Source organism: Pseudomonas sp. CFII64 (assembly GCF_000416235.1).
Taxonomy (GTDB): Bacteria; Pseudomonadota; Gammaproteobacteria; order Pseudomonadales; family Pseudomonadaceae; genus Aquipseudomonas.
In genome coordinates this window covers 56,999-113,616 of record NZ_ATLO01000032.1, presented here as the reverse complement: position 1 = coordinate 113,616, position 56,618 = coordinate 56,999, and the positions used below count along the sequence as shown (strand labels likewise).

Annotated in this window: 51 protein-coding genes (2 of these 51 running past the window's edge); 31 read left to right on the top strand and 20 right to left on the bottom strand. The window is 59.8% G+C overall.

All coding sequences use genetic code 11. The features are described 5' to 3' along the window. The 4 genes from hflC to cfaB form a co-directional block, all read left to right on the top strand. Positions 1-1,018, top strand: partial view of a protease modulator HflC gene (gene hflC / locus CFII64_RS15090; RefSeq protein ID WP_020291661.1) — the 3' portion only. The gene continues 8 nt to the left of window position 1, outside the view; the window shows 1,018 of its 1,026 coding nt (coding positions 9-1,026); its start codon lies beyond the left edge, outside the window; the stop codon is at positions 1,016-1,018. A 14-nt stretch (positions 1,019-1,032) separates the two neighbouring features. Continuing rightward, complete coding sequence (hflK, locus tag CFII64_RS15085) at positions 1,033-2,088, top strand: protease modulator HflK (RefSeq protein WP_020291660.1); 1,056 nt, start codon at positions 1,033-1,035, stop codon at positions 2,086-2,088. Further along, a complete protein-coding gene (locus tag CFII64_RS15080; RefSeq protein WP_020291659.1) occupies positions 2,085-4,028 on the top strand; it encodes a heavy metal translocating P-type ATPase in 1,944 nt (647 codons plus the stop codon). Before hflK ends, CFII64_RS15080 begins: the two co-directional genes overlap by 4 nt. A 276-nt stretch (positions 4,029-4,304) precedes the next feature. Further along, positions 4,305-5,489 (top strand): C17 cyclopropane fatty acid synthase CfaB, encoded by a 1,185-nt coding sequence (gene cfaB / locus CFII64_RS15075; RefSeq protein ID WP_020291658.1) that lies wholly within the window; start codon positions 4,305-4,307, stop codon positions 5,487-5,489. Positions 5,490-5,619: 130 nt separating this feature from the next. Here the strand turns inward: cfaB and cls are convergent, their stop codons facing one another. Continuing rightward, a complete protein-coding gene (cls, locus tag CFII64_RS15070; protein ID WP_020291657.1) occupies positions 5,620-7,059 on the bottom strand; it encodes a cardiolipin synthase in 1,440 nt (479 codons plus the stop codon). A gap of 169 nt (positions 7,060-7,228) precedes the next feature. On the opposite strand from cls, the gene CFII64_RS15065 reads away from it, so the two are divergent. Continuing rightward, complete coding sequence (locus tag CFII64_RS15065; RefSeq protein ID WP_020291656.1) at positions 7,229-7,750, top strand: DUF3617 domain-containing protein; 522 nt, start codon at positions 7,229-7,231, stop codon at positions 7,748-7,750. A 3-nt stretch (positions 7,751-7,753) separates the two neighbouring features. On the opposite strand, the gene folE2 is transcribed toward CFII64_RS15065, so the two are convergent. Continuing rightward, a complete protein-coding gene (gene folE2, locus CFII64_RS15060; RefSeq protein ID WP_044901411.1) occupies positions 7,754-8,650 on the bottom strand; it encodes a GTP cyclohydrolase FolE2 in 897 nt (298 codons plus the stop codon). 104 nt (positions 8,651-8,754) lie between these two features. On the opposite strand from folE2, the gene CFII64_RS15055 reads away from it, so the two are divergent. The 3 genes from CFII64_RS15055 (at position 8,755) to CFII64_RS15045 (ending at position 12,074) form a co-directional block, all read left to right on the top strand. Continuing rightward, positions 8,755-9,987 carry an N-acetylmuramoyl-L-alanine amidase gene (locus tag CFII64_RS15055; RefSeq protein ID WP_020291654.1) on the top strand — a complete coding sequence of 411 codons (1,233 nt, stop codon included), beginning with the start codon at positions 8,755-8,757 and terminating at the stop codon, positions 9,985-9,987. A 228-nt stretch (positions 9,988-10,215) separates the two neighbouring features. Beyond that, positions 10,216-11,424, top strand: coding sequence for a zinc metallochaperone GTPase ZigA (zigA, locus tag CFII64_RS15050; RefSeq protein WP_020291653.1), 1,209 nt, complete (start codon positions 10,216-10,218; stop codon positions 11,422-11,424). Next, positions 11,424-12,074 (top strand): DUF1826 domain-containing protein, encoded by a 651-nt coding sequence (locus tag CFII64_RS15045; RefSeq protein ID WP_020291652.1) that lies wholly within the window; start codon positions 11,424-11,426, stop codon positions 12,072-12,074. Before zigA ends, CFII64_RS15045 begins: the two co-directional genes overlap by 1 nt. 125 nt (positions 12,075-12,199) lie before the next feature. Here CFII64_RS15045 and CFII64_RS15040 read toward each other — a convergent pair whose 3' ends face one another. Continuing rightward, entirely contained in the window at positions 12,200-12,571 is a 372-nt protein-coding gene (locus tag CFII64_RS15040) for a hypothetical protein (RefSeq protein ID WP_020291651.1), read from the bottom strand. 47 nt (positions 12,572-12,618) lie between these two features. On the opposite strand from CFII64_RS15040, the gene CFII64_RS15035 reads away from it, so the two are divergent. After that, the gene (locus tag CFII64_RS15035; RefSeq protein ID WP_020291650.1) at positions 12,619-13,584 is read left to right on the top strand and encodes a GTP-binding protein; all 966 of its coding nucleotides are present in this window, start codon (positions 12,619-12,621) and stop codon (positions 13,582-13,584) included. A 28-nt stretch (positions 13,585-13,612) separates the two neighbouring features. On the opposite strand, the gene CFII64_RS15030 is transcribed toward CFII64_RS15035, so the two are convergent. Beyond that, positions 13,613-14,005, bottom strand: coding sequence for a DUF3301 domain-containing protein (locus CFII64_RS15030; protein WP_020291649.1), 393 nt, complete (start codon positions 14,003-14,005; stop codon positions 13,613-13,615). Positions 14,006-14,119: 114 nt separating this feature from the next. On the opposite strand from CFII64_RS15030, the gene pdxY reads away from it, so the two are divergent. Continuing rightward, the gene (gene pdxY, locus CFII64_RS15025) at positions 14,120-14,986 is read left to right on the top strand and encodes a pyridoxal kinase PdxY (RefSeq protein WP_020291648.1); all 867 of its coding nucleotides are present in this window, start codon (positions 14,120-14,122) and stop codon (positions 14,984-14,986) included. A gap of 65 nt (positions 14,987-15,051) precedes the next feature. Here the strand turns inward: pdxY and CFII64_RS15020 are convergent, their stop codons facing one another. After that, positions 15,052-15,537, bottom strand: coding sequence for an acyl-CoA thioesterase (locus CFII64_RS15020; RefSeq protein ID WP_020291647.1), 486 nt, complete (start codon positions 15,535-15,537; stop codon positions 15,052-15,054). A gap of 299 nt (positions 15,538-15,836) precedes the next feature. Between CFII64_RS15020 and CFII64_RS15015 the strand changes: the two genes are divergently transcribed. Next, a complete protein-coding gene (locus tag CFII64_RS15015; protein ID WP_020291646.1) occupies positions 15,837-17,600 on the top strand; it encodes a cation:proton antiporter in 1,764 nt (587 codons plus the stop codon). A gap of 38 nt (positions 17,601-17,638) precedes the next feature. Here the strand turns inward: CFII64_RS15015 and CFII64_RS15010 are convergent, their stop codons facing one another. From CFII64_RS15010 to uvrD, 3 genes are all read right to left on the bottom strand, one after another. Continuing rightward, positions 17,639-18,046, bottom strand: coding sequence for an SMI1/KNR4 family protein (locus CFII64_RS15010; protein WP_020291645.1), 408 nt, complete (start codon positions 18,044-18,046; stop codon positions 17,639-17,641). 134 nt (positions 18,047-18,180) lie between these two features. After that, on the bottom strand, positions 18,181-19,038 hold the full coding sequence (locus tag CFII64_RS15005; RefSeq protein WP_020291644.1) for a Tim44 domain-containing protein: 858 nt from the start codon (positions 19,036-19,038) through the stop codon (positions 18,181-18,183). A 268-nt stretch (positions 19,039-19,306) separates the two neighbouring features. Further along, entirely contained in the window at positions 19,307-21,490 is a 2,184-nt protein-coding gene (uvrD, locus tag CFII64_RS15000; protein WP_020291643.1) for a DNA helicase II, read from the bottom strand. A gap of 242 nt (positions 21,491-21,732) precedes the next feature. Here uvrD and CFII64_RS14995 point away from each other — a divergent pair, with 242 nt between their 5' ends. The 3 genes from CFII64_RS14995 to CFII64_RS30275 all read left to right on the top strand — a co-directional run bounded on the left by CFII64_RS14995 (position 21,733) and on the right by CFII64_RS30275 (position 25,760). Continuing rightward, on the top strand, positions 21,733-24,240 hold the full coding sequence (locus tag CFII64_RS14995; RefSeq protein ID WP_020291642.1) for a bifunctional diguanylate cyclase/phosphodiesterase: 2,508 nt from the start codon (positions 21,733-21,735) through the stop codon (positions 24,238-24,240). A gap of 152 nt (positions 24,241-24,392) precedes the next feature. Continuing rightward, positions 24,393-25,259: a transcriptional regulator HexR gene (gene hexR, locus CFII64_RS14990; RefSeq protein WP_020291641.1), complete on the top strand. Its 867-nt coding sequence runs from the start codon at positions 24,393-24,395 to the stop codon at positions 25,257-25,259. Positions 25,260-25,541: 282 nt separating this feature from the next. Continuing rightward, entirely contained in the window at positions 25,542-25,760 is a 219-nt protein-coding gene (locus tag CFII64_RS30275; protein WP_020291640.1) for a PA3496 family putative envelope integrity protein, read from the top strand. On the opposite strand, the gene CFII64_RS14980 is transcribed toward CFII64_RS30275, so the two are convergent. Further along, a complete protein-coding gene (locus tag CFII64_RS14980) occupies positions 25,720-26,664 on the bottom strand; it encodes a LysR family transcriptional regulator (protein WP_020291639.1) in 945 nt (314 codons plus the stop codon). The genes CFII64_RS30275 and CFII64_RS14980 overlap by 41 nt on opposite strands. 234 nt (positions 26,665-26,898) lie before the next feature. Between CFII64_RS14980 and CFII64_RS14975 the strand changes: the two genes are divergently transcribed. From CFII64_RS14975 to CFII64_RS14960, 4 genes are all read left to right on the top strand, one after another. Continuing rightward, positions 26,899-28,314, top strand: a complete 1,416-nt coding sequence (locus CFII64_RS14975) for an acetyl-CoA carboxylase biotin carboxylase subunit (protein WP_020291638.1) — start codon at positions 26,899-26,901, stop codon at positions 28,312-28,314. Positions 28,315-28,324: 10 nt separating this feature from the next. Then, positions 28,325-30,133, top strand: a complete 1,809-nt coding sequence (gene oadA / locus CFII64_RS14970; protein ID WP_020291637.1) for a sodium-extruding oxaloacetate decarboxylase subunit alpha — start codon at positions 28,325-28,327, stop codon at positions 30,131-30,133. Positions 30,134-30,371: 238 nt separating this feature from the next. Further along, the gene (locus tag CFII64_RS14965; protein WP_156883192.1) at positions 30,372-30,869 is read left to right on the top strand and encodes a hypothetical protein; all 498 of its coding nucleotides are present in this window, start codon (positions 30,372-30,374) and stop codon (positions 30,867-30,869) included. Continuing rightward, positions 30,866-31,141 (top strand): helix-turn-helix domain-containing protein, encoded by a 276-nt coding sequence (locus CFII64_RS14960; protein WP_020291635.1) that lies wholly within the window; start codon positions 30,866-30,868, stop codon positions 31,139-31,141. The genes CFII64_RS14965 and CFII64_RS14960 overlap by 4 nt, the downstream gene beginning before the upstream one ends. A gap of 278 nt (positions 31,142-31,419) precedes the next feature. On the opposite strand, the gene CFII64_RS14955 is transcribed toward CFII64_RS14960, so the two are convergent. Genes CFII64_RS14955 through CFII64_RS14945 form a run of 3 tightly spaced genes read right to left on the bottom strand, consistent with a single transcriptional unit; the run spans position 31,420 to position 33,184 of the window. Beyond that, positions 31,420-32,091: a GNAT family N-acetyltransferase gene (locus CFII64_RS14955; RefSeq protein WP_020291634.1), complete on the bottom strand. Its 672-nt coding sequence runs from the start codon at positions 32,089-32,091 to the stop codon at positions 31,420-31,422. An 11-nt stretch (positions 32,092-32,102) separates the two neighbouring features. Further along, positions 32,103-32,549 carry a GNAT family N-acetyltransferase gene (locus tag CFII64_RS14950; protein ID WP_020291633.1) on the bottom strand — a complete coding sequence of 149 codons (447 nt, stop codon included), beginning with the start codon at positions 32,547-32,549 and terminating at the stop codon, positions 32,103-32,105. A gap of 11 nt (positions 32,550-32,560) precedes the next feature. Beyond that, on the bottom strand, positions 32,561-33,184 hold the full coding sequence (locus CFII64_RS14945; protein WP_020291632.1) for an FMN-binding negative transcriptional regulator: 624 nt from the start codon (positions 33,182-33,184) through the stop codon (positions 32,561-32,563). A gap of 88 nt (positions 33,185-33,272) precedes the next feature. Between CFII64_RS14945 and CFII64_RS14940 the strand changes: the two genes are divergently transcribed. Together CFII64_RS14940 and CFII64_RS14935 are read left to right on the top strand one after the other, a co-directional pair. Then, complete coding sequence (locus CFII64_RS14940; protein WP_020291631.1) at positions 33,273-34,820, top strand: PLP-dependent aminotransferase family protein; 1,548 nt, start codon at positions 33,273-33,275, stop codon at positions 34,818-34,820. Positions 34,821-34,981: 161 nt separating this feature from the next. Further along, positions 34,982-36,193 carry a YeeE/YedE family protein gene (locus CFII64_RS14935; RefSeq protein ID WP_020291630.1) on the top strand — a complete coding sequence of 404 codons (1,212 nt, stop codon included), beginning with the start codon at positions 34,982-34,984 and terminating at the stop codon, positions 36,191-36,193. Between the two features lie 146 nt (positions 36,194-36,339). On the opposite strand, the gene tkt is transcribed toward CFII64_RS14935, so the two are convergent. Continuing rightward, entirely contained in the window at positions 36,340-38,424 is a 2,085-nt protein-coding gene (gene tkt / locus CFII64_RS14930; protein WP_020291629.1) for a transketolase, read from the bottom strand. Positions 38,425-38,663: 239 nt separating this feature from the next. Here tkt and CFII64_RS14925 point away from each other — a divergent pair, with 239 nt between their 5' ends. Continuing rightward, positions 38,664-39,548: a bestrophin family protein gene (locus tag CFII64_RS14925; RefSeq protein WP_020291628.1), complete on the top strand. Its 885-nt coding sequence runs from the start codon at positions 38,664-38,666 to the stop codon at positions 39,546-39,548. A gap of 108 nt (positions 39,549-39,656) precedes the next feature. Here the strand turns inward: CFII64_RS14925 and CFII64_RS14920 are convergent, their stop codons facing one another. Next, positions 39,657-40,529 carry a LysR family transcriptional regulator gene (locus CFII64_RS14920; RefSeq protein ID WP_020291627.1) on the bottom strand — a complete coding sequence of 291 codons (873 nt, stop codon included), beginning with the start codon at positions 40,527-40,529 and terminating at the stop codon, positions 39,657-39,659. Positions 40,530-40,684: 155 nt separating this feature from the next. Here CFII64_RS14920 and CFII64_RS14915 point away from each other — a divergent pair, with 155 nt between their 5' ends. The 5 genes from CFII64_RS14915 to CFII64_RS14895 are packed head-to-tail and all read left to right on the top strand — an operon-like array spanning position 40,685 to position 45,729. Then, a complete protein-coding gene (locus CFII64_RS14915; protein ID WP_044901410.1) occupies positions 40,685-41,722 on the top strand; it encodes an amino acid ABC transporter substrate-binding protein in 1,038 nt (345 codons plus the stop codon). 29 nt (positions 41,723-41,751) lie between these two features. After that, positions 41,752-42,906 (top strand): amino acid ABC transporter permease, encoded by a 1,155-nt coding sequence (locus CFII64_RS14910; protein WP_020291625.1) that lies wholly within the window; start codon positions 41,752-41,754, stop codon positions 42,904-42,906. A 2-nt stretch (positions 42,907-42,908) separates the two neighbouring features. Next, positions 42,909-44,003, top strand: coding sequence for an amino acid ABC transporter permease (locus tag CFII64_RS14905; RefSeq protein ID WP_020291624.1), 1,095 nt, complete (start codon positions 42,909-42,911; stop codon positions 44,001-44,003). Further along, on the top strand, positions 44,000-44,773 hold the full coding sequence (locus CFII64_RS14900) for an amino acid ABC transporter ATP-binding protein (RefSeq protein WP_020291623.1): 774 nt from the start codon (positions 44,000-44,002) through the stop codon (positions 44,771-44,773). The genes CFII64_RS14905 and CFII64_RS14900 overlap by 4 nt, the downstream gene beginning before the upstream one ends. Next, the gene (locus tag CFII64_RS14895) at positions 44,773-45,729 is read left to right on the top strand and encodes an isoaspartyl peptidase/L-asparaginase family protein (protein WP_020291622.1); all 957 of its coding nucleotides are present in this window, start codon (positions 44,773-44,775) and stop codon (positions 45,727-45,729) included. The genes CFII64_RS14900 and CFII64_RS14895 overlap by 1 nt, the downstream gene beginning before the upstream one ends. A gap of 72 nt (positions 45,730-45,801) precedes the next feature. Here CFII64_RS14895 and CFII64_RS14890 read toward each other — a convergent pair whose 3' ends face one another. From CFII64_RS14890 to aspA, 3 genes are all read right to left on the bottom strand, one after another. Continuing rightward, on the bottom strand, positions 45,802-46,806 hold the full coding sequence (locus CFII64_RS14890; RefSeq protein ID WP_020291621.1) for an asparaginase: 1,005 nt from the start codon (positions 46,804-46,806) through the stop codon (positions 45,802-45,804). 28 nt (positions 46,807-46,834) lie between these two features. After that, complete coding sequence (locus CFII64_RS14885; protein ID WP_020291620.1) at positions 46,835-48,286, bottom strand: sodium:alanine symporter family protein; 1,452 nt, start codon at positions 48,284-48,286, stop codon at positions 46,835-46,837. Between the two features lie 229 nt (positions 48,287-48,515). Then, positions 48,516-49,940 carry an aspartate ammonia-lyase gene (aspA, locus tag CFII64_RS14880; protein ID WP_020291619.1) on the bottom strand — a complete coding sequence of 475 codons (1,425 nt, stop codon included), beginning with the start codon at positions 49,938-49,940 and terminating at the stop codon, positions 48,516-48,518. Between the two features lie 322 nt (positions 49,941-50,262). Between aspA and CFII64_RS14875 the strand changes: the two genes are divergently transcribed. After that, positions 50,263-51,174 (top strand): LysR substrate-binding domain-containing protein, encoded by a 912-nt coding sequence (locus tag CFII64_RS14875; RefSeq protein ID WP_020291618.1) that lies wholly within the window; start codon positions 50,263-50,265, stop codon positions 51,172-51,174. 46 nt (positions 51,175-51,220) lie between these two features. Here CFII64_RS14875 and CFII64_RS14870 read toward each other — a convergent pair whose 3' ends face one another. Next, positions 51,221-51,862, bottom strand: a complete 642-nt coding sequence (locus CFII64_RS14870; RefSeq protein ID WP_020291617.1) for a hypothetical protein — start codon at positions 51,860-51,862, stop codon at positions 51,221-51,223. A gap of 387 nt (positions 51,863-52,249) precedes the next feature. Between CFII64_RS14870 and purE the strand changes: the two genes are divergently transcribed. Both purE and CFII64_RS14860 read left to right on the top strand, forming a co-directional pair. Further along, complete coding sequence (purE, locus tag CFII64_RS14865; protein ID WP_020291616.1) at positions 52,250-52,741, top strand: 5-(carboxyamino)imidazole ribonucleotide mutase; 492 nt, start codon at positions 52,250-52,252, stop codon at positions 52,739-52,741. 9 nt (positions 52,742-52,750) lie between these two features. Next, positions 52,751-53,833 carry a 5-(carboxyamino)imidazole ribonucleotide synthase gene (locus CFII64_RS14860; RefSeq protein WP_020291615.1) on the top strand — a complete coding sequence of 361 codons (1,083 nt, stop codon included), beginning with the start codon at positions 52,751-52,753 and terminating at the stop codon, positions 53,831-53,833. Between the two features lie 38 nt (positions 53,834-53,871). Here CFII64_RS14860 and CFII64_RS29040 read toward each other — a convergent pair whose 3' ends face one another. Further along, positions 53,872-54,507, bottom strand: coding sequence for a M12 family metallo-peptidase (locus CFII64_RS29040; protein WP_020291614.1), 636 nt, complete (start codon positions 54,505-54,507; stop codon positions 53,872-53,874). 269 nt (positions 54,508-54,776) lie between these two features. On the opposite strand from CFII64_RS29040, the gene CFII64_RS14850 reads away from it, so the two are divergent. Both CFII64_RS14850 and CFII64_RS14845 read left to right on the top strand, forming a co-directional pair. After that, complete coding sequence (locus tag CFII64_RS14850; RefSeq protein WP_020291613.1) at positions 54,777-55,022, top strand: GlsB/YeaQ/YmgE family stress response membrane protein; 246 nt, start codon at positions 54,777-54,779, stop codon at positions 55,020-55,022. 84 nt (positions 55,023-55,106) lie between these two features. Continuing rightward, positions 55,107-55,640 (top strand): DUF3299 domain-containing protein, encoded by a 534-nt coding sequence (locus CFII64_RS14845; RefSeq protein ID WP_020291612.1) that lies wholly within the window; start codon positions 55,107-55,109, stop codon positions 55,638-55,640. Positions 55,641-55,760: 120 nt separating this feature from the next. Here CFII64_RS14845 and CFII64_RS14840 read toward each other — a convergent pair whose 3' ends face one another. Next, on the bottom strand, positions 55,761-56,618 hold the 3' portion of the coding sequence (locus CFII64_RS14840; protein ID WP_020291611.1) for a D-hexose-6-phosphate mutarotase. 66 nt of this gene lie beyond the right edge of the window; the window shows 858 of its 924 coding nt (coding positions 67-924); its start codon lies beyond the right edge, outside the window; its stop codon occupies positions 55,761-55,763.

Sequence of the window (56,618 nt, the reverse complement as noted above, 5' to 3'; positions counted from 1 at the left end):
GTTTCATAACCACGATCATCACGATCACGCCGGACACGATCACAGCGGCCATCATCACGGCCATCACCATGGCGAAGGCGCTGGCCCTGCGGCGTTCCCCTGGCGGCGCGCGGCATTGGCGGCGGTGTTGATTGCTTTCGCGGTCGCTGCGGCCAGCCTGGTGCAAGTGCGCTCGGGCGAAGCCACGGTCATCACGCGCTTTGGCAATCCGTCCCGCGTGCTGCTGGAGCCGGGCCTGAGCTGGCGCTGGCCGGCGCCGTTCGAGGCGACGATTCCCGTTGACCTGCGCCTGCGCACCACGTCCAGCGGCCTGCAGGACGTCGGTACGCGCGACGGCCTGCGCATTATCGTTCAGGCGTATGTGGCCTGGCAGGTGCAAGGCGATCCGGACAACGTGCAACGCTTCATGCGCGCCGTGCAGAACCAGCCGGACGAAGCCGCCCGGCAGATCCGCACTTTCGTCGGCTCGGCGCTGGAAACCACGGCGAGCAGCTTCGATCTGTCGAGTCTGGTCAATACCGATGCCAGCCAGGTGCGAATAGCCGATTTCGAAAACCAGCTGCGCCAGCAGATCGATCAGCAGTTGCTGACGACTTATGGCGTGCGCGTCCTGCAAGTCGGCGTCGAGCGTCTGACATTGCCTTCGGTCACCCTCAACGCCACGGTTGACCGGATGCGCGCCGAACGCGAAACCATCGCCACTGAACGCACCGCCGTGGGCAAGCGCGAAGCCGCGCAGATTCGCTCGGCCGCCGAACGCGACGCGCGTATTGTCGAGGCGGATGCGACGGTCAAGGCCGCCGATATCGAAGCGCAATCCCGGGTCGAGGCCGCGCAGATCTACGGCCGCGCCTACGCCGGTTCGCCACAGCTCTACAACCTGCTGCGTTCGCTGGACACGCTGGGCACCATCGTCACGCCGGGCACCAAGTTGATTCTGCGCACCGACGCGGCGCCGTTCCGGGTGCTGGTCGACGGCCCGCCGACGCTGGATAACAAGAGCGGATCGCAGCCGTGAGCGAGTCAGGAACCATGAGTGAACAGGTCGAACGGCCGCCAGTGAACAGCCCTTGGCTGCAAGCCAGTCGTCTGGCATTCATTGCCTTGTACGCCGTGACTTTGCTGGCCGCGCTGGGCTGGGCGTTGTCCAACGTGCGGCAGATCGATCCGCAGAATCGCGCGGTGGTGTTGCGGCTCGGCGCCCTGGAGCGCATCCAGAACGCCGGTTTGCTGACTGCGTGGCCGCAGCCTTTTGAGCAAGTGGTGTTACTGCCTTCGGCGGATCGAGTGATTGAACGTCGGGTGGAAACCCTGCTGCGTTCATTCCAGGCGGTGCAAGCTGACCGAGTCGCGAGTTTTGCCGCGCCGATGAGCGATGCGCTGGCCGGTTCCGGTTTTCTGCTGACCGGTGACGCTGGCGTCGTACAGCTGGACGTTACGGTGTACTACAAGGTGACCGACCCTTACGCCTTCGTGCTGCAAGGTGATCACGTGTTGCCGGCGCTGGATCGCCTGGTTAATCGCAGTGCCGTGGCGCTGACTGCGGCGCGGGATCTGGACACGATTCTGGTTGCCCGGCCCGAGCTGGTGACTGCAGACAGCAAGGCCGCCGAGCGCCGGGAGCGGTTGCGCGGCGATCTGGTGCGCGGCATCAATCAGCGTCTGGCTGAACTCAACGCTACAGGTGTGGGCATCGGCATCGAGGTGGCGCGGGTCGATGTGCAATCAAGCCTGCCGACAGCGGCGGTCAATGCCTTCAACGCGGTGCTGACTGCCAGCCAGCTTGCAGATCAAGCCGTCGCCAACGCGCGCAACGATGCGGAAAAGCTCAATCAGTCGGCCAATCAACAAGCTGACCGCACGCTGCAAGTCGCCCATGCGCAGGCCTCGGAACGCCTGGCCAAGGCCCAGACCGACACCGCCACGGTGACCAGCCTCGCGCAGTCAATTCAAAACCAGAGCGACCCCGGTTTGCTGCAACGCATCTATCGCGAACGGGTGCCGAAGATTCTCGGTCAGGCCGGTTCCGTGACCACGGTTGATCCCAAAGACGATTCCCGCCTGATTATTCAGGGAGCAGAAAAATGACTGGCGAAGCCGCTCACGATCACAAGCATGCCGCGCCGCAACCGGCGGGCAGCATGCTCAGCGGCGCGGAGCAACGCAGCGCGGCCCGGCAACTGACGTTGGCGATGCTCGCCTTGGGCTTGCTCGGGCTCGGGTTGGTCTGGCGATTTGTCGCGCCGGAACAAACCGGCGTCAGTCAATTGCTGCTGGGGGCGGCCTCGTTGCTGGTGGCGATTCCGGTGGTCAGCGCCGGATGGCACAGCTTGCGGCATCCGAGCCTGCACGGCATCACCGATCAACTGATCGCGCTGGCGATGTTGGGCGCGTGGGCAACCGGCGATTTGATGACCGCTGCCTTGCTGCCGATCATCATGATCTTCGGCCATGTGCTGGAAGAGCGCAGCGTGATTGGCTCCCAGGAAGCGATTCAGGCCCTGGGGCGTTTGACCCGCAGCCATGCGCGTCTGATCGACGCCGACGGCAGCATTCGCGAGGTGGATAACTCGACGCTGGTGGCGGGGGATCACGTGGAAGTCCGTGCCGGGGATCGTGTGCCCGCCGACGGCCTGGTGATTTCCGGGCAGGCCAGTCTCGACACCGCGCCGATCACCGGTGAGTCGGTGCCGCTGGAGGCGAGGGCGGGTATTGAGGTGTTCGGTGGCGCGATCAATCTCGACGGCTTGCTGCGCATCGAAGTGACGCGCATCGGCAATGAATCGACGCTGGGCAAAGTGATTGCGCTGATGCAAAGCGCCGAGCGTTCCAAGCCGCCGATCACCCGGCTGCTGGAACGCTACGCTGGCAGCTACATGGTTTTGGTGCTGCTGATTGCCGCCGTGACCTGGTTCATCACCAACAATGCCCAGGCCATGTTGGCGGTATTGGTGGCGGCGTGTCCGTGCGCTTTGGTGCTGTCGGCTCCGGCGACAGCCATTGCCGGCATTGCCGTGGCGGCGCGTCACGGGATTCTGATTCGCAGCTCGGCCTTTCTCGAAGAGCTGGCTGATCTGACTTCGCTGGTGGTGGATAAAACCGGCACGCTGACGTTCGGCACGCTGCGCCTGGAGTCCATTCAGGCGGTTGGCCTCGAGCGCTCGGACTTGCTGCCGCTGGCCGCCAGTCTCGGCTCGGCGAGCAGCCATCCGGTCAGCCGCGCGCTGGCCGGTCTGGTGAGCAAGGATCAACTGCTGGCCTTGAGCGATATTCGTGAGCGGCAAGGCTTGGGCGTGATCGCGTTCACCGAGCACGGCGAAGCTGCGCTGGGTCGTCCCGAGCTGTTCGAACAGCTGAACATCGCCACCTCAGCCGTGCCCAATCACGACGGACCTATTGCTGGCCTGGCAATGGACGGCGTGTTCCTCGCCTGGCTATTGCTGGCGGATAGCCTCAAGCCGGAAGCGCGTTTTGCCTTGGCTGAGCTGCGGGAGTTGGGTATGGGCCGGCAACTGCTGCTGACCGGGGATCGTAAAACCGTGGCCGACAGCCTGGCGCTGGAAGTCGGCATTGCTGATGTGGAATCCCAGGCATTGCCGGAAGACAAACTCACCCGCGTACGCGGCGAAATCGCCAGCGGTTTCCGGCCTATGGTGGTGGGCGACGGCATCAATGATTCGCTGGCCCTGAAAGCTGGTGTGGTCGGTGTGGCGATGGGCGCGGGTGGTGCTGATATCGCGCTGGCGTCGGCGGACATCGTGCTGATCGGCAGCGACTTGCGCCGCCTGGGCACTTGCGTGCGCTTGAGCCGCCAGTGTCGGCGAACCCTGCAGGTCAACGTGATCATCGGCTTGGGCTGGACGCTGGCCATCGTGGCCTTCGCAGCCTTTGGTCTGTTGGGCGCGGCCGGGGCGATGGTTGCCGCCATTCTGCACAATCTGAGCACGCTGCTGGTGCTGGGCAACGCGGGCAGATTGTTGCGTTTTCAGGAGCCACTACTAAAGTTGGATACAACGCCACAGGCCTGAAAAACCGTTGTGTTCGCGCAAAGGCTTGAGCTAGAGCAGTGGGCTAAGTATAAAAATTCGCTTGAGCTTTGAAGAACTCTGTTACAAATTAGGGGTCATTCAAGGTAAGGGTGTTCAATACAAGGCTGCAATGTGGGCTCGTATCAGTGGGCACAAGGCCGTTCCCGGAAGTCGATTTTTATAGTTTTGCTATAAAGCCTATAGCCTTTCAGCCCGTTAAGTCGGGCTGGGATTGGACTACCCTTTTCGAGTTTCTGGATCAGGGGGTTAACTCAAATGCTCGCGCAACTTCCACCGGCCTTACAGAATCTTCATTTACCGCTGCGTCTCAAGCTCTGGGACGGCCATGAGCTGGATCTGGGACCCGCGCCCAGCGTGACCATCGTCGTCAAGGATCCCCGGCTGGTTTCCGAATTCACCCATCCAAGCCTCGACCTGCTCGGCAGCGCATTCGTCGAAGGCCGGCTGGAGATGGAAGGCTCGATCAGCGAAGTGGTCAGGGTCTGCGACGAACTCAGCCAAGCGCTGCTTGACGATGAAGACGGCGAATTCCACTCGTCGACTCAACATGACAAAGCCACCGATGCCGCGTCGATCTCCTATCACTACGACCTCTCCAATGATTTTTACCAGCTGTGGCTGGACCAGGAGATGGTCTATTCCTGCGCCTATTTCAAGACCGGCGACGAAACGCTGGAGCAGGCGCAGCAAGACAAGTTTCATCACCTGTGCCGCAAGCTGCGGCTCAAGCCTGGCGAGTACCTGCTGGATGTCGGTTGCGGCTGGGGCGGGCTGGCGCGTTTCGCCGCGCGCGAGTACGGCGTGAAGGTGTTCGGCATCACCTTGAGCCGCGAGCAACTGGCGCTGGGACGCGAGCGCGTCAAAGCCGAAGGCTTGCAGGACAAGGTGGATCTGCAATTGCTCGATTACCGCGACCTGCCCCAGGACGGTCGCTTCGATAAAGTCGTCAGCGTCGGCATGTTCGAGCATGTCGGCCACGCCAACCTTGAGTTGTACACGCAACGGCTGTTTGGTGCAGTGCGCGAAGGCGGGTTGGTGATGAATCACGGGATCACCGCCAAGCATACCGACGGCCGTCCGGTCGGGCGGGGCGCGGGTGAGTTCATCGGCCGCTACGTGTTCCCCAATGGCGAGTTGCCGCATGTGGCGCAAATCAGCGCCCACATCAGCGAGGCGGGCCTGGAAGTGGTGGATGTGGAAAGCCTGCGCCTGCACTATGCCAAGACGCTCGCCCACTGGAGCTCGCGACTGGAGTCCAACCTTGAGCGCGCCGCCGCGCTGGTCCCCGAGCAAACCTTGCGGATCTGGCGGCTGTATCTGGCCGGGTGCTCCTACGCGTTCACCCGCGGCTGGATCAACCTGCATCAGATCCTGGCGGTTAAACCGTATACCGATGGCAGGCACGAACTGCCCTGGACGCGGGAGGATATTTATCGGTAGACGGTTTTCTGAGCCGGGTTAAGTATGTGGGACCGGATTTAACCGGGAAGACGGTTTTGCAGTCGACACCTATGTGTTGAATGTACCGTCCTCTTCCCGGATGAATCCGGTCCTACAGGGTTTGTAGTGTCTACAAAATCGGCGAAATCAACCGTGCGATGCGCATGCCCAGCTGTTGCAGGTGGTGGGTTTCACGGCTTTCCTGAATGGAGATTTCATGGGCCTGGGCGAAGTCGTCGTTGAGCATGTGCTCCACTTCACTGGCGAAGTCGCTGTCTACGGTCAGCAGCATGAGTTCGAAATTCAGCCGGAACGAACGGTTGTCCAGGTTGGCGCTGCCAATGGCGCTGATCTCGTTGTCCACCAGCACCACTTTCTGGTGCAGGAACCCAGGCAAGTAACGAAATACCCGAACGCCTGCGCGCACCGCCTCGAATGCAAACAGGCTTGAGGCGAGGTACACGATGTAGTGATCGGGGCGCGACGGCAACAACAGCCGCACATCCACGCCACGCAACACGGCCAGACGCAGTGCCGCCGACACCGCTTCGTCCGGAATGAAATAGGGGCTGGTGATCCACACCCGTTCCGTCGCCGATTGAATGGCTTCGACGAAGAACAGCGAGCAGGTTTCCTGAGCGTCAGCCGGACCGCTGGCGAGTAACTGACACAATACGCCGTCTTCCGGGTACGACTCGGGAAGGCTCAGCGGCGGCAATTCCCGCGTGGCCCAGAACCAGTCCTCGGCGAACGATTCCTGCAAGCACGCGACCACCGGACCAATCACTTGCACATGTGTGTCACGCCACGGCGCGAGCGGCGGCTTGAGCCCCAGGTATTCGTCACCAACGTTATGCCCACCAACAAAGCCGCATTGGCCGTCGACCACGACGATCTTGCGATGATTGCGGAAGTTGATCTGGAAACGGTTCAACCAACCGCTGCGCGTCGCGAAGGCTTTGATCTGCACACCGCCTGCCCGCAATTTTTCGCTATAACTGCCGGGCAATGCATGACTGCCGATGCGGTCGTAGAGCACATAGATCGCCACGCCTTGAGCGGCTTTTTCCAGCAACAGATTCTGCAATCGGCGGCCCAGTTCGTCGTCATGAATGATGAAGAACTGAATCAGCACGGTGTCTTTTGCCTGGCCGATGGCAGTGAAGATCGCGTCGAAGGTTGCGTCGCCATTGATCAGCAGCTTCACCTCGTTGTTGGCCAAGGCCGGCATGCGCCCCAACTTGGGCATGGCGCGCAGGGAGGCATACGCTTGCGAGCGGCGCGCTGCCACGGCCTCTTCAATCCAGGGCCGCCAGTTGAGGTCGCTGATCGCGCTGCGCATTTCTTCGTTGGCCTGGCGTCGCGCCTTGATGTAGGCGTCGAACGAACTGCGACCAAACACCAGGTAGGGAATCAACGCGACGTAAGGGATGAACAACAGCGGCATGGCCCAGGCAATGGCGCCTTGTGCGGTGCGGACCGTCAGCAGTGCATGAATGGCTGCACCAATTCCCACTAGATGGATGAATCCAAGGACATAGCCGAAAAAATACGGGCTGTGATAATCCATGCGCAATCTTGCTCCGGGCCATTTGCCCATTAACAGACCACAGGCTGTGATGAATGTCGCTATTTTATTCGCCGTGCAACTGGCTGGCGGATCTGTCGTCTAAGCCTCATTGTTCGCAGTCTGTGTTGGGCCGTCTTCTCTATCAATCGTTTGAAACAAGGATTCACAAATGAACAAACCCATGTTGGCGTTGATCTGTTGTCTGGCGGCGCCACTGGCGCAAGCCCAAATGCTGCAACCGGGGCTCTGGGAGCTGACTTCCAGCAATATGCTGGTCGACGGGCAGCCGCTGCCGGATCTGCAATTGATGCTCGGTCAGCTGCAAAATCTGCCGCCTGAACAGCGCGCGATGATGGAACGCATGATGGAAAAACAAGGCGTCACGTTGGGTGGCAAAGGCGTGCGGTTTTGTTTGACTCAAGCCCAGGTCAAATCCGACGACATCCCGCTGACCGACCCTAAATCGGGCTGCAATCAGCAAGTGACGGCGCGCAATGGCAACAACTGGAATTTCAAGTTCAGCTGCCCGAAAGCGCAAGGCACCGGGCAAGCGCAGTTTCTCAGTGACCGTGAGTTCACTACCAAGGTGATTGGCACGTTCAACGCCACCGGCCAACAGCAAAACGGCAGCATGGATACCCGTGCGGTCTGGCTGGGCCAGCAGTGTGGGGCGGTCAAGCCACGGACTTGAGTGCTATGCCCTGAACCCATTCCAGGAGCTTTGCGCCACTGCGTCGTGAGCATGCAGGCTCTCGGCGTGGATGACCTTCAGGGCAAACCCTTTTAGCGCGGGATTGCGCTTGAAGGTCCGATGCAGCCGTCGCGCTGCGTCTTCGCAGAACATCAGGTTCTGCCCATTCGCCAAGGCAAACGCCTGCTCGTCCGCGCGCTTGACTGCAGTCTGCACGGCTGTTCCCAGCGCTGCCTCTGCTTGATCAATTAACTGCAGCGTCGGAAATTCATCAACAAATTCATTAAGTTGCACGTGAATCTGCGCGGTGCTGCGCTGGCTGTGCGGCGTCGCAACTATCCCTTCGGTACTGCCCAGCCATTCCAGTACGGCAGCTGATTCAAGCTGTTTGCCGGGGAAGTCCTCAACGAACTGCTGCTGAATCAGCTGACGCGCCAACGCTGCCGAGCAAGGACAGGTCGAGGAATAATTCACGTCAATTTTTAGTTCCACGTGGAACATTCCGTTTTTCAGGCTGGCGAAGATGCTGATTGGATAGGCTTTCCAGCCCGCCAAGGCACTGACCAGCGCTGGCCGCTTCAGCAGTGGTTCCACGTGAATATTCAGATAGGCATTGTTTGAAAGCCCTTCATGGCTCTGCAAAAAACGCTCAAGCAGTCGTTGCACGGAGGCGGGTGTAAGCTCTTCGTTCTCCAGCGTTTCAAGCGCCAGATACAGCCGGGACATATGAATGCCGCGAGCAGCGCCGTCATCGAGGCTCACGCCCACATCCGCCTTGGCGCTCAGGCGTTTGCCGTCCATGAGGATAGGAAGCGCAATGCCGCACATGCCGACCCAATCCAGTGGCAGAGCTTGTCTTGAAGCCTGGGCGGCAATATCCGGAAGTGTCGCAACATTCATGAAAGGGGCCGCCTGGGGGCTAAAACATCATGTTATATTATTACAGTTAGATCGACGATTACTTTTTTGGGCTGGGATGCTCTGCACCTTTAGTGAGCCATGCCATGCACCGACGCCAAATTTTGCTCAATCTGTTATTGGCCAGCGCTGCGCTGGTTTTGCCTTTGGGGGTTTATGCCACGCAGATTCGCAATGCGCGTTTGTGGCGGACCGATGACAAGCTGCGCCTGGTGCTGGATCTAAGCGGACCGGTGCAATACAAGACATTCGCCCTTGAGGCGCCGGACCGCCTGATCATCGACATAAGCGGCGCGCGGCTTACCGGTGATTTCAGCCAGCTGGCCTTGGCCAATACGCCGATCAAGTCGATTCGCTCCGGCCATTACGGCCAGGGTGACGACACGCGCATCGTGCTGGATCTGACCGCGCCGGTGCAGCTCAACAGTTTTCTGCTGGGACCGGAAGGCAGCCAGGGCCATCGCCTGGTTCTGGACCTTGGTGCCGCGCTGCATACGCCCGTGCAACTGGCGGCGGTGGGCGCGCAGCCACCCGCGCCGCAGCCATCGCCGTTGCTCGACAAGGCCCATCCGAAACGCGATGTCATGGTGGTGATTGATCCTGGTCACGGCGGTAAAGATCCCGGCGCGGTGGGCGCAAAAGGCGAGCGGGAAAAAGACGTGGTGCTGTCCATTGCCCAGCTGTTGGCCAAGCGAATCAAGCGCGAGAAGGGTTTCGACGTGCGTCTGGTGCGCAACGACGACTTCTTCGTGCCGCTGCGCAAACGCGTGGATGTTGCGCACAAATACAACGCCGACATTTTTATCTCGATCCACGCCGACGCCGCGCCGCGGATCACCGCGTCCGGCGCGTCGGTATATGCGTTGTCGGAGGGCGGCGCGACGTCGGCCACGGCGCGTTTCATGGCGCAGCGGGAAAACGGTGCGGATTTGCTGGGCGCTACCAGTCTGCTGAATCTCAAGGACAAAGACCCGATGCTCGCCGGGGTGATTCTCGACATGTCGATGAATGCCACCATCGCCGCCAGCCTGCAACTGGGCAATACCATTCTCGGCAGTCTGGCGGACATCACCACGCTGCACCAGAAACGCGTGGAACAGGCCGGGTTTGCGGTGCTCAAGTCGCCGGATGTGCCGTCGATTCTGGTGGAAACCGGGTTTATCTCCAACGTGCGCGATAGCCAGCGCCTGGTCACCGCGCGCCATCAACAGGCTGTGGCTGACGGATTGTTCGAGGGGCTGCAGCGCTATTTCCAACGCAATCCGCCGACTAATTCGTATGTGGAGTGGCAGCAGGCGCAGAAAGCGGGGCAGGTTTAGATAGCGGCTTGATCCTCATCACACAACCCGTAGGGCCGGCTTTAGCAGGGAGGAGGCCGGTGCATTTGCCGCAATTGCGTCGTCAGGCCTTGCGCCCTCCAGGCTGAAGCCGGTCCTACGGATAGCGAGGCGTAATGTGCTTTTTCAGCGAAAGATTGGCGTATCTGCATTGTTATACTATAACATTCAAGTCTTGCGACCTGTCCCTCGCCGCCGATGAGAATCCCCATGCCAAATCGTCTTCCCGTCACTGTGTTATCCGGCTTTCTGGGTGCGGGCAAAAGCACCTTGCTCAACTACGTGCTGCGCAATCGTGAAAATCTCCGCGTGGCGGTGATCGTCAACGATATGAGCGAGATCAACATTGATGGCAGCGAAGTTCAGCGTGATGTCAGCCTGAACCGTGCCGAAGAAAAACTGATCGAGATGAGCAACGGCTGCATTTGCTGCACCTTGCGCGAGGATTTGCTGGAAGAGGTTAGCCGGCTCGCGCAGGACGGGCGTTTCGATTATCTGTTGATCGAATCCACCGGTATTTCCGAGCCATTACCCGTTGCGGAAACCTTTACCTTCCGCGACGAGGCGGGCAAGAGCCTGGCGGATATGGCGCGGCTGGACACCATGGTCACGGTGGTCGACGGGGTCAATTTCCTGCTCGATTATCAGGCCGCCGAAAGCCTGGCGAGTCGCGGGCAAACCCTGGGCGAGGATGACGAACGCTCAATCACCGACTTGCTGATCGAGCAGATCGAATTCGCCGACGTGATCCTGATCAGCAAGATCGATTTGATCAGCTCCAGTGAGCGCCAGGAGTTGATAGCGATTTTGCAGCGCCTCAATGCCCAGGCAGAAATCATCGCCATGGTCATGGGCGAGGTGCCACTGGCGAAAATCCTCAACACCGGTCGCTTCGATTTCGAGCGCGCGTCCCTGGCGCCGGGCTGGCTTAAAGAGCTGCGCGGCGAGCATGTGCCGGAAACCGAAGAATACGGCATCGCGTCCACGGCTTATCGCGCCCGTCGGCCGTTCCATCCGGAGCGGTTCTTCAGCTTCATTGATCGTGAATGGACCAACGGCAAACTGCTGCGCTCCAAGGGGTTTTTCTGGCTGGCCAGCAAGCCCAAGGACGCCGGAAGCTGGTCTCAGGCTGGCGGCTTGATGCGTCATGGCTTCGCCGGTCGCTGGTGGCGCTTTGTGCCTGCTGTGCAATGGCCGGAAGACAAGGAAAGCAACGCGGCGATCATGCAGACCTGGAGTTCGCAAACCGGCGACTGCCGTCAGGAATTGGTCTTTATCGGCCAGAACATCGACTTCGCCCAGCTTACGGCCGAGTTGGACAATTGCTTGCTGACCGACGCGGAAATGGCGCTCGGAATCGAAGGCTGGGGTGAGCTGCCGGACCCATTCGGCCCTTGGCATGACGAGGAGGCCGCCTGATGCTGGCACCTGCGTTGAAATGGCGTCCGCTGGTGCGCCAGGTTCAGGCCGACAAACCGGAGATCCTCGGAAAAATCCTGGAAGAGGACGTCAATCTGGCGATCTGGCAGCGCCAATTGCCCGCGCACATTGAGGACTTCGGCCAGTTGCTGCTGTCGCTGGGCGAACCTCTGGCCGAATCCATGACCCTGCAAATGCCCGATGAAGACGCCGAGCCTGACCTGCGCGGCCTGGCATCAGCCTATGCGGATCTCGAAGGCTATTCCGGGTTTATCGCCGATGTGTCGTGGCTGGTCAGCGCTTACGCATGCCTGCTGGGCGCCAAGTGCATTGGTCTGCGCCTGCGGGTCTTGGACAAGGCGATGTGCCCGCGCTTTCACGTCGATCACGTTCCGGTGCGGCTGATCACGACCTACGCCGGGATCGGCAGCCAATGGCTGAAAGAAGGCACGATGGATCGCACCCAATTGGGCAGACCGGAAGCCGAGCCGCAGGATGTGCTGAAAGTTCAGCAGATCAACAGCGGCGACGTCGCACTGCTCAAAGGCGAACGCTGGATCGGCAATGAAGGCTTCGGCCTGATCCACCGCTCGCCCCAACCGCGCAAGGACGGGCGTCGTTTGTTGTTGAGCCTGGATTGGCTGGATTGAAATGCTCGTTGGAGCGAGGCTTGCCCGCGAAGAGGCCGGGACAGGCTCCGGCTATCTCTCTGACTGAACCGACGCCTTCCCGGCTAAAGCCGGTCCTACGGTAATCTCGCTGTGATTCAGCGTCCTTACGGCACCAACCACGTCCCCTGACTTTGTCCTTCGCAAAACGGCTTGAGGTACAGCGCATCGCTGGCGACGCCGTAATAGTGAATGTTCTCGCGATAGGGCATATTGGCGACTTGCGCGTTGCTGCACACGCCGAAAGCCCCCGCCGGGCATTGCTCCGAGTAGGTGACGTCGACTTTCTGGCCCGCCAGCTGCGGTTGGCAGAAGCCGTCCTTGAAGAGTTTTTCCGGAATGTTGCGGTTTTCCTGGCAGACTTTCACGTCGAGTCGCTCGGCCTGGGTATGCACCAGACACGCCTGGGCCAGGACCTGATTCGATGTCATCGCCAACAGCATCAATGCCAGCCACAACGGCCGCTTGATCACGCGCATTATTGCCTTCCCGAATTCGTTATTTCGCCATCGTCAGAAGCGACCACATGCTGCAAAACATCCCGACCCACGTCATCAGCGGCCCTCTGGGCGCCGGCAAAACCAGCCTGATCAAACATCTGCTGGCGCAAAAGCCGGCACATGAACGCTGGGCGATCCTGATCAATGAGTTCGGTCAGATCGGGCTGGATGCCGCGCTATTGGCCACGGCCGCAGATGGTATCTCACTTGGCGAAGTGGCTGGTGGCTGCCTTTGCTGTGTGAACGGCGCGCCATTCCAGATTGGCTTGGGTCGTTTGCTGCGTAAATCCAGGCCGGATCGGTTGTTGATCGAGCCTTCCGGTCTCGGCCACCCGGCGCAATTGCTCAAGCAGTTGCGTGATGCGCCGTGGCAAGGCGTGCTGGACGTGCAGCCGAGCGTGATGGTGCTTGATTCGGTGTCATTGGCGAAAGGCCAGGCGCTGCCGCCCAGCCAGCAGGACGCTATGGCGGACACGGGTTTGCTGGTGCTGAATAAATCCGCGCAATTGAGTGAAACCGAGCGCCAGCGCATCGTCGAGGCATTGCCAAGTCGAACGATGTTCTGGACTGAACAGGGCGCGCTACCGCTTTCAGAGCTGCCCGGCCTTGATCAGCCTGGGGCTGTGGATAACTCCGTTGTGGATAAGCTGCCAAACAGCGTGGCCCAGATGCCGGCGATCTGGAGCGATCCATCCCGGCCAATCTGCCTTAGCCAAAGCCAGACAGAAGGCTGGAGCATCGGCTGGCGCTGGCATCCCAGTCAGCGCTTTGACCTGACTCGCCTTCAACAGTGGCTGGAAAACCTGGCGTGGCGGCGGGCGAAACTGGTTATCCACAGCCCGGCTGGCTGGTTTTCAGCCAATAGCCTGGAAGGCGCCGCGGTTGAGTGGAACGTCAGCGAATGGCGCAAGGATTCACGCCTGGAGTTGATCTTCAGCGAGGCTCAGGACGAGGCCCGATTGCAGGCGCAGTTAGCGACGTGCTTGCTCTAGCTCAAGTTATCCACAGCGCGTTCGTGCGTTACTGCTTCCACTTGTTGTGTTCCTGACGCCACTCACTCAATTGAATGATTTGCGCTGATGGCGGCGGGGTTTTGATTTCGAACGGGTAGGGCGCCAGCTCGATCTGCGCACTGTGGGCGCCAAACATGGTGATGGTCCCGGGATGGCGATGCTCGCCCGTTACCGTGAACTCGAAGTTGTAGACCCGCGCCAGGCGCTTGCGGCCTTGGGCATCGCGGGCGAAGGTCAGACGGCGTAATGCGACATTGCCGTCCAGCAATTCCAGTTCCAGCCGCGCGCAATGTTGCTTGACCCGCTCCAGCGCACGTTCGCGCAAGCCATGGGAATGCCACAACCAGGCAGCGCCGGTTGCAAACAGCATCAAGACGAACATGTTTCCCAGGGTCAGCATGAAAAGGGCGCTCCAACGAAGAGTCTCCAGCTTAACCGTCTCTAATGATTTCCAGCCATACTGCGCGACTTAAATTTCTTATTACTGCATTTGCATCGTGTTCAGGATCTTGTCATGAAACGTACACCCCATTTGCTCGCCATTCAGTCCCATGTTGTATTCGGCCATGCTGGCAACGGCGCTGCCGTGTTTCCGATGCAGCGCGTCGGGGTCAATGTCTGGCCGCTCAACACGGTGCAATTCTCCAATCACACGCAATACGGGCAATGGACTGGCGAAGTGCTGGCGCCGCAGCAGATTCCCGCGTTGATCGACGGCATTGCGGCCATCGGCGAGCTGGGCAATTGCGATGCGGTGCTTTCGGGTTATCTGGGCAGCGCGGCGCAGGGCCGGGCGATTCTCACTGGTGTGGCGCGGATCAAGGCGGCCAACCCCAAGGCGTTGTACCTGTGCGACCCGGTGATGGGCCACCCGGAGAAGGGGTGCATCGTGCCGGCCGAAGTCAGTGACTTTCTCCTGGAGGAAGCGGCGGCGGTGGCGGATTTCATGTGCCCCAACCAGTTGGAACTGGACAGCTTCTCTGGCCGCAAGCCCGAATCGCTGCTCGATTGCCTGAGCATGGCCCGGGCTTTATTGGCGCGCGGGCCGAAAGCCATTGTCGTCAAACACCTGGATTACCCCGGCAAGGCCGCTGACGGCTTTGAGATGTTGCTGGTGACTGCCGATGCCAGTTGGCACCTGCGCCGCCCGCTGCTGGCCTTTCCGCGCCAGCCAGTGGGGGTGGGCGATCTGACCTCCGGGCTGTTTCTGGCGCGCATCCTGTTGGGTGACGCGCCGGTGGCTGCTTTCGAATTCGCCGCAGCGGCGGTTCATGAAGTGCTGCTGGAAACCCAGGCCTGCGGCAGTTACGAACTGGAACTGGTGCGCGCCCAGGACCGAATCGCGCATCCGCGTGTAAAGTTCGAGGCGGTGCGGTTGTAATACCTGCGTAGGACCGGCTTTAGCCGGGAGAGCGTTCTCCCGGCTAAAGCCGGTGCTACCAAGGTTTACAGCGTTTCGTCCTTGATTTCCTGGTAGCGCTTTTCCAGCTCCTGACGAATCTGCCGGCGCTGCTGGGCCTGGATGTAGCGGCGTTTGCCGTCCAGGCTCTCCGGTTCCAGCGGCGGAACGCTGGCCGGTTTGCGCTGGTCGTCCACCGCGACCATGGTGAAGAAGCAGCTGTTGGTGTGGCGCACCGAGCGCTCGCGGATGTTCTCCGTCACCACTTTGATGCCGACTTCCATCGACGTATTGCCGGTGTAGTTGACTGACGCCAGGAACGTCACCAGCTCGCCCACATGAATCGGCTCGCGGAAAATCACCTGATCCACCGACAAAGTCACGACGTAGCGGCCCGCATAGCGGCTGGCGCAGGCGTAGGCGACTTCGTCGAGGTATTTCAGAAGGGTGCCGCCGTGCACGTTGCCAGAGAAATTGGCCATGTCCGGGGTCATCAATACAGTCATCGACAGCTGGGCGTTTCCGGGTTCCATAGCGTTCTCACGATCAAGGCGGGTTCAGAGGTGTGCACCTTATGGCGGTGCTTTCGGGCTGTCAGTCAACAAAGAGCTGATCAACAAAGAACAGTTATCGGGACGCTTGCTGGCTCAGGGCCGTCACGCGTTGAAGGCGATCTGTTTCCATATATTGCACCGGCTTTCGCAATGAATGTGCGGTGTTAACCTGCAAAAGCCCGTGGAGCGGGTTAATTCCTACATATTCATCAGCATTTTCAGCGTAACTGCCTGGCATTAGCGGGCTTGCGCTGTGTATTAATCAAGGAGCCGGAACCATGCATGCCATCAGTTTTATTCAGGATTTGGCAGTGATCATGCTGGTGGCCGGCGTCGTGACGATCGTCTTTCATCGCCTGAAGCAGCCGGTGGTCCTTGGGTATATCGTCGCCGGATTCATCATCGGCCCGCACACGCCGCCGGTCGGGCTCATCCATGACGAGCAGACCATCAAGACCCTCGCCGAGCTGGGGGTGATCTTCCTGATGTTCTGTCTGGGCCTCGAATTCAGCCTGCGCAAGCTGTTCAAGGTCGGTGCCACGGCGTTTATCGCCGCATTCCTCGAAATAACCCTGATGATCTGGATCGGCTACGAAATCGGCCAGTTCTTCGGCTGGAATTCCATGGATTCGCTGTTCCTCGGCGCGATCCTGGCGATTTCCTCGACCACCATCATCGTCAAGGCGCTCAATGACCTGAAGATGAAAAACCAGCACTTTGCCCAGCTGATTTTCGGCGTGCTCATCGTCGAAGACATTCTGGGTATTGGCATCATCGCGCTGCTGTCGGGGATTGCGGTGAGCGGCACGGTCAGCTCCGGAGAGGTCTTTTCCACAGTCGGCAAACTGTCGCTGTTCATGATCGTCGCGTTGGTCATCGGCATTCTGCTGGTGCCGCGATTGCTGGCCTACGTCGCTAAATTCGAAAGCAACGAAATGCTGTTGATCACTGTTCTGGGCCTGTGCTTTGGCTTCTGCCTGCTGGTGGTCAAGCTGGAATACAGCATGGTTCTCGGCGCGTTCCTGATCGGGGCGATCATGGCTGAATCCCGACAGTTGCTGAAAATAGAACGCCTGATCGAACCGATTCGCGACATGTTCAGTGCAATATTCTTCGTCGCCATTGGTTTGATGATCGATCCGCTGATCCTGCTGGATTACGCCTGGCCCATCGCTGTAATCACTGTCGCTGTGGTGCTGGGCAAAATGATTTCCTGCGGGCTTGGTGCGTTTATCGCAGGCAATGACGGCAAAACCTCACTGCGGGTCGGGATGGGGCTTTCGCAGATTGGCGAATTTTCCTTCATCATCGCCGCCTTGGGCATGACCTTGCAGGTCACCAGTGACTTCCTTTATCCGGTCGCGGTGGCGGTGTCGGCGATTACCACGCTGCTGACGCCTTATCTGATTCGCGGCGCAGATCCGCTGTCGCACAAGCTGGCCGGGATCGTGCCGCAGCGCATGGCTCGGGTGTTCGGTATGTATGGCGAATGGCTGCGCAGTATTCAGCCACAAGGTGAAGGCGCGTTGCTGGCGTCGATGATCCGCAAGATCCTGCTGCAAGTCGGGATCAATCTGGCATTGGTCATGGCGATTTTCTTCAGCGGCGGTTACTTCGCCGAGCGCATCGGTGGCTACATGAGCGAATGGATCGCCGATGAGAGCCTGCAGAAAGCCTGGATTTGCGGCGCAGCCTTGTTGCTGTCGCTGCCGTTCCTGATCGCCGCGTATCGCAAGCTCAAGGCGCTGTCGATGCTGCTGGCGGAAATGGGCGTCAAGCCGGAGATGGCCGGCCGCCACACGGCGCGGGTGCGCAAGGTGATCGCCGAGGTGATCCCGTTGTTGTCGTTACTGGTGATTTTCCTGCTGTTGGCGGCCTTGTCGGCGAGCATTCTGCCGACCAGCGAACTGCTGATGTTGATCGCAGTCATCGCGGCGATTGTTGCCGCCGTCGCCTGGCGTTGGTTCATCCGCGTGCATACGCGGATGCAGATCGCGTTGCTGGAAACCCTGGGTAATCATCAGGAACCGTCCGAGCATTAGGATTGCCCTGGCTCGGCCGGCTCCCGACTGACGGGGAATCAGCTTTCCAGCCAGACGTCCCGCGCCCAGTGCCAGACCGACTCCCAGCTTTCTTCGGTGACCAGCTCTTCTTCGCCGGACCACAGCACTACAGTGCCGTCCTCTTCGACGCAGTAGTAATCTTCGCCATCCTGACAGATCGGGATCAGCTCGCGTGGCACGCCGATGTCCCACGCGTTCGCGGCAACTTCGGGCAAGTACGTGTGCGATTGCGGATCGGTGATCGTCACCGGCTCAAGGCTGCCGTACACCACATCGCTGACCGTCAACAGAAACTCCTTGAAGACGAACGGGATGTTGATGAACAGCTGTTCCTCGACTTCTACCAGCTGGTCTTCGTCGGGCAATTCAAGCGGAACCGGGACTGGTTCGTTCGCTTCACGTAATTGTTCAATGACTTCTTCCACGGCCTGGCTCCTCTAAACTGATGGCGCGGGTTATACAGTAGCCTAAAGCCTTTCTCAAAATAACTATTCGAACGGATAAGACAAAACCCCGGACAAGTCCGGGGTTCTGGATGCAGCTTTCATGACGCAGCGGATCAGCCGTTCTGGCGGATACCGGCAACCAGCCAAGGCTGATTGTCGCCTTGAGGGCGTTCCATGTTCCAGCTTTCGCTGAACACTTCGCCCTGGTCAAAGCGCGAAGTCTTGGAGACGCCGCTGAACGTCAGGGTCGCGATGGTCTTGTCTGCGCGATCATCCAGGCCGTCGAGTTGCACGGTCAGGTTGTCGATGAACGTCGACTGGAAACCTTCGCCCAGATCAGCACGTTCTTTTTTCAGGAACTCCAGCATTTGCGGGGTCACGAACTCGGAGATCTTGTCCATCTCGTTGGCATCCCAATGCTGTTGCAGCGACTGGAAGTGGCTACGAGCGGCTTCGAGGAAGCGGGTTTCGTTGAACCATGCGGGTGCGTTGATCACTGGCGCTGCGGCTGCTGCGGAAGAACCGCCACCGAAGATCGAGTTCTGCGCAGGCTGTTCAACACTTTCACGCTGAAACGCAGCCGGACCGGCAGCAGTGGCCATTTGCGGGCCTTGTTGCTTGCGACGACGGGCCGCGATGAAGCGGAAGATCAGGAAGGCAATGACCGCCATGATCAGGATGTCGAAGATTTGCATCCCCTGGAAGCCGTCGCCCATGAACATGGAGGCGAGCAGGCCGCCAGCAGCGATACCGGCCAACGGGCCGAGCCAGCGCGAAGCACCGCTTGCAGCAGGTGCAGGACGACCGGCGGCGTTAGGCGCAGCGGCAGGGGTGGCAGGAGCAGTTTGGCGCGCTTGGTGAGTCGGCGCCGAGCCCATGCTCTTGCCGCCACCGAAACGCGCGGCACTGGCGTCAAGGCTCATGGTGAGCCCGATGCACAGCGCCAGAGCGATGCTTAGAAAACGTTGCATAAGGGTATTCCCGTTTTATGGATTGCACGCGCGCCATATTGCATAGGGCATAGGTGTATAGCTAGTGGCCAAATGTTTCCGGCTTTTGCGTAAGAGCCCGAAGACCCTATAAAGGTTGGTCTGTAGGGCTTCGGTAAAAGTTCTGTAGGACACCGCCGTTTGGCGTAGTCATCTATATGGCGATGACTGGAGCGACATTCAAGCTGAGGCGGCTTGCGATTACCCGTAGGACCGGCTGAAGCCGGTCCTACGGGTCTTCGCAACCTGTTCAAATCGCTTCCAGCTTCGCATACCCCATCATCAGCCACTTGCTGCCTTCCTCGAAGTTCACCTGCACCCGCGCCTGGGCGCCGGCGCCTTCGAAGTTGAGGATCACGCCTTCGCCAAACACGGCGTGCTGCACGCGCTGGCCCAGGCTGAACGCGGTTTCCGGGATTCCATGGCCGTTGAACAGGCTGCTGGTGCTGACCTTTTGCGTACCACCAAAAGGCCGACTGACGCTATTGGACAGGCGCACTTCCTGAATCAGCAATGGCGGAATCTCACGTACGAAACGCGAGACCTTGTTGTAGGTTTCACTGCCATACAAACGGCGGGTTTCGGCGTAAGTCATCACCAGCTGTTGCATGGCGCGGGTGATGCCGACATAAGCCAGACGACGCTCTTCTTCAAGACGGCCCGGTTCTTCCAGGCTCATCTTGTGCGGGAACAGGCCCTCTTCCATGCCCACCAGGAACACGTAAGGGAATTCCAGGCCTTTGGCACTGTGCAAAGTCATCAACTGAATGCTGTCTTCGTGTTCTTCAGCCTGGGTGTCGCCCGACTCCAGCGACGCATGACCCAGGAACGCCGCCAGTGGCGTCAGCTCCGCGTCCTCTTCAGCGCTCTCGAAGTTGCGTGCGGCGCTGACCAGTTCCTCAAGGTTTTCTACCCGAGCCTGGCCTTTTTCGCCTTTCTCTTCCTTGTGATAGTTGATCAGGCCGGACTGCTCGATGACGGTTTGCGTCATCAGGTGCAGCGGCATGTCCATGACCTTGGCCGCGAGATTCTCGATCAGCTCGACGAACAGGCCCAAGGCGCCGGCAGCACGCCCGGTCAGGCCTTTATTGGCGATCAGCTGGCGCGTGGCTTCCCACATGGACACATCGGCGTGGCGCGCATGCTGACGAATGGCTTCGACGGTTTTTTCGCCGATGCCGCGCGCTGGCACGTTGATCACCCGCTCAAGGGCCGCATCGTTGCCACGGCCTTCCAGCAAACGCAGGTAGGCCATGGCGTTCTTGATTTCGGCGCGTTCGAAGAAGCGCTGGCCGCCATAAATGCGATACGGAATCCGCTCGCGCAGCAACGCTTCTTCAAGCACCCGCGACTGGGCGTTGGAGCGGTAGAGAATCGCGATGTCGCTGCGCGCCAGACCGGTCTTGAGCGCGCTTTCAATGGTTTCCACCACATAGCGGGCTTCATCGTGTTCGTTGAAGGCGGCATACAGATTGATCAGCTCGCCATCGCCGACATCCGTCCACAGCTCTTTGCCCAGACGGCCGCTGTTATTGATGATCAGGCCGTTGGCCGCCTTGAGGATGCTGGCGGTGGAGCGATAGTTCTGTTCCAGGCGGATGACTTCGGTGTCAGGAAAATCATCGGAATACTGGTGAATATTCTCGATTTTCGCGCCGCGCCAGCCGTAGATCGACTGGTCGTCATCGCCCACCACCATCAGGCTGTCGCCCCCCTGGGCGAGCAGGCGCAACCAGGCGTACTGCACGGCGTTGGTGTCCTGGAATTCGTCCACCAGCACGTGGCGGAAGCGCCGCTGGTAGTGGGCGAGCAGGCCGGGATTGTCGCGCCACAGGTCGAGGGCGCGCAGCAGCAATTCGGAAAAGTCGATGACCCCGGCGCGCTGGCAGGCGACTTCGTAGGCTTCGTAGATCGACTTCATGGTTGCCAGGAACAGATCGCCGCTGGCCTGAATGTGTTTCGGGCGCAGGCCCTCGTCTTTCTGGCCATTGATAAACCACTGGGCCTGTTTGACCGGCCAGCGCTGCTCGTCCAGACCCAGCTCGCGGATCACCCGCTTGACCAGTCGGGTCTGATCATCGCTGTCCAGAATCTGGAACGTCTGCGCCAGCCCGGCTTCCTGCCAGTGCGCCCGCAGCAGGCGGTGCGCCAGGCCGTGGAAGGTGCCGACCCACATGCCCGCCGGGTTGATCCCCATCAGCTGCTCGATGCGATGGCGCATCTCCGCAGCCGCCTTGTTGGTGAACGTCACCGACAGGATGGAGTGGGGCGAGGCTTGCTCGACCTGGATCAACCAGGCGATGCGGTGCACCAGCACACGGGTTTTGCCGGAACCAGCGCCGGCCAGGACCAACTGACGACCCACGGAGGCAGCTACGGCCTGGCGTTGGGCATCGTTGAGGGAATTAAGCAGAAGGGAGAGGTCATCGCGCATCGGCGCATTCTAGGGTGCCAAGCGAAACCGGGCAAACCATGCTTTGCACCAGGCGATAAACGCGGGGTTCCGGACGACTGGCAAGTCAGGAGCTACAAGCGTGCGTCGCGGCCGAAAAACGAGGGCATACGACCAAAGTCACTGACTAACCGCCATTTATATGAGCTCGGACAGTTTGGTCCGTGACAACCCTTGTGTATGCTCCGTGCACGCTCAAGGCCCTATCATTATAAGAATCTGCCATGACATTCAGCTCCAGTGCCGAGGACGCGACAGCTGCTGACCGGCGCAACATTTCCAAGCAGTTCGCCACCCAGCTGGCGGTCGAGCGCACACGCCTGCTGTACCAGGGTTCGCTATTGCCGACGCTGTTCATGTTTATCAATGGACTGGTCTGCGCCTGGCTGCTGTGGAGTCCGCAACGCTATCTGTTGGTGGGCATCTGGCTCGGCTGGCTTTCGGCGTTGATTTGCCTGCGGGTCATTCAGGCAACCGCTTTTCGCAGTGCATCTGCCGAGCGCCAGGCGCAGCCGATCTGGGGCCGAATGTTCCTGCTCGGGGCTGGGGCCAGCGGGCTGACCCTGGCCAGTGCCGCGCTGGTGTTGGTGCCTGCGGAAAACTTCCAGCAGCAAGCCTGGGTGTTTGGCCTGATCGGCGCGGCGACGCTGTCTGCCAGCATCGCTTACGCCGCAAGCATCACAGCATTCCTGACCTTCACCTTGCCGTGCCTGCTGCCGCCGATCATTTACCTGTTCTGGGGTGGCGACGTGCCGTTGCGCGGTTGGGGCTGGCTCGGTTTGATCCTGTTGTTCGCCCTGATCGTGGTCGCCTGGCAGGTCAATCGGCTGATCCAGCGCGGTTTGATCCGCCGCTTCCAGAATCAGGCCCTGATCGACAACCTGCAGCAAGCGCAAGCCACAAGCGACCAGCTCAATCAGGAACTGGCCCGGGAAATCGAGCAGCGCCGCAATGCCGAGCGCGATTTGCGTGATGCGCAGGCGGGCCTCGAAGAACGTGTAGCGCTACGCACGCTTGAGCTGGAAGAGGCCAACCAGACGCTCAGCCAAAGCCCGCCGCGCTTGGCCGCGACGGTATTTGAAGCCGCCAGCGAAGGCATTGTGATCTTCGACCCGGAGTACAACATTGTTACCGTCAATCAGGCGTTCAGTCGGGTCAGCGGCTATCAGCCGGAAGATCTGGTCGGACGTAAAGTGACTGAAATTGCCAGCAGTCGCGATGCGCGGCGGCATTTTGCTGCCATTCATCAGGCCCTGGAGCAGACCGGCTGCTGGCAGGGTGAACTGGTGGAAACCCGCAAGAACGGCGAGCTCTATCCGCAATGGCTGCAGCTGAGCGTCGTGCGCGATGGTGCAGGCAAGATGAGCCATATCGTCGGCTTCTTCGCCGATCTTTCCGCGCGCCGCGAATCCGAAGAGCGCATGCGCTATCTCACCCACTTTGATGAACTGACCGGGCTGGCCAATCGCTCGCTGTTCACCGAACGCCTGCGCGAAGCCAACAAGCGCGTGCGCCAGGGCGGGAGAAGCCTGGCGCTGCTGCACATCAATCTGGACCGCTTCAAGCTGCTCAATGACAGCCTCGGGCATGAAGTCGCCGACCAGTTGCTCAAGCAGGTGGCGCGACGTCTGACCAGCGCGCTGCCGGAAGCCGACACCATCGCCCGATTGTCCGGCGACGAATTTGCCGTGTTATTCGATGCCTACGCCAACCTGTCCAGCCTGGCGCGGGTCACCAGCCGACTGCTGGCCAAGCTGCGCATGCCGATTGCGGTGGGCGGGCATGAACTGGTGGTCAGCGCATCGGTGGGTATCAGCCTGCTGCCCGATTCGGCCCGGGAAATCCCGGCGCTGGTCAGTCAGGCCAACATGGCGATGCAACACGCCAAGCATCTGGGGGGCAACAATTTCCAGTTTTACACCGAAAGCCTGCAAGCCAGCACGCTGGAGCGTTTACAGCTGGAAATTCAGCTGCGCAAGGCCATCGAAGAGCAGCAACTGGAGGTTTTCTATCAGCCCAAGCTGTGTCTGGCCAGCGGTCGGCTGGATGCGGTCGAGGCGTTGGTGCGCTGGCGGCATCCGGTCATGGGCATGGTGCCGCCGGGGGATTTTATCGGGCTGGCCGAAGAGACGGGTTTGATCGGTGCCATCGGTGAATTCGTGCTGCGCGAATCCTGTCGCCAGGCCTGCGAATGGCAGCGTCAGGGGCTCGCACCGATTCGCGTGTCGGTCAACCTGTCGGTGCATCAGCTGCGGCAGGGCAAGCTGGTCAGTCTGGTGCGTCAGGTTCTCGAAGAAACCGGTCTGGCGCCGCAATGGCTGGAGCTTGAGCTGACCGAAAGCCAGTTGCTGGACAGCGTCGAACACATCATTGCGACCTTTCAGCAGCTGCGTGAACTGGGCGTAAAACTCGCCATCGACGATTTCGGCACCGGCTATTCTTCCCTGAGCTACCTCAAACGCTTCCCGGTGGACTACGTAAAAATCGATCAGGCCTTTATTCGCGGCCTTGGCGAAGGTACTGAAGACGCGGCGATCACCCGCGCGATCATCGCCATGGCCCACAGCCTCGGGCTGAAAGTCGTGGCCGAAGGTGTCGAGAACCAGACACAGCTGGATTTCCTCAAGGCCAACGCATGCGACGAAGTGCAGGGTTATTTGATCAGTCGGCCGATTGAAGCGGGGGCGTTGGCGGGGGTTTTGGAGGAATACGCCGCCAGAGACGGCAACTGAGGTAGGAAGAGGCCTACATGATTGCTGGATAGGTCATTCAATCACTGGTGTGAGACCGGGCGAGCTCGTTTAACTGGGCGTCCCGCAGGTCATGTAGTATAACTACAAGAAAGCTACATCCCGGCCAACGCACCTTTATCGAGTCTGCCCCCTTGAATCTGCTGCACCACATTGCCCAGTCACGCCACCTGCTACGTAAATCGGAACTCAAGGTCGCCGATCACGTGCTGCTTGACCCTGCCGCTGTGATGCACAGTTCCATGGCCGATCTGGCGCACAGCGTTGGTATCAGCGAACCGACCATCGTGCGTTTTTGCCGCGCCATCGGTTGCACCGGCTTTCAGGATTTGAAGCTTAAGCTGGCCCAGAGTCTGGCGGCGGGGGCGAGTTTTGGTCAGTTCGCGATTCATGAAGACGATTCGGTCGCCGACTACAGCCTGAAGATTTTCGACACCACGCTGCACACCTTGATGGAAGTGCGCGAGAACCTCGACCCCCATGCCTTGCAACTGGCGGTCAGCGCCATGGCAGCGGCCAAGCGGGTGGAGTTCTACGGCTTTGGCGCGTCCGGCGCGGTGGCGGCGGATGCCCAGCACAAGTTCTTCCGCCTGTTGCTCAGCGCTGCGGCTTATTCCGATCCACACATGCAGGCCATGTCGGCCGTGACCTTGAAGCCTACGGACGTTGCGGTGTGCATCTCGCAATCCGGTCGCTCCAAGGATCTGCTGATTACCGCGAATCTGGTTCGCGAAAGCGGTGCGACCTTGATTACCTTGTGCCCGAGCCAGACGCCATTGGCCGAGCTGTCGTCGGTCAACCTGGCCATCGACGTGCATGAAGACACGGAAATCTACACCCCGCTGACCTCGCGTATCGCTCACCTGGTGGTGATCGACGTGTTGGCGATGGGCGTTGCCATGGCGCGCGGCCCAAGCCTGGTCAACCACCTGAAAAGCGTTAAACGCAGCCTGCGCAGCCTTCGTTTATCACCCAAGTCGGTCAAATCCCACGAGGATTGATCACACGGAATCTGTAGTCGTTCGGGCCTTTTCGAGGACAAGTCCTCTCCCACAGGGCGCGTTGCCTCGGTGGGAGAGGACTTGTCCTCGATAGCAGTGGCTCTGGCAGTGCGCCGGACCAGGCGGATTGCGGTGGGCCGGGCTGGCGATTCGGGGACAAGTCCCCTCCTACCGGTTGTGCGTGAATTGGGTAGGACCGGACTTGTCCGGGAAAATGCTTTCATCGTTTTGTCACCATTGCCGCCCATTCTGTATTCCCACACACGCATTGGGAGACAGGATATGGCTCGGCATCATGATGACTCGAACAGCACCGTCAAAACCCGCCGTCAACAGGAAGACCAGCGTCGAATGGCATTTCGCCGTGCAATCGAAAGCTATTCGGAAGAGCGCAAACTGAATCAAGCCCTCTCGGATTTCGACGACAGTATTTCCGGTCGTTTCTGGCAGGCTTCCAACGCTAGCGAAGGCGTCCGTCGAAACGCTCGACAAGCTGGCTGATCTGCGCGCGTTCGGTGCGGATGAAACCAAGGAAGGCATGAGCGACCGGCGATAGACGTCTGTCCCTGGCCTGCACCACGCACCAGCTGCGATACAGCGGCAACTCGGCCACGGGCAGCTCGACGAGCAGGCCGGTGGCGAGTTCGAGGCTGACCGCGTGGCGCGTCAGCAGCGCAATGCCCAGCCCGGCCACCACGCATTCGCGCTGCGCTTCGTGGGACGCAACCTCCAGCGTCTGGGTGAAATGCACGCGCTTGTCCTTGAAGTATTCCTCGCAGGCCTTGCGCGTTCCCGAGCCGCTTTCGCGAATCAGCAGCGGATAAGGTTCCAGATCCTTCAGCGCCAGGGCTTGCCCGTGGCACAGCGGATGGTCCGGCGGCGCGACCGCGACAATCGGGTTGTTGAGGAAGGGTAGAAATTCCAGGCCCATGTCCTGAGGGACCATGGACATCACCACCAGATCGTCGCGATTGTCGGAAAGCCGTCTGATGACCTGGGCGCGATTGACCACCGTCAGGTTGAGAATGACTTCCGGATAGTTGCGCTTGAAGGCGGCGAACAGGTGCGGGACGAAATATTTGCAGCTCGACTCGACCGCCAGCTTGAGTTGACCTTGCAGAGAACCCTGTAAATCGGTGAGCTGCATATCCAGGCTTTCCAGCCGCCCGAAAATGTCGCGACTGGCCAGTTGCAGCGCCTCGGCGGCTTCGGTCAGGTAGAGTTTTTTGCCGATATATTCGAACAGCGGCTGGCCAATCAGCTCTTCCAGCTGGCGTATCTGCAAGCTGACGGCCGGTTGCGTGAGGGCCATTTCATCCGCCGCGCGGCTGTAAGAACGCAGATCGCAGACCTCATTGAAAATCCGCAGTTGACGCAATGTCATACGCATCAATGACTTACGCATTATTTGCGGCTCCTTCGAATAGCTGAAGCACCAACTATAAGCTTTTACTTATAGTCATCCCAATATTTACTCATTTTTGTTAATCACTGATCCGGCATAGGGTTGTGGTGCGACAAAAATCCACATGCGCAGTTACAAAAAAAGAGGCTACAAAAAAGCAGCGGCCGAAGCGATATCCGGTCCTGCGCCGAGCGGCTTAGTCGCTTCGTCTGTTCAATGGTCGAGGAAATACTCGTGATAACAAAAATCCTGATCGCCAACCGCGGTGAGATCGCTGTCCGTATCGTGCGCGCTTGCGCCGAAATGGGCATCCGCTCCGTAGCGATCTATTCCGACGCCGACCGTCACGCGCTGCACGTCAAACGCGCTGACGAGGCCCACAGTATTGGTGCCGAACCGCTGGCCGGTTATCTGAACCCGCGCAAGCTGGTCAACCTGGCCGTGGAAACCGGTTGTGATGCGCTGCACCCCGGTTATGGCTTCCTCTCGGAAAACGCTGAACTGGCTGATATCTGCGCCGAACGTGGAATCAAATTCATCGGACCTTCGGCTGAAGTCATCCGCCGCATGGGTGACAAGACCGAAGCCCGGCGCAGCATGATCAAGGCCGGAGTGCCGGTCACGCCTGGCACTGAAGGCAACGTCGCGGACATCGCCGAAGCGCTGGTGGAAGGCGACCGCATCGGTTATCCGGTGATGCTCAAGGCCACTTCCGGCGGCGGCGGGCGTGGCATTCGTCGTTGCAACAGCCGTGAAGAACTGGAGCAGGCCTTCCCGCGAGTGATTTCCGAAGCGACCAAGGCGTTTGGCTCGGCCGAAGTCTTCCTCGAAAAATGCATCGTCAATCCCAAGCACATCGAAGCGCAGATTCTCGGCGACAGTTTTGGCAACGTGGTGCATCTGTTCGAGCGCGACTGCTCGATCCAGCGCCGCAACCAGAAGCTCATCGAAATCGCGCCGAGCCCGCAGCTCACCCCGGAACAACGCGCCTACATCGGTGACTTGTCGGTGCGTGCGGCCAAAGCGGTAGGTTACGAGAACGCCGGCACCGTGGAGTTCCTGCTCGCCGAGGGCGAGGTGTACTTCATGGAGATGAACACCCGGGTGCAGGTGGAACACACCATCACCGAAGAAATCACCGGCATCGACATCGTTCGCGAGCAGATCCGCATCGCTTCGGGCCTGCCATTGTCGGTCAAGCAGGAAGACATCATCCATCGCGGTTTTGCCCTGCAATTCCGGATCAACGCCGAAGACCCGAAAAACAATTTCCTGCCCAGCTTCGGCAAGATCACCCGTTATTACGCACCCGGCGGCCCCGGCGTGCGTACCGACACGGCGATCTATACCGGTTACACGATTCCGCCGTACTACGACTCCATGTGCCTGAAGCTGATTGTCTGGGCGCTGACCTGGGAAGAGGCGATGGATCGCGGCTTGCGCGCCCTGGACGACATGCGTCTGCAAGGCGTGAAGACCACCGCCGCGTACTACCAGGAAATCCTGCGTAACCCGGAATTCCGTAGCGGTCAGTTCAACACCAGCTTCGTCGAAGCTCACCCGGAACTGACCAACTACTCGATCAAGCGCAAACCCGAAGAGCTGGCCCTGGCCATCGCCGCCGCCATCGCCGCCCATGCGGGCCTGTGAGGAATTGAATATGAGCAAACAAATTTTTGTAACCGACACCATCCTGCGCGACGCTCATCAGTCGCTGCTGGCGACCCGCATGCGCACCGAAGACATGCTGCCGATTTGCGACAAGCTCGACAAAGTCGGCTACTGGTCCCTGGAATGCTGGGGCGGCGCGACCTTCGATGCGTGTGTGCGCTTCCTCAAAGAAGATCCGTGGGAGCGTTTGCGCCAACTGCGCGCGGCGTTGCCCAACACGCGTCTGCAAATGCTGCTGCGCGGCCAGAATCTGCTGGGCTATCGCCATTACAGCGACGACGTAGTCAAAGCCTTCGTCGCCAAGGCTGCCGAAAATGGTATCGACGTGTTTCGCATTTTCGACGCCATGAACGACGTGCGTAACCTGCGCGTGGCCATCGAAGCGGTGAAAGATTCGGGCAAACACGCCCAAGGCACCATCGCTTACACCACGAGTCCGGTGCACACCATCGACGCCTTCGTTGCTCAGGCCAAACAGATGGAAGCCATGGGTTGCGACTCCATCGCCATCAAGGACATGGCTGGCTTGCTGACGCCATACGCGACCGGTGAACTGGTCAAGGCGCTGAAGGCCGAGCAATCGCTGCCGGTGTTTATCCATTCCCACGACACCGCTGGCCTGGCCGCCATGTGCCAGCTCAAGGCCATCGAGAACGGCGCCGATCATATCGACACGGCCATCTCCAGCTTCGCCTGGGGCACCAGTCATCCGGGCACTGAATCGATGGTCGCCGCGCTCAAGGGCAGCGAGTTCGATACCGGGCTGAACCTGGAATTGCTGCAAGAGATCGGTCTGTACTTCTACGCCGTGCGTAAGAAATATCACCAGTTCGAAAGCGAATTCACCGCCGTCGATACTCGCGTGCAGATCAATCAGGTGCCGGGCGGGATGATTTCCAACCTCGCCAACCAGCTCAAAGAGCAGGGCGCGCTCAATCGCATGAGCGAAGTGCTGGCCGAGATTCCACGGGTTCGCAAAGACCTCGGTTATCCGCCGCTGGTAACGCCGACCTCGCAGATCGTCGGCACCCAGGCGTTCTTTAACGTGCTGGCTGGCGAGCGTTACAAAACCATCACCAACGAAGTGAAGCTCTATCTGCAAGGCGGCTATGGCAAAGCGCCGGGCCAGGTCGACGAGAAGCTGCGTCGTCAGGCCATCGGCAACGAAGAGCTGATCGACGTGCGCCCGGCGGATCTGCTCAAGCCGGAAATGACCAAGCTGCGCGGGGAAATCGGCGACGTTGCCAAGTCTGAAGAAGACGTGCTGACCTACGCGATGTTCCCGGATATTGGCCGCAAGTTCCTCGAAGAACGCGCGGCGGGCACTCTGAAACCGGAAGTGCTGTTGCCGATTCCGGAAGCGGGCGGCGTGAGCAAGGCGGGCGGCGAAGGCGTACCGACCGAGTTCGTCATCGATGTGCACGGCGAAAGCTACCGCGTCGACATCACTGGCGTGGGCGTCAAGGCCGAAGGCAAGCGCCACTTCTATCTGTCCATCGACGGCATGCCTGAAGAAGTGGTGTTCGAACCGCTCAACGAATTCGTCAGCGGCGGCGCCAGCAAGCGCGCCCAGGCCAGCGCGCCGGGCCACGTCAGCACCACCATGCCGGGCAACATCGTCGATGTGCTGGTCAAGGAAGGCGACATGGTCAAGGCCGGTCAGGCAGTGCTCATCACCGAAGCCATGAAAATGGAAACCGAAGTTCAGGCGGCCATCGCTGGCAAGGTCGTGGCAATCCATGTGGCCAAGGGCGATCGGGTGAACCCGGGCGAGATCCTGATCGAGATCGAAGGCTGATCACAGCCTCGACAAACAGCTTTAACGATTAACCTCTGGGGGAGCGTAATGCTCCCTTTTTTTCGTCTGGTGATTTTGGTGGGAGCGAGCTTGCTCGCGAATTAGCTTCGCTCTAACGATCGTATGGTAACTGCATCAAAATGCATTTCTGTGTGTATATTCCGCATATATATGCACCATAGTGCAGATAATGCGACGAAAAATGCTGGTTAAGTGCAATATACTGCAGGTGTCTAAATTGAACCTTACCCTTCAGGTCTACGGCAATGGAGTTTGGCAAGACGCCATGAGTTTGTCCTTTGCCGAACCGGCAGAGGGTTTTCTCGGCCCTTGTCGTTTTGCGTACAAGTCGGCCTACGTGCACGCCAATCTGGATGCTTATCAAAGCCCCTTTGCCCTGGCCGTGAGCGCTCGTCTGCCGCTGGATTTTGATTCCATTTCACTACCTGCCGCGCCAGCGTTTCTGTATGACATCGCGCCATCTGGTGCAGCCAGACGCTTTCTCATCGCGCATATGGGGCGGGCAGGGCAAGTCGATTGGCGCGCTGCCTGCGATGCGCTGGCCGACATTCTCAATCCGCACGACGCATTCGAGCGCTTGCGTCAGGACGCCCGGCAACTCCGCGCATTGCCGGACCTGCTGCGCGACAGCGGCTTGCCCCAGGCGACGTTCAACCATCCCGCAATCGCCTTGAATAGCCTCGACCAGCGTTTGCTTGCCTGGGGGCTGCAATGACCTTGTCCATGGATGCGCGCGCGCTGCTGATTGAAAGCGTTCAACAAGGCATTGCCGACGGCAGCCTGGAAATCGGCGCGGCGGTCAGACGCTTGCGCGTCGAAGGGGCCAGTCTGCATCAGAGCCAGTTCGCGAAAATGTGCAAGATATCGGTCCGCACGCTGATTCAGATCGAGCAAGGCGAGGGCAACCCGACGCTGAAATCGCTGAATGCCGTGTTGCGGCCGTTTGGTTTGCAGATGGGCGTGGTGCGGCGGCATCGGCATACCTAGGAGGGGACTTGTCCCCGAAGGCGTCGGCTGGGCCGACATCATTTTGCCTGACACTAATGCGGTATTTGCACCAACGCCTTCCCGGACAAGTCCGGTCCTACCGAATCTGCGCAAAACCGGTAGGGGGGGACTTGTCCCCGAAGGCGTCGGCTGGGCCACCATCATTCACCTGATTCAATCCGGTGTTTGCGCCAACGTCTTCCCGGACAACTCCGGTCCTACCGAATCTGCGCGAAACCGGTAGGAGGGGACTTGTCCCCTCCTACCGGGCCGTCTGATTACCGGCGAAACGCCTCTAGGCCTTTCACCTGTTGCCCTGCCTCGAAATTACCCTCGGCCAGCCAGCCCTCGAACGCGTTTTGCAGTTCAGGCCATTCGCCGTCGAGTATCGAATACCACGCTGTGTTGCGGTTCTGGCCTTTGACCACCATGTGCTGACGGAAAGTGCCTTCGTAGCTGAAACCGAAACGGTCAGCGGCGCGTTTGGAGCGGGCGTTGTCGCCGTTGCATTTCCATTCCAGGCGGCGGTTGCCCAGCGCGAAGGATTCCTTGGCCAGCAGGTAAATCGCTTCGGTGCCCTTGGGTGTACGCTGCATGGCTGCGCCGAAGGTGACGTGGCCGATTTCGATGCGACCGTGAGCCGGAACAATGGACATCAGGCTCAAGATGCCATCCACCGCGCCGGTCGCCTGATCGACGATGGCGTAGAACCACGGGTCGGTGTCTGCGGCGTGGCGCGCCAGCCAGGCATTGAACTCTTCACGCTGGTCAAACGGACCGTAAGGCAGATAATCCCAAAGCTTGGGGTCTGAATTCGGGCCTTCCAGCGCCGTCCACAAGGCGTCGCCGTGGCGTGCGGTGTCGAGTTTTTCCAGGCGAATGAAGCGCCCTTCGAGGGTCTTGCTGTTCGGTAATCTGGCCGGTTGCCAGTGCAGTTCATCGTTCGACATGGGCAGACTTCCTAAAGCATTTTGCGAAATTGAATGTAACCGGGGCGTTCAGCGATACGCTCGTACAGTTGAATCGCGGTGGCGTTGGTTTCGTGGGTCAGCCAATGGACCTTGTCGCAACCATCGGCCCTTGCCGTCGTGTAAACGTGCTCGATCAACAAGCGCCCGACGCCCGTGCCGCGTGCTTGCGGGGCGACGATCAGGTCTTGAAGGTAACACGCGTTGGCGATGCTCCAGTTCGAGCGATGGTAGATGAAATGCACCATGCCGACGGCCTCGCCATCTTTCCAGGCCAGCGCAGCGTTGGTCGGCTCGTTGGAATCGAGCAGCCGTTGCCAGGTGGATTTACTGACGTTGTCGGGCAATTGCGTCTTGTAGAACTGCAAATACGCCTGCCAGAGCGGCAGCCAGGCGGCGTGATCCTGTGCGGTGACAGGGCGGATCTGAATATCAGTCACACAATTCTCCTTCAGCTCATCAAGTGAGCGAGTTCCTGATCTTTGAGATCAGCGCTGGCCGCCAGCCCGTCGCGAACACCCGCCACGTCAGCGGCCGAGCGGTTCTGACCAAGCTTGCGTTTGCCTTCCAGACGCTCGATGGGCAGCGTGAAGCCGACAATGGCGCCGAGCATTTTTTCGATGTAATCGGCAGGCGCGTCGGCTACCGCCCAAGGGGTGGCGCGACCGGCTTCATGTTTGTCGGTCAAGCCGCTGACCACTTCAAGCAGGCGCGCAGCATCGGTAAACGCTTCGGCGATCCCGTAAGCGTGTATGGCGAGGTAATTCCAGGTGGGCACCACTTTGCCGTGCTCGGCTTTGGCCGGGTAAAACGACGGGCTGACGTAAGCGTCTGCACCGGGGAAAATCACCATGACCTGCGCGCCATTGGCCAGCGCCTGACATTGCGGATTGGCCTTGGCCAAATGCCCGTAAAGCGTGCCGTACGCGCCTTGTTCGGGGCGTAACAGTAAGGGCAGATGACTGGCCTGGATTCCGGCTTCGTCGCTGGTGACCAAAATCGCCAGGCGCGTGTGTTCCATCAGCCCGTGCAGGCGAGCGAGGTCTTCATCTTTGAAAGCGGCCGGCGTGTACATGAAATTCTCCTTGGCGAATGGCGTAATCCTAGGCAGCCTATTGGTTCGATGTAAGAGCCATTACTGGCGAATTTGATAGGACCAATTCATGCCTGAGCGTCCGTTGTCTTTCCCCTTCAATCTGGCCGGCATCGAGCTGGACCGCCGCCATGGCTTGAGTCGTCAGTTGTATGAAGCCTTACGTCAGCGGATTCTCGATGGACGTTTGAGCAGCGGCACGCGTCTGCCCGCCAGCCGGGATCTGGCGGAGTCGTTGTCCATCTCGCGCAACAGCGTGATGCGCGCCTACGATCAGCTCTATGCGGAAGGTTTTACCGACGGGCGAATCGGCGACGGGACGTATGTGGCTTTGTTGCCCGACAAAACCATCCCGCTGAAAAAATTATCCACAAAACCATCCACAGGCTTATCAACAAGGTTACCCACAGCCTTATCCACAAATTGCCGTGAAACTGCCGAAAATTCGCCCGAAGAAGTTATCCACAGCGCGGCGCTGGAATTGCTCAAGCGTCACCATTTGAATAAACCGTCAAAGGGCGCACCACGCGCTTTTCGGGTGGGTATTCCGGCCTTCGATCTGTTCCCGTTTGCCGTTTGGGGCAAGCTGCATGCGGCTTTTTGGCGCAAGCCCGACTTGCAGACCCTGGGTTACGGCGAAGCCGCGGGGGATTGGCGGCTGCGGGAGTTGATTGCGGTGTATCTGCGCACTTCACGAGGATTGCAGTGCACGGCTGAGCAAATAGTAATCACCAGCGGCGCCCAGCAAGCGATTAGCCTTTGTGCACAGCTGCTGATCGAGGCGGGCGACGGCGTTGCGATAGAAAATCCAGGCTATCGCGCGGCCGGCCATGCGTTTGCCATCGCCGGGGCAAACCTGCAGGGCATTTCAGTGGACGGCGAGGGCATGTGCAGCGCGCAACTGCAGCACAGCGCTTGCAAGCTCGCCTACGTGACGCCGTCGCATCAGTATCCAACCGGCGTGGTCATGAGCCTGGCGCGACGCCTCGATCTGTTGGCCTGGGCCGAGAAAAACCAAAGCTGGATCGTCGAGGATGACTACGACGGCGAGTACCGTTACAGCGGCGCACCCTTGGCGCCCTTGGCAGCGCTGGATCGTTTTGGTCGGGTGTTGTATGTCGGCACGTTCGGCAAAATCGCCTACCCGGCGCTGCGTCTGGGCTATCTGGTGTTGCCGGTCGGCCTGGTGGAGCCGTTCAGCCAGCGGCGGGCCGTGGACATGCGCCATTCGGAAGTCAGTACGCAGGCGGTCATGGCTGAGTTTATTGCTGGCGGCCACTTCCAGCGCCACATCCGCCGCATGCGTCGCGCCGCCTTGAATCGACGCGACGCGTTGCTGGCCGGTTGGCCGGAAGGCTTGCGAGGTTGCAGCCCGATGCCCAAAGTCGTCGCCGGGCTGCACGTTGCGGTGCGGGTGGACAGCCTGGCGCGGGAAAAGGAGCTGATCGAGAAAGCCGAAAGCGTCGGCGTTGAAATCACTGCGCTCAGCGATTATTGGCTGCCGGAATCCACCGAACCCATGAATAACCGCGCCGGATTGGTGCTGGGATTCGCGGCGGTGCCGGAGGCGGATATTGCAGTGGCGTTGGAGAAGTTGCGGGCGGTTTGGGCGGATTGAGGTGGAGTGCGTTCCGTAGGACCGGCTTTAGCCGGGAGCAGGCCGGTTCATTCACAGCAACTGCGGCGTCAGCCCCGTCGCCCTCCCGGCTAAAGCCGGTCCGGGTTGGAGTAGGGTTTAGCGATATAATCGCCGCCATCACCTTCCAACCGAGACTTCTCATGACTACTTCTCTTGCTGCGGCTCCCGCGCGCAAGCCGGGTGCGGCGTTGATTGCTGCGTTTCTGCTGTTGTTCGCGGCGATGTTTCTGCTCAGCAGTGTCGGCGTTCGCCAGGTGCTGTTGCTGATGGTCGGCGCGGCGCTGGGCCTGACGCTGTATCACGCGGCCTTTGGTTTCACCTCAGCCTGGCGGGTGTTCATCCGTGAGCGCCGTGGCGCGGGGCTGCGGGCGCAGATGGTGATGTTGGCCATCGCGGTGGTGCTGTTCTTCCCGGCATTGGGCGCGGGCACTCTGTTTGGTCAGCCGGTTACCGGTCTGGTCGCGCCCGCTGGCGTGTCTGTAGTGTTCGGCGCGTTCATCTTCGGCATCGGCATGCAGATGGGCGGCGGTTGTGCGTCGGGCACGCTGTTTACTGCTGGCGGCGGCAATGCGCGGATGCTGGTGACATTGCTGTTCTTCATCATTGGCTCGTTGATCGCCACGCATCACGTCGACTGGTGGTTCTCGCTGCCGTCGTTCCCGGCGACTTCCATCGTGAAAAGCTTCGGCGTGCTGCCGGCACTGGCGCTCAGTCTGGCGGTGTTTGCGTTGATCGCCTTTGTCACGCTGCGCCTGGAAAAGCGCCGTCACGGCCAACTCGAAGCGGCGGTCACCAGCGAACACGTCGGGCTGCGGCGTTTCCTGCACGGCCCTTGGCCGCTGGTGTGGGGCGCAATAGGTTTGGCGTTGCTCAACTACGCGACGCTGGCACTGGCCGGACGTCCCTGGGGGATCACTTCGGCGTTCGCCTTGTGGGGCGCGAAGGTTGCAGGCTCGCTGGGCGTTGATGTCGGCAGCTGGGCGTTCTGGCAGATGCCGGCCAACGCCAAGGCGCTGGCCGCTCCCGTGTGGCAAGACATTACCAGCGTGATGGACATCGGCATCATGATCGGCGCGCTGCTGGCAGCCGGACTGGCAGGACGCTTCGCGCCGAACCTGAAGATTCCGGCTCGCTCGCTACTGGCGGCGGTGATCGGTGGTTTGCTGCTGGGTTACGGCTCGCGTCTGGCCTACGGCTGCAACATCGGCGCGTACTTCAGCGGCATCGCCTCCGGCAGCCTGCATGGCTGGCTGTGGTTGGTGGCGGCGTACGTCGGGAACGTGGTCGGCGTTAAATTGCGCCCGTTCTTTTTTGTCGGCGAACGCCCGCAGGTGGCGTTGACGGGTTGCTGAATTGACGTAGCGCCCGTTGAAGCGAGGATTGTTGTAGGACCGGCTTTAGCCGGGAGGGCAGTTTTGACGCCCTCGCGACTAAAGTCGCTCCTACGGCCGCTCCTACGATTGCTCCTACGGTCGCTCCTACGGCCGGTTCCAACGGGTTATTGAGCGATCTGCTCCTTCGCCAGCTTCACGATGTTCTCCACGGTGAAGCCAAACTTGGCCTGCAGCTTATCGATGGGCGCTGAGGCGCCGAAGGTGTTCATGACCACTTTGGCGCCGGTGTTGCCCACGTAGCGATCCCAGCCCATCGGGCCTGCCTGTTCCACCGCCACCCGCGCAGTAACAGTGGGCGGGAACACGCTGTCGCGGTAGTTCTGGTCCTGATCCTCGAACAATTCCCAGCTCGGCATCGACACCACGCGCGCGGCGATGCCTTCGGCTTTCAGCTGCTCGTAAGCCTGCACGGTCATGCCGACTTCACTGCCGGTGGCGATCAGAATCACCTGCGGTTCACCTTCCTGAGCATCGGCCAGCACATAAGCGCCTTGTGCAACACCTTCGGCCGAAGCGTACTGATCGCGATCCAGAGTGGGCATCGGCTGGCGCGAAAGAATGATGCACGATGGCCGGCTGGTCTGGGCGAGGGCGATTTTCCAGGCCTGCACGGTTTCGTTGGCATCGCCGGGCCGCAAGGTCAGCACCCCCGGCGTGGCACGCAACTGGGTGAGTTGCTCGATAGGCTGGTGCGTCGGGCCGTCTTCGCCAACCCCAATCGAGTCGTGGGTGAAGACGAAAACCACCGGCAACTCCATGATCGACGCCAGGCGGATCGGCGGTTTCATGTAGTCGCTGAACACCAGGAACGTTGAGGTGTAAGGCCGCACGTAGGACAGCGCCATGCCATTGGCGATGGAGCCCATGGCGTGCTCGCGGATGCCGAAGTGCAGATTGCGGCCGCTGTAGTCCTTCGCCGAATAACTGCCCGCGCCGTCGAACGTCAGATTGGTTTTGGTTGACGGCGAGAGGTCCGCCGAGCCGCCCAGCAGCCACGGGATCTTCGCCGCGAATGCATTGAGCACCTTGCCGCCGGAAGCTCTTGTCGCAAGGCCTTTGGCGTCGGTTTCAAAGTTTTCCAGCTCATCCTGCCAGTGCTCTGGCATTTCGCCAGCGCGCATGCGGCGCAATTGATCAGCCAGCTGCGGATCGCTGCGTTTGAGTTCATTGAGGGTGCCGTCCCAGGCCTCGTAAGTGCCGCCGTTGCGGCGGATCAAACTCTCGCGCAGGCAATCGCGCACTTCTTCGGGGACCAGGAAGCTGGAATCTTCATCCCAGCCATAGAATTTTTTGGTCAGCTTGATCTCGTCAACGCCCAGCGGTCCGCCGTGGGCCGCAGCGGTGTTGTGTTTGTGCGGCGAGCCATAGCCGATCACGCTGTCGACCACGATCAGGGTCGGCGCATCGCTGGTCTGTTTGAAGACTTCGATGGCGCGGGCAAGCGCTGCGGTGTTGTTGGCGTCAGTGACATGCAGGGTATTCCAGCCGTAACCCTCGAAACGGGTCTGCACGTCTTCGCTGAACGCTAGCTCCGTGTGGCCTTCGATGCTGATGGTGTTGTTGTCGTAGATCCAGCATAGGTTGGACAGCTTCAAGTGCCCGGCCATGGACGCGGCCTCGGCGGTCACGCCTTCCATCATGTCGCCGTCGCCGCAGAGTACGTAGACGCTGTAGTCGAACAGGGTTTTCTGCGGACGATTGAAGCGCTCGGCCAGCCAGCGTTCGGCCATGGCCATGCCAACACTGTTCGCGCAGCCCTGGCCAAGCGGGCCGGTGGTGGTTTCTACGCCAGTGGTCATGCGGTATTCCGGATGGCCGGGCGTCTTGGAGTCGAGCTGCCGAAATTGTTCGATGTCTTCCAGGCTCACGGCCGGTTTGCCGGACGGGTTGCCGTGTTCGTCGATTTCGACGACGCCTGCCAGATGCAGCAACGAGTACAGCAGCATCGAGGCGTGGCCGACTGACAGCACGAAACGGTCGCGATTGGGCCAATCGGGATGGTCAGGGTGATAACGCAGAAAACGGTTCCACAGCGTGTAGCCCACGGGAGCCAGCGCCATCGGCGTGCCGGGGTGGCCGGAGTTGGCCTTCTGCACGGCGTCCATGGCCAGGGTGCGGAGGGTGTTGATACACAGTTGGTCGCGTGCGGTGCTTTGTTCGCTGGAGATTGACGTTGAAGACGAGCCCATTGAATTTACCCTCGGTGACGTGCTGCTGAACATCCAGATAAGTGTGGAGCACATCCGGGGGCGGTTTGTTCCTTGAAGTTTTGTTTGCCGACGCTGGGTGGCGAGTGGTGGCGTGTCACAGGTTCGCGCGAAACTTAAACGATTCAGCGATTTCTACCCCCGCGTGCGAACCATATGCCGCAAAGACATTCGAAGCAGGGTATCGGCGTGTATTACGCAGTAGCCACGAGGTAGTCCCATTGCAGCAAGCGATCATCGAGAAGTACCGGTTTCTGATTAAAACCATTGGCTATGTCGGCTGGTCGTTGTTCTGGCTGTTGATTTGGGACGTGATCGTCACGGTCGACTTCATGCTGTTTCTGGATCGAAAAATCAGCCTGCCCGCCCTGCCGCTGACCTTGCTGGGTTCGGCGCTGGTCGTGCTAACCAGCTTTCGCAACTCCAGCGCGTACAACCGCTGGTGGGAAGCGCGCACGTTGTGGGGCGCACTGGTCAACAATTCCCGCAGCTTCGCCAGACAAGTGCTGACGCTGATCGAGGATGACGGCGACATCAATCCGGCCAAGGCCGTGCTGCTGCGTCGGCATGTGGCCTACGTGAAATGTTTGTCCGCCCATTTGAAAGGCGGCTCATGCGGTGAGGAAGTGCAGGCGCTGATCACCCGCGAGGAATACTCCCGGCGCCACGACACCAACAACTTCCCCAACGACGTCCTCAACGCCTCGGCTGCGCTGCTCGCCAAGGAATACGACGCCGGCCGCCTGGACAGCATCCGCCTGGCGCGCATCGAGACCACGCTGGTGGAAATTTCCAACTGCCAGGGCGGCATGGAACGCATCGCCAACACGCCATTGCCTTACCCGTACGTGGCGTTTCCACGTCTGTTCATCAGCCTGTTCTGCGTGATCGTGCCGATTGGCCTGGTCGACACCCTCGGCTGGTTCACCCCGCTGGCGTCGACCGTGGTCGGCTTCATGCTGCTGGCCATCGAGAAAATCGGCACCGACCTGCAAAGCCCGTTCAGCGCCAGCGAACACGAAATCCAGATGACCGCGCTGTGCGACAACATCGAACGCAACCTGGATTCGATGCTCAGGGATGCGCGGGTGGAGAGTACGGTTTGAGTCGAAACGCCGCCCGCCCTTAACGTAGGTCGTGAAATACCTTGTCGTCCGGACGCCGCGCCAAACATAGTCCCCTCCTGCCGATGTTTGGGTTGCGTGACGGCCACCTCAGGAAATCTTCTGCCAGAACGCATCCGCCTCGGGGTTTCGGTTGCCGCGCCAGCGGACGAGGATGACTTCCAGGTGATCGGACTGCATGTCTGGGTACAGGCGGACCAATTCCTGGCGTTCGATCAAGGGCGCGACCATCGTGTGGGGCATGCAGGCGACGCCATGGCCGCTGGCGGCCATTGGTTTGAGCGCTTCGGAAACGGTTGCTTCGAACACGCGGCGCAAGCGATGGGGTTCAGGATGGCGCTCGATTTGGACGCGTGACAGATCGTGCAACTGCGCGCTGCGCGCGTACGTCAGCCACGGAATGGGTGCGTCCGACGCCGCGCAGCGCGCTGCCAGTTCGGGGGTTGCCACCCAATAAAGTTCGTCGTGCCCCAGGGACAACACTTCAAATTCGCTCTGCCGCGAATACGGCTCTGTCTTGTCATCGCCATAAAACAGAATGAAGTCGCAACGGCCCGACATCAGCGCCATGTAGTAATCGTCGGTGCTGCGGTAGCCAGTGTCGATTCGGGTGAACATCGGACTTTGCGGCGTCGAAAACTGGCTGATCCAGTCCGGAAAGAAATTGCAGGCCAGGGTATGCAGGGACGCAAACGTCAACGGCCGATCAAGGATTTTCACACTTTGCTCGCAATCGCGCGCCAGACGCACCAGCTCCAGCGCATTGGGCAGCAGCGCTTGACCGGCCGCGGTCAGGCGGATCGGGTTCTTGCTCCGATCAATCAAGGTTGCGCCCAGATAGGCTTCCAGCAGTTGAATGCGCCGGCTAAGCGCCGACTGTGAAGAGCCGCGCATGCTGGCGGCAGCGGTGAATTTACCGGTGTCGGCCAGTGCAAGAAAATCCTGATACCAATCGATGTCCATGTGTTATTCCGAAATTCGATAGCCTGTTCAGCATAGTGGATCAACAGTTGCTAACGCATGCCTGTTTTCTCTCGCTATTGTGCAGGCAGTCGCCACCTGCCGATACGTCGTGGTTTATCCCAATAAGAATTAAAACGTTGTAGAAGGGGCATGTTATGCAAAAACGGAATGGCCTAAAGAATTTTCTGACTTCATCTATGCTGTTGGTCAGCCTCGTGGGCGCTGCGGCCGCACAGGCCGGTGTGCTGGATAAAGTCAAAGCCCATGGCGCGGTGCGCTGTGGTGTTGCCAGCGACAAGCCAGGGTTTTCGTTGATCGACGACAAAGGCCAATGGACCGGCATGGATGTGGATCTGTGCCGTGCCGTAGCCGCTGCGGTGTTGGGCGACGCCAGTAAGGTCGAGTACATCGCGACCACCGCGAAGAATCGCTTTACCGCGCTGGCTTCCGGCGAAATCGACGTGCTGTCGCGCGCCACTTCCTGGACTGCCGATCGTGTTGCCAGCCTCGGTGTGGACTTCACCACCGTCTGGTTTTACGACGGCCAGGGTTTCATGACTCACGCCAAAGACGGAATCGAAAAACTCACCGATCTGGATGGCGCAACGTTCTGCCTGTCGCCGGGCACCACTTCTGAACAGAACCTGGAAGACTATTTCGGCCAGCGCGGCCTGACCTACAAAACCGTGATCATTGAAAAGAGCCCCGAGTTGTTTGCGGCGTTTCAAAGCGGGCGTTGCAATGCCATCTCCAACGACCTTTCAGGTCTGGCTTCGCGCCGCGCGATCATGAACAACCCGCAGGACTACGCGTTGCTGCCTGAAGTGATTTCCAAGGAGCCGTTGGGCGCATTCGTGGCGCAGGGCGATACCGTCTGGCGCAACGTGGTGACCTGGACTGCCTATGCATTGATGACTGCCGAAGAGTTCGGCATCAGTTCGGTAAACGTCGATGAAATGCGCGACAAGAAAGGTGGCTCAGCCGACGTCGCCCGTTTGCTGGGCAAGGAAGGGACGGTCGGCAAATCCTTCGGTCTGGATAACGACTGGGCGTATCGGGCAATCAAGCAAGTGGGCAATTACGCGCAAATCTATGAGCGCAATCTGGGCGAGAAAACCGTCCTCAACTTTCCCCGTGGCCTGAATCGCTCGTGGAAAGACCAGGGCCTGCTCTACGCGCCGCCTATTCGCTGATCGAATCACCACCGAACGGAATTACTGTCATGTGGACCCAACGCCTGCAGAGCGCTCGAGTGTTGAGCGTGCTGCAACAAGGGCTTGTGCTGGCCATTGTTGCCGCTGTCTTTTACCTGCTGGCGCATAACGCCAGCCTCAATTTGAAAGCGCTGAATATCGCCTCCGGTTTTGGCTTTCTCGATGAGCGGGCCGGTTACGACATCAGCTTCAAGTTGATCGATTACACCCCCAACGATACGTACGCCCGTGCGTATCTGGTGGGGCTGCTCAACACCTTGCTGGTGTCGGTGATGAGCATCGTGATGGCTACGGTGCTCGGTGTGGCGTTGGGCCTGTGCAAGGTTTCGGAGAACTGGCTGATCAGCCGCCTTGCCGGCGCCTGTATCGAGTTTCTGCGTAACGTGCCGTTGGTGGTGCACCTGGTCTGGTGGTACGGGCTGGCGCTGGCATTGCCCGGCGTGCGGCAGGCGATCTCGTTGTTCGATGTCGCCTATTTGAGCAACAGCGGCTTGATGTTGCCGTGGCTGGCCCAGGGTTCGCTGGTCGGCTGGGGTTTGCTGCTGATGGCGATTGGCGCATTGCTGGCGTATGTCAGCTGCCGTGTGCGGGAGGCAAAAGCCCCTTGGCATGGTTTCGCCGGGCGTCGCTGGCCCTGGTTGCTGGCGGGTGGCGTGCTGTTGCCGCTGCTGGCCTATGCGCTGAGCGATGCACAGTTGACCTGGGAAATCCCCGCCCGCAAAGGCTTCGGTTTCCACGGCGGCGTGGCGTTGGTGCCGGAGATGCTCGCCTTGTGGTTGGCCTTGTCGTTCTACAGCGCCAGTTACATCGCGGAAACCGTGCGCGGCGCCATTCAATCGGTGCAGCGCGGCCAGTACGAAGCGGCCAAGGCGCTGGGGTTCGAATACGGATCGACCATGCGCCAGCTCATCGTGCCGCAAGCGGTTTATCCGATGATTCCGCAGATCACCAATACCTACCTGAACATCGTCAAGAACTCTTCGCTGGGTGTCGTGGTGGGGTTCATGGAACTGGTGTCGTCAACCGGCGGCACCACCTTGAACCAGACCGGCCAGGCCATTGAATGCATTGCCTTGGTCATGGGCACGTACTGCGTGATCAGCCTGCTGATTTCCATTGCGATGAATATCTACAACCACCGTATCAGCCTGCGGGGTCATTGAAGATGAATGCGATCAATCAAGCCGCCGCCCTGCGCTTGCCGCCGCGCCAGCCTTTGCTGACACGCGCGCAGACGTGGACCCATAAACATTTATTTCCCAGCATCGGCCACGGTCTGCTGACGGTGCTGGTGCTCGGCCTGTTGTTCTGGCTGGTGCCAAAAGCGCTGGGCTGGCTGATTTTTGATGCCACGTTCGTCGGTACCAGCCGCACGGAATGCAATCCTCACGGGGCGTGCTGGTTGCCCATTACCCAACGCTGGAATCTGTTCGTCTACGGCTTCTATCCCGAAGCCGAGCGCTGGCGGGTGACGCTGGCGTTGGTGCTGGCCGTCGCCGCGTTCGTGCTGCTGTTTTTCCGGCGTCTGGACCGTCGCCTGCTGATTGGCTATCTGGCCTTGCTGCCGCTGGTCATGTGGTGGCTGCTCAAGGGTGGCGCCGGCTTGCCGGAAATCTCGTCGACCAGGTTCGCCGGGATGATGGTCACGGTGTTCCTCGGCACCGTGGGCATGATCTTCGCCTTGCCGCTGGGGATTCTGCTGGCGCTCGGGCGTCGGTCGAAGAAACCGGTGATTCGCATCTTGAGCGTGATGTATATCGAGCTGGTGCGCTCGGTGCCGGTCATTTCGTTGCTGTTCATGGCTTCGCTGATGATCCAGCTGTTCCTGCCGCCGGGTTCGATGTTCGACATCCTGCTGCGGGTGCAGCTGGTGCTGATCCTGTTCACGGCGGCCTACATGGCCGAAACCCTGCGCGGCGGCTTGCAGAACCTGCCCAAGGGTCAATACGAAGCCGCGCTGGCGTTGGGCTTCGGTTACTGGAAAACCATGGGCCAGATCGTTCTGCCGCAAGTCTTGAAACAGTCGATTGCGCCGCTGCTGACGCAGTTCATCGGCCTGTTCAAGGAAACCACGCTGGTGATGATCGTGGGCGTGCTGGATATCGTCGGCATCGCCATGAGTACGGCGGCCGCACCGGAATGGGTGGGCTATGGCCACGAGATCTACATTTTCCTGGCGATTTATTTCTTCGTCGTCTGCTTCGCACTGTCGCGCTATGCCCGGCACCTTGAAAAGAAACTGGAACAGAACCGCTCATGACTGATCATCGCGAGACTGACGCAGCGCCCATTGTGCGCATCGAAAACCTGAACAAATGGTACGGCAACGCGCATGTGCTCCGGGACATCTCTCTCTCGGTCAAGCCAGGCGAAAAGGTGGTGATCTGCGGGCCTTCGGGTTCGGGGAAATCGACCTTGATCCGCTGCATCAATCAGCTGGAACACCACCAGCAGGGCGTTATCGAGGTGCTGGGTGAAGTGCTGGACGACAATGTGAAGCGGCTGGAGCGGATTCGTCGCCAGGTCGGCATGTGCTTCCAGCATTTCAATCTGTTCCCGCACCTGACCGTGCTGAAAAACTGCACCTTGCCGCAAACCTCCAACCTCGGTGTGCCGCAGGATGAAGCCATTGAGCGCGCGCTGACGTTGCTGGACAAAGTGCAGATGCGCGCCCACGCCAACAAGTTTCCTTCCCAGCTGTCCGGCGGCCAGCAGCAACGCATCGCCATCGCCCGGGCGCTGTGCATGCAGCCCAAAGTCATGTTGTTCGATGAGCCGACCTCGGCCCTGGACCCGGAAATGATTGCCGAAGTGCTGGAGGTCATGACCGGTCTCGCGCAGGACGGCATGACCATGATCTGCGTGACCCACGAAATGGGCTTCGCCCGCAAAGTCGCGGATCGCGTGGTGTTCATGGATCAGGGTGAAATTGTCGAGCAAGCCACCCCGGAACGCTTCTTCTCGGCACCCGAATCAGAACGCACCCGACGCTTTCTCAATCAGATTCTCGATCACGGAGTCCATGCATAATGGCCAATCCTATTGCTATCGCGCTGCACGGCGGCGCCGGCGTGCTGACCCCCGGTTTGTTGACCGTGGACGATGAGAACGCGATTCACGACGCCTTGTTGCGCGCCCTCAAAGCTGGTCTGGCGCTGCTGGAGCAGGATGGCAGCAGCCTGGACGCGGTGCAGGCCGCGGTCGTCGAGCTGGAAGAATGTCCCTGGTTCAATGCGGGCAAAGGCGCGGTGTTCACCCATGCCGGCGACCACGAGCTGGATGCAGCGATCATGACCGGCGGCAACCGCGAAGCCGGCGCGGTGGCGGGCATTCATAACGTGCGCAACCCGATTCTGGCGGCGCGAGCGGTACTCGAACACAGCGAGCATGTCTTGCTCGCGGGTGTGGGCGCGGACAGCTTTCTTGCCGAGCAGAACCTGGAGCGGGTCGACAACGATTGGTACGACACCGACCTGCGCCGTCGTCAGTGGGATATGCAGCGTCAACAGCCCGATAGCGTTTCCCTGGAGCCGGGCGGCATCGACAAGAAGTTCGGCACCGTCGGTGCGGTGGCCCTGGATCGCAATGGCCACGTCGCGGCGGCCACCTCCACCGGCGGTATCACCAACAAGCGTTACGGACGAATTGGCGACTCACCATTGATTGGTTCTGGCACCTGGGCCGATAACCGCAGCGCAGCCATCTCGGCGACCGGGCATGGCGAGTTTTTCATTCGCACGGTGGTCGCGCACAACATCGCGTCCCGCGTGCTGTTGGCTGGCGAAGACCTGCACACAGCGTGCGATACCGTTGTCTGTGGTGAACTGAAAACCATGGGCGGCAATGGCGGGGTGATTGCAGTCTCTCCTTCCGGTGAGACGGTGCTGAGCTTCAATACGCCCGGCATGTATCGGGCATGGCGGGATGCCGAGGGCCATCTGCATACGGCCATCTACGCCGAAGATGATCGTTGTCACCGCACTTGAGCGGTACGCGATAAGTGAATGCGCGCAGCCAGGGACAATCGCTACGTCCCTGGCTGCCAGCAATCCTGCTGTTTAACGCAGTTCCCCACACAAATCCTGCTCAACCCACATGCGCACCTGTTCGGTGTCCAACCCCGAGCCGAGCAAGGCATGCAGTTTGCCCAGCGCGGCTTCACGCGTCATGCCGCCGCCGGACAGCACGCCGACCCCACGCAAAAGGCTGCCTGCTTCGTAGACGTCCAGCTCGACACCACCTTCATGGCATTGCGTGATCGCCACGACGCAGATCCCGCGCCGGTACGCCCGGTCGAGGCTGGCCAGAAATTGCGGGTCGTTGCTCGGACCGGTGCCGCTGCCAAAACATTCCAGCACCAGCCCCTGAATGCCGCTGTCGATCATGGCGTCCAGCTGAGCGGCGCCAATACCGGGGAACAGCGGCAGCACGGCAACGCTGGCCAGGGTTTTTGGCTGACGGTAATGCAGCTGTGCAGGGCGCGGATCGGCTGACTCGCCGCCATGGGAGCGATTCAGCGCCGCGAAAGGATGGCGTCCAAAGCTGCGGATTTTTGCGCAACGAGTCGGTGCTAGCAGCTCGCCGTGGAAGTACAGATGCACGCCCGACGCGAGACCTTTGCCCAAGGCGAGCAAGGCACAGTTGACGTTTTCCCAGGCATCGCTGCCGGGAGCGCCCGCTGGCAGCATGGAGCCGGTGAACACCACCGGAGCGTGCAGACCCAGCAACTGGAAGCTCAACGCCGCCGCGCTGTAGGCCAGCGTATCAGTGCCATGCAGCACCAGCACCGCGTCGCAGCCATCGACATCAACCGCTTCGACCACCGCTTCACGCAGGCGCAGCCAGTAGGACGGCGTCATGTTGGCGCTGTCGATCAGTGGCGACATCTCGCGAAAGCGCCACTGCGGCACGATCAGCTCGGGCTGTGCGGCCAGTTGCTCTGACATTCGTGCATCAAAGCCCGAAGCCGGAGCCAGGCCATTGGCGCTGGCTTGCATGCCGATCGTGCCGCCGGTATAGAGGACCATCACTCGCTGAGCGGGTTGTGGCGTGTCATGAGTCATGGCTCTTCTCCGGTAGCGCGTTGGCTGATTATTGGGCTTGGCTGACAGGTTTGGCCGCGACCTCAACCGGATTTACCGGCTGCCCGCTCGGGTTTGCAGGCCATGCGGCGCGATCCAGATCCAGATCCGGGAACTTGCTCGAATCGAACACGGGCGTCTTGATGCCCGCCTTACGTTGAGCATCGTAGTCGCGCAGGATACGCATCGCGACCTTGAACAACATGGCCAGGGCAATCAGGTTGACGAATGCCAGCAGCGTCATGGTGATATCGGCGAAGGCGAACACTGTATTGAGGTCCACGACCGCGCCCCAGAGGATAAGGACCAGCACGAAGATTCGATAGCCAATGATCGCTTTCATCTTCTCGCCAACCAGGAAACGCAGGCTGTTTTCGCCCAGATAGTAGTTGTAGAGAATCGACGTGAACACAAACAGCGCCAAAGCCACACTGATGAAAATCCGGCCCCAGTCGCCCACCACGGCGGCCAGCGAGTTTTGTGCCAGGACGATGCCATTGCCGGTGTAGCCGATGTCATAAATGCCCGACAGCAGGATCAGCAACGCGGTACAGGTGCAAATCACGAAGGTGTCGAGGAATACGCTGAACGCCTGGACCACGCCTTGCGATACCGGATGTTCGACCTGTGCCACGGCCGCCACGTTTGGTGCGCTGCCCAGGCCCGCTTCGTTGGCGAATACGCCACGCTTGACGCCCATGACGATCGCGCTGCCGATGAGCCCGCCAAACACCGGATCAAGGCCGAATGCGCTTTTGACGATGGTCATCAACATGCCCGGCACATGATCGATCTGCAGCACGATCACGTAGATGGTCACCCCGATGTAGATCAGGGTCTTGACCGGCACCAGCAAGTCGGAGATAGCCGCAATGCGCTTGATCCCGCCGATGAACGCCAGGCCCAGCAGCACCACCAGGCAGACGCCTGTGGTGAGGGTGTCGATCCCGAAAGCGTTTTTCAGCGAGTCGGTCACCGCATGCGATTGCAGGCCGTTGAAGGCGAAGCCGAACGTCACCAGCAGCAACACCGCCATGACCATGCCCAGCCAGCGTTTCCCCAGGCCGTGCTGGATGTAATACGACGGACCGCCGCGGTATTGGCCTTCGGAGTCTTTGCGTTTATAGAGCTGAGCGAGTGAACACTCGATGAAGCTGCTGGCCATGCCGACCAGGGCAGTGACCCACATCCAGAACACAGCGCCCGGACCGCCCAGTGTCACGGCAATACCGACACCGGCGATGTTCCCCGCGCCGACGCGGCCGGCAAGGCTGAGCATCAATGCCTGGAATGAACTGAGCTGGCCCGCGCTGCTGCGCAGGCTGTCGCGAAAAACGGCAAACATGTGAAAAAAGTGGCGGAACTGCACGAAGCGCGAACGAATCGTGAAATAGCTGCCTAGCCCTACGATCAGTACGATCAGCACTTTGCCCGAGAGGAAGTCGTTGATGACTTCAAGCATAGATAAATCCTCGATGTTGTTTTTAGGGGGCGCGCACTATACCGGTGCGCTGATCTTGCGTCTGCAATCGTTTTCCGTTTCGTAAAGCACTGACTTCCTTGAAGTTTGTAGTCACTTTCGGTTTTGCGGGTAAAAAAAAGGGTCCGAGAGAATGACCTCTGGACCCTCAAAAGGGAGAGGGGTGTCTAGGCCCTCAGCCTGGTGAGCGTGTTACCTAAATCGGGTTGCGTCAGGCCTTCAGCGGCACGAGGCGTGGAGCGATCATGTTTTCCGGGCGCAGGATGTCGGCCAGCATGGCGTCATCGAGCAAACCTTCTTCGCGCACCAGTTCCAGAACACCCCGACCGCTTTCGAGGGCGATTCGGGCGATACGGGTGGCGTTTTCGTACCCGATGTAAGGGTTCAGCGCAGTGACCAGCCCGATGGAGTGTTCCACCAGTTCGCGGCAGCGTGCTTCGTTGGCGGTGATGCCGACGATGCAGTGCTCACGCAGCATGTCCATGGCGCGTTGCAGCAGGCGAATCGAATCGAAAATCTTGTAGGCGATCAGCGGCTCCATCACGTTGAGCTGCAACTGGCCGCCTTCAGCCGCCATGGTCAGCGCCAGGTCATTGCCGATGATTTCGAAGGCCACCTGATTGACCGCTTCCGGGATCACCGGGTTGACCTTGCCGGGCATGATCGAGCTGCCGGGCTGACGCGCTGGCAGGTTGATTTCGTTGATGCCGGTGCGTGGGCCGCTGGACAGCAGGCGCAGGTCATTGCAGATCTTCGACAGCTTGACCGCCGTGCGCTTGAGCATGCCGGAGAACAGCACGAAAGCACCCATGTCGGACGTGGCTTCGATCAGGTCGGCAGCGGGAACCAGCGGTTGACCGCTGATCGTTGCCAGGCGCGAAACCGCCAGATGCTGATATCCCGGATCGGCGTTGATGCCGGTGCCGATGGCGGTGCCGCCCAGGTTGACTTCAGTGAGCAGCTCCGGCGCGAGGCTGCGCAGGCGGTTCAGGTCTTCGTTGAGTGTGGTGGCGAAGGCGCGGAATTCCTGGCCGAGGGTCATCGGCACAGCGTCCTGCAACTGGGTACGACCCATTTTCAGCACGTGGTTGAATTCCTGGCCCTTGGCCGCGAACGCCTGAATCAGGCTGTGGAGGCTGGCGAGCAGGGCGTCGTGACCCAACAGCAGACCCAGGCGAATGGCCGTCGGGTAAGCATCGTTGGTCGACTGGGCCATGTTCACGTCGTTGTTCGGGTGCAGCTGGTTGTAATCGCCTTTCTCAAGGCCCATCGCTTCAAGGGCGATGTTGGCGATCACTTCGTTGGCATTCATGTTGGTTGAAGTGCCAGCGCCGCCTTGAATCATGTCCACCACGAACTGATCGTGGAAATCGCCACGGATCAGACGCGCGCACGCCTCGCTGATCGCTGCATGCTTGGTCGCATTGAGGTGGCCCAGCTGATGGTTGGCATCGGCTGCGGCCTGCTTGACCATCGCCAGTGCGACAACCAGCTTCGGGTAATGGGAAAGCGGAACGCCGGAGAGGTGAAAGTTGTTCACCGCTCGCAGAGTCTGAATACCGTAATACGCGTCAGCGGGTACTTCGAGCACACCAAGCAGGTCTTTTTCGATGCGCGATGATGCAGGCGAGGACATGATAGAGATGATCTCAAAAAGGGCATGGAACATGCCGGAACGCTGCGAATACTGGCCTTTCAGGTTATGCTTGACCAATGCTGTTAAACGCTGGCCCATGCACGAACGGCATAATGTGCGTGTGACGGGGAAGATGTGACAGGCGTATGAAGAGGTGCTGGTTGGTGCCTGCTCCTTTGCAGGAGCGAATTTATTCGCGAGGCTTTGGTGCCGCCGGGATAGTTTTGTCGGCTGTATTGACGCTTTCCCGGATGAATCCGGTCCTACACAGCCTGTACAGGTTTTGTGTTTATTTCAGTAAACAAGCGGCTCTGGAGAACCGATGAATCTGGAAAGCAAATGGCTTGAGGACTTCAGTGCCCTGGCCGCGACGCGCAGCTTTTCCAAGGCCGCCGAGCGTCGCTTTGTTACGCAGCCGGCGTTCAGTCGCCGCATTCGCAGCCTTGAAGCGGCGTTGGGCCTGACGCTGGTCAATCGTTCGCGCACGCCTATCGAACTGACCGCTGCTGGTCAGCTGTTTCTGGTGACCGCGCGTACTGTGGTCGAACAGTTGGGCGAGGTGCTGCGGCATCTGCATCACCTGGAAGGCGGACAGGGTGAAGTCATGCAAGTGGCCGCCGCTCACTCGCTGGCGCTGGGGTTCTTTCCGCGCTGGATTGCCCAATTGCGTAACGAAGGCTTGAACATCGCCACGCGACTGGTGGCAACCAACGTCGGTGACGCGGTGCATGCGCTGCGTGAAGGCGGCTGCGATTTGATGCTGGCGTTCTACGACCCGGACGCGGCCTTGCAAATGGACGCCGAGATTTTCCCGTGGCTGCACCTTGGGGAAACGCAAATGCTGCCGGTCTGCGCGGCGAACGCCGAGGGTGAGCCGCTGTTTGATCTGGAAGGTGAGGGCAGTGTTCCGTTGCTGGCTTACAGCGCTGGCGCTTTTCTGGGTCGCTCGGTGAATCTGCTGTTGCGGCAACGCAGTCTGCGCTTCACAACGGTTTACGAAACGGCCATGGCCGACAGCCTGAAAAGCATGGCCCTCGAAGGTCTGGGCATCGCCTGGGTGCCGCAACTGAGTGTGCGCGCCGAGCTGGCCCGGGGCGAACTGGTGGTCTGCGGCGGCCCGCAATGGCATGTGCCGCTGGAGATTCGCCTGTATCGCTGCGCCCTGGTGCGCAAGGCCAACGTGCGCCTGTTGTGGCGCAAGCTGGAAGGCGGCGCCGCTCAAGACCCGAGTTGAAGCAGGCCGCTCGACCGATGTGCAGTCGAGCGGCAAACGTGTTACTTCAAGGTGCCTTGTTTAAATAGTCGAGCATCAACTTTTTATTTTGCGCGCTATAGAGGTAGCAATTGGCTCTGAGATTCAGGCGCGTTGGCGTGATGTTTGTTTCGCACCACCAGCCGACCTTGTAGATGACCTCTGATGCTTCATGGGTGCCGCCGAACATATGACCGATCTCATGAGCCGCAGCGGTGTAAGTTGCCATCGATGCAATCGCTGCATAATGACCGGGTTTAGTCAGTCCCAACGTTTTTGCACTGATTTTATTGCGGGTTAAAAGCAGGTATTTGTGAGTAATGAACTGCGGTTTATTGTGCTTGGCGATGTATTGGTCGACCAGCCGTGTCCAGTCGCGAAGTGTGTTTTCTTCATGTCGACCCTGGTAGTCAATGGCAGTGAGCGGGCCTGTGCGCTCGATAAAATCCAGGTAAACCCTGCGTCCGGTAAAACTCTCAAGGTCTTTGAGCAGCCAGACAAAATAGTCGCGGCGGATATGCTCGCGCTCGGCCTGTGGAATATCGTCGTGCAGCAAGACGGTAAGGAATATCGGGCGCTTCTGCGGCGTCTGATCGGCAAAAGCGCATTGCCAGAGCATGCCAAGCATTATCAGGAGTAGCGTGGCAGGTTTAAGAACATCCAGGTTCATAAGCGTTAATCCATTAACGAAAGTGGGTGGTTTCAAGGGTAAGTCCAGACAAATCCCTGATTCCGCCAATCCATGGCGGCGAACACGACGTTAATACAGGTCCAGCGCGTGATACAGCTCGCCTGCACGACATCTGAAGTAATAAATTCTGGATTGAATACGTAGGAAAAATTGTTGCGGCGCGTATTGGCTGGCACCCGGACGGACCCGAAAGCGGCCTGAATGCAGATGGTCGTCAAGGGGGCTGTCATCTGCCAGCTTTACGGTATACTGCGCGGCCTTTGGCCGGTTCGATCGGTCATTATTCGTACAGCAAGCCACGCCGGTCTCCCGCGTGGCTTGTTTGTTTTTTGACGCGCCTGCGGGCGCCCGATGAGAGGCACGACGATGAGCGCACTGGTTGGCGTGATCATGGGCTCCAAGTCCGATTGGTCCACCCTTAGCCACACCGCCGATATGCTGGAAAAGCTCGGCATCCCCTTTGAAGTCAAAGTGGTTTCGGCCCACCGGACACCGGATTTGCTCTTCCAGTATGCCGAGCAGGCCGAAGGCCGTGGCATTGAAGTCATCATCGCTGGCGCGGGCGGCGCGGCACATTTGCCGGGCATGTGTGCAGCCAAGACGCACCTGCCGGTACTCGGCGTTCCGGTGCAGTCCTCGATGCTGTCCGGTGTCGATTCCCTGCTGTCCATCGTGCAAATGCCGGCTGGCATTCCGGTTGCGACGCTGGCCATCGGCAAGGCTGGCGCGATCAACGCAGCGTTGTTGTCGGCCAGCATCCTGGGCGCCAAGCATCCGCAATTTCACGCAGTGCTGAAGAAATTCCGCGCTGAGCAGACAGACAGCGTGCTGGATAATCCAGACCCGCGCGACGCCTGAGGTTTTTCCATGAAGATCGGTGTAATCGGTGGCGGCCAGCTGGGTCGCATGTTGGCGTTGGCAGGCACCCCGCTGGGGATGAATTTCGCATTCCTGGACCCGGCGCCAGACGCGTGCGCGGCTGCGCTGGGCGAACATTTGCGTGCCGATTACGGCGATCAGGATCACCTGCGCCAGTTGGCCGATGAAGTGGATCTGGTCACCTTCGAGTTCGAAAGCGTGCCCGCCGAAACCGTGGCGTTCCTGTCGCAGTTCGTGCCGGTCTACCCGAGCGCCGAAGCCTTGCGCATTGCTCGTGATCGCTGGTTCGAAAAGAGCATGTTCAAGGACCTGGGCATTCCGACGCCGGAGTTCGCCGATATCCAGTCGCAAGCAGATCTCGACGCCGCAGTTGCCAGCATTGGCCTGCCTGCGGTGCTGAAAACCCGCACTCTGGGTTACGACGGCAAAGGTCAGAAAGTGCTGCGCACCCAAGCCGATGTCGCCGGCACGTTTGCCGAGTTGGGCAGCGTTGCCTGTCTGCTGGAAGGCTTCGTGCCGTTTACCGGCGAAGTCTCGCTGATCGCTGTGCGCGCCCGCGATGGCGAAACACGCTTCTACCCGTTGGTGCACAACACGCATGACAACGGCATCCTGCGCATTTCCATCGCCAGCACCGATCACCCGTTGCAGGCACTGGCTGAAGATTACGCCGGTCGCGTGCTCAAGCAGCTGGATTACGTCGGCGTGCTGGCGTTCGAGTTCTTCGAAGTCGACGGCGGCCTGAAAGCCAATGAAATCGCCCCGCGCGTGCACAACTCCGGGCACTGGACCACCGAAGGCGCGCAATGCAGCCAGTTCGAAAACCACCTGCGGGCGGTCGCGGGCTTGCCATTGGGCTCAACGGCCAAGATTGGCGAAAGCGCGATGCTCAACTTCATCGGCGAAGTGCCCGCTGTGGATAAAGTCATTGCCATCGACGACTGCCATCTGCATCACTACGGCAAGGCCTTCAAGGTCGGTCGCAAAGTGGGTCATGCGACGGTGCGCAGCGCCGACCGTGCAACCCTGGACCGTCAGGTGAAGCTCGTCGAAGCGTTGATCAAAGGCTGATCAGTACCGGGCAGCCCGCAATAGGTAGCCCGGTTGCTTCACGGCGTGTTGCGCAGATACTGCGCGACACGCTGGCGGTTGCTGTCGCTGAATCTCAGACACGACTTTTCATTGATCTCTGAAGTCATGTAAGTGCCGCAAGTGGCGTTTGAGTCCGGGTCCATGGGCAGCTGCGCGCCGTCATCATGCAAGGCGCCAAACATGTGGCCCAGCTCATGCGCTGCAATCGGGATGTACGCCGGTGAGGCGATCCCGACTTCCTGCTGGTGTTCGGCCCAACCGACGTTGTTGCCCTGAGTCATCGCGAACAACAGGAATTTTTCGTTCCTGAAGTTGGGATCGGTGAGGTTCTGCGAGCGGCGGTAGTCAACGATCCGCTCGCGAAAGTCATCAAGCGCAACCCTCATGTCGGTGTTCTTGTAGTCCATGGACGTGATGCCGGGTGCATGGCTGATGTAATTGATCTCGATTTCTCGCTGCCCGATCCGGGCCATTTCAGTGACCCAGTGATCGAGCTGACGCGCTTGCAGATCAGCCCCCCGCAACCGGGCCGGAACGTCGTCGTGGATGAAGTAGTGAACTTTGATCGGCGGTTGCGCGGCCATGAGCGGTGATACCAGGCTGATCAGCAAAGCCGCAGCGAGTAAGCGACGGTAAATAGCAGGAATGTTCATGAGTGAATTTCTTGAAGAGTTGATCGGATTGGCCAGATGAATTTTTCATTTGGCCGGCTCAATCAATAGCTCTTCATGTCAGCAGGCAATGAGCCGAATCAGCTGGCGTTGTAGGGCGAGTCAGCCGTTCGGGTCGGAGCGATTGCGCCGTCAAATTGCAATGCAGCGCCTATAGTGTGGAACCATTCTGGGCTGTACGTTCTCAGATGGCAGGACACCGAGCGTCTTATCTACACTTTGGTGTGTCCAATTCATACAGAGGGAATGACATGGGTATTATTGGAACCATCTTCATTGGCTTGATCGTGGGCTTGCTGGCTCGCTTCCTCAAGCCTGGTGATGACAGCATGGGTTGGATCATGACCATTCTGTTGGGTATCGGCGGCTCTCTGGCAGCAACCTATGGTGGCCAGGCGTTGGGCATCTATCAGGCAGGCGAGGGTGCAGGTTTCCTCGGCGCGCTGGTTGGCGCAGTTGTGCTGCTGGTGCTGTACGGTCTGATCAGAAAGAACTGACAGCGAGTAGTTAGCCCTCTGCGCACTCGGCGTGCGGAGGGCTAGAATGCCGGACCTGATTTCATCCTCTTGCCGAGCTTGCCAATGCGACGTCTTTTATTTATTGCTGCGCTGCTGACCTGTGGCCTGGCCCACGCTGAAATCCCCGAAACCGACTGGCTCGAATTGATGCCCAAGTCGGATCAGAAAGCCCTTGAGGCGATGCCCGAGATCGACCACAACTCGCCCGAAGCTCAGGGAACGTTCGACAGCAAGGGCGGCTTGAAGCAGAGCAAAGGCCTGCCGGCGGTCATGTATTCGGCCAAAACCGTGCCGGCCATGAATGGCAAAGAGATTCGTCTGGGTGGCTACCCGGTTCCGCTGGAGACCGATGCGAAGGGCCGCAGCACGCTGTTCTTCCTGGTTCCGTATCCAGGCGCCTGCATCCATGTGCCGCCACCGCCGCCGAATCAACTGGTGCTGGTGCGTTACCCCAAAGGCCTGAAAATCGACGACATCTACACGCCGCTGTGGGTGGTCGGCACGCTGAAAGTCGAGAAGGTCAGCAATGACCTGGCGGATGCCGCTTATGCGATGGAAGCGGCGAAGGTACGGGTTGTGGTTGAGGCGGATCTTTAGCATTTCTTCGTGGGACCGGCTTTAGCCGGGAGGCGAGGGTTCTGACGACGCCGCTGCTACGAATGGGCTGACCTCCTCCCGGCTAAAGCCGGTCCTACGGAATGCATTCCAGAGCCGGTCCTATAATGCCTCTGATGCTTGCGCTTCGATCGCCTCAGCCCAAACGCTGAGCGCCAACACATGCATCTCGTCCGGCGCGAGGGTCACGATGTCGTCGAGCACGTTGGCGGTTTCGACGCAGACCATGCCTTGCCAGCCATCGGCGGCCATGTCGTTGAAGCGTTTGGTTTTTTCCGTCCACGGGTTCCAGACCACGGCGGATTTCGAGCCGCTGGTGCAGATGTGGATCTTGCGCTGCCATTGCGGGTCGACAATGCTCAGCATGTCCGGGGTGTCGAGGTAGATGCGGTCGGTCTCGCCAGCAAACTGCAGCTCGCCGGATTGTTCGCGTTCTTCCCAGTTTTCCAGGGTTTCGATATAGCGCAGGCCGTCGAGGCCTTTGATGCTGATTTCGCGTACATCGCTGACCGCGAAGTAGCTGTGCAGGGCCTGGCTGAAACTCACGGTTTCGGTGCCGGAGTTATAGCTGACGAGGCTCACGTTCAGGGCTTCGTCCAGGCGAATGCTCAGTTTGAGCGCCACGTCGTGCGGCCAGCCCGGCAACTGACCTTCGGCCAAGGGCTGAATGAATTCGACGAGCAGCGCATCGCCGTCTTCGCCAACCCCCAGCAATTCCCAGTCAATGGCTCGTACTTCGCCGTGGGCCTTGGCCGGTTCATCGCTCTGGCGCATGGCCTGAACGCTAAGCGGGTTGCGCTCAAGGTTGCCAAACCACGGCCAGCAAATCGGCATACCGCCGCGAATCGCCTTGCCTTTTTTGAACGCGGCTTGCGCGTTGGGCCAGATCAGCGGTGGCTGGCCATCAACCTGATAACTGACGATGTGCGCGCCTTGTTGGGCAACGACCAGCTGGGCGTC

What these genes read in the sequence shown, in the direction of transcription:
- hflK (WP_020291660.1), top strand. Translation starts at nt 1,033, where the DNA reads ATGAGTGAACAGGTCGAACGGCCGCCAGTGAACAGCCCTTGGCTGCAA.
- CFII64_RS15080 (WP_020291659.1), top strand. Translation starts at nt 2,085, where the DNA reads ATGACTGGCGAAGCCGCTCACGATCACAAGCATGCCGCGCCGCAACCG.
- cfaB (WP_020291658.1), top strand. Translation starts at nt 4,305, where the DNA reads ATGCTCGCGCAACTTCCACCGGCCTTACAGAATCTTCATTTACCGCTG.
- cls (WP_020291657.1), bottom strand. Translation starts at nt 7,059, where the DNA reads ATGGATTATCACAGCCCGTATTTTTTCGGCTATGTCCTTGGATTCATC.
- CFII64_RS15065 (WP_020291656.1), top strand. Translation starts at nt 7,229, where the DNA reads ATGAACAAACCCATGTTGGCGTTGATCTGTTGTCTGGCGGCGCCACTG.
- folE2 (WP_044901411.1), bottom strand. Translation starts at nt 8,650, where the DNA reads ATGAATGTTGCGACACTTCCGGATATTGCCGCCCAGGCTTCAAGACAA.
- CFII64_RS15055 (WP_020291654.1), top strand. Translation starts at nt 8,755, where the DNA reads ATGCACCGACGCCAAATTTTGCTCAATCTGTTATTGGCCAGCGCTGCG.
- zigA (WP_020291653.1), top strand. Translation starts at nt 10,216, where the DNA reads ATGCCAAATCGTCTTCCCGTCACTGTGTTATCCGGCTTTCTGGGTGCG.
- CFII64_RS15045 (WP_020291652.1), top strand. Translation starts at nt 11,424, where the DNA reads ATGCTGGCACCTGCGTTGAAATGGCGTCCGCTGGTGCGCCAGGTTCAG.
- CFII64_RS15040 (WP_020291651.1), bottom strand. Translation starts at nt 12,571, where the DNA reads ATGCGCGTGATCAAGCGGCCGTTGTGGCTGGCATTGATGCTGTTGGCG.
- CFII64_RS15035 (WP_020291650.1), top strand. Translation starts at nt 12,619, where the DNA reads ATGCTGCAAAACATCCCGACCCACGTCATCAGCGGCCCTCTGGGCGCC.
- CFII64_RS15030 (WP_020291649.1), bottom strand. Translation starts at nt 14,005, where the DNA reads ATGCTGACCCTGGGAAACATGTTCGTCTTGATGCTGTTTGCAACCGGC.
- pdxY (WP_020291648.1), top strand. Translation starts at nt 14,120, where the DNA reads ATGAAACGTACACCCCATTTGCTCGCCATTCAGTCCCATGTTGTATTC.
- CFII64_RS15020 (WP_020291647.1), bottom strand. Translation starts at nt 15,537, where the DNA reads ATGGAACCCGGAAACGCCCAGCTGTCGATGACTGTATTGATGACCCCG.
- CFII64_RS15015 (WP_020291646.1), top strand. Translation starts at nt 15,837, where the DNA reads ATGCATGCCATCAGTTTTATTCAGGATTTGGCAGTGATCATGCTGGTG.
- CFII64_RS15005 (WP_020291644.1), bottom strand. Translation starts at nt 19,038, where the DNA reads ATGCAACGTTTTCTAAGCATCGCTCTGGCGCTGTGCATCGGGCTCACC.
- uvrD (WP_020291643.1), bottom strand. Translation starts at nt 21,490, where the DNA reads ATGCGCGATGACCTCTCCCTTCTGCTTAATTCCCTCAACGATGCCCAA.
- CFII64_RS14995 (WP_020291642.1), top strand. Translation starts at nt 21,733, where the DNA reads ATGACATTCAGCTCCAGTGCCGAGGACGCGACAGCTGCTGACCGGCGC.
- CFII64_RS30275 (WP_020291640.1), top strand. Translation starts at nt 25,542, where the DNA reads ATGGCTCGGCATCATGATGACTCGAACAGCACCGTCAAAACCCGCCGT.
- CFII64_RS14980 (WP_020291639.1), bottom strand. Translation starts at nt 26,664, where the DNA reads ATGCGTAAGTCATTGATGCGTATGACATTGCGTCAACTGCGGATTTTC.
- oadA (WP_020291637.1), top strand. Translation starts at nt 28,325, where the DNA reads ATGAGCAAACAAATTTTTGTAACCGACACCATCCTGCGCGACGCTCAT.
- CFII64_RS14960 (WP_020291635.1), top strand. Translation starts at nt 30,866, where the DNA reads ATGACCTTGTCCATGGATGCGCGCGCGCTGCTGATTGAAAGCGTTCAA.
- CFII64_RS14955 (WP_020291634.1), bottom strand. Translation starts at nt 32,091, where the DNA reads ATGTCGAACGATGAACTGCACTGGCAACCGGCCAGATTACCGAACAGC.
- CFII64_RS14945 (WP_020291632.1), bottom strand. Translation starts at nt 33,184, where the DNA reads ATGTACACGCCGGCCGCTTTCAAAGATGAAGACCTCGCTCGCCTGCAC.
- CFII64_RS14940 (WP_020291631.1), top strand. Translation starts at nt 33,273, where the DNA reads ATGCCTGAGCGTCCGTTGTCTTTCCCCTTCAATCTGGCCGGCATCGAG.
- CFII64_RS14935 (WP_020291630.1), top strand. Translation starts at nt 34,982, where the DNA reads ATGACTACTTCTCTTGCTGCGGCTCCCGCGCGCAAGCCGGGTGCGGCG.
- tkt (WP_020291629.1), bottom strand. Translation starts at nt 38,424, where the DNA reads ATGGGCTCGTCTTCAACGTCAATCTCCAGCGAACAAAGCACCGCACGC.
- CFII64_RS14920 (WP_020291627.1), bottom strand. Translation starts at nt 40,529, where the DNA reads ATGGACATCGATTGGTATCAGGATTTTCTTGCACTGGCCGACACCGGT.
- CFII64_RS14915 (WP_044901410.1), top strand. Translation starts at nt 40,685, where the DNA reads ATGCAAAAACGGAATGGCCTAAAGAATTTTCTGACTTCATCTATGCTG.
- CFII64_RS14910 (WP_020291625.1), top strand. Translation starts at nt 41,752, where the DNA reads ATGTGGACCCAACGCCTGCAGAGCGCTCGAGTGTTGAGCGTGCTGCAA.
- CFII64_RS14905 (WP_020291624.1), top strand. Translation starts at nt 42,909, where the DNA reads ATGAATGCGATCAATCAAGCCGCCGCCCTGCGCTTGCCGCCGCGCCAG.
- CFII64_RS14900 (WP_020291623.1), top strand. Translation starts at nt 44,000, where the DNA reads ATGACTGATCATCGCGAGACTGACGCAGCGCCCATTGTGCGCATCGAA.
- CFII64_RS14895 (WP_020291622.1), top strand. Translation starts at nt 44,773, where the DNA reads ATGGCCAATCCTATTGCTATCGCGCTGCACGGCGGCGCCGGCGTGCTG.
- CFII64_RS14890 (WP_020291621.1), bottom strand. Translation starts at nt 46,806, where the DNA reads ATGACTCATGACACGCCACAACCCGCTCAGCGAGTGATGGTCCTCTAT.
- CFII64_RS14885 (WP_020291620.1), bottom strand. Translation starts at nt 48,286, where the DNA reads ATGCTTGAAGTCATCAACGACTTCCTCTCGGGCAAAGTGCTGATCGTA.
- aspA (WP_020291619.1), bottom strand. Translation starts at nt 49,940, where the DNA reads ATGTCCTCGCCTGCATCATCGCGCATCGAAAAAGACCTGCTTGGTGTG.
- CFII64_RS14875 (WP_020291618.1), top strand. Translation starts at nt 50,263, where the DNA reads ATGAATCTGGAAAGCAAATGGCTTGAGGACTTCAGTGCCCTGGCCGCG.
- CFII64_RS14870 (WP_020291617.1), bottom strand. Translation starts at nt 51,862, where the DNA reads ATGAACCTGGATGTTCTTAAACCTGCCACGCTACTCCTGATAATGCTT.
- purE (WP_020291616.1), top strand. Translation starts at nt 52,250, where the DNA reads ATGAGCGCACTGGTTGGCGTGATCATGGGCTCCAAGTCCGATTGGTCC.
- CFII64_RS14860 (WP_020291615.1), top strand. Translation starts at nt 52,751, where the DNA reads ATGAAGATCGGTGTAATCGGTGGCGGCCAGCTGGGTCGCATGTTGGCG.
- CFII64_RS29040 (WP_020291614.1), bottom strand. Translation starts at nt 54,507, where the DNA reads ATGAACATTCCTGCTATTTACCGTCGCTTACTCGCTGCGGCTTTGCTG.
- CFII64_RS14850 (WP_020291613.1), top strand. Translation starts at nt 54,777, where the DNA reads ATGGGTATTATTGGAACCATCTTCATTGGCTTGATCGTGGGCTTGCTG.
- CFII64_RS14845 (WP_020291612.1), top strand. Translation starts at nt 55,107, where the DNA reads ATGCGACGTCTTTTATTTATTGCTGCGCTGCTGACCTGTGGCCTGGCC.